At 42.0% G+C, this 57225-nt stretch carries 64 protein-coding genes and 2 riboswitches (1 of these 66 only partly in view); of the genes, 48 read left to right on the top strand and 16 right to left on the bottom strand.

Annotated features, from left to right (window positions below; genetic code table 11):
• Positions 1–165: 165 nt before the first annotated feature.
• Positions 166–1362, bottom strand: coding sequence for an MFS transporter (locus tag BK139_RS14670; RefSeq protein WP_076260134.1), 1197 nt, complete (start codon positions 1360–1362; stop codon positions 166–168).
• 55 nt (positions 1363–1417) lie between these two features.
• Entirely contained in the window at positions 1418–1846 is a 429-nt protein-coding gene (locus BK139_RS14675) for a MarR family winged helix-turn-helix transcriptional regulator (RefSeq protein WP_076260136.1), read from the bottom strand.
• A 159-nt stretch (positions 1847–2005) separates the two neighbouring features.
• On the opposite strand from BK139_RS14675, the gene BK139_RS14680 reads away from it, so the two are divergent.
• From BK139_RS14680 to BK139_RS14690, 3 genes are all read left to right on the top strand, one after another.
• Positions 2006–3391 (top strand): alanine/glycine:cation symporter family protein, encoded by a 1386-nt coding sequence (locus tag BK139_RS14680; RefSeq protein WP_076260138.1) that lies wholly within the window; start codon positions 2006–2008, stop codon positions 3389–3391.
• 134 nt (positions 3392–3525) lie between these two features.
• Complete coding sequence (locus BK139_RS14685) at positions 3526–4623, top strand: carbohydrate kinase (RefSeq protein ID WP_076260141.1); 1098 nt, start codon at positions 3526–3528, stop codon at positions 4621–4623.
• Between the two features lie 14 nt (positions 4624–4637).
• Complete coding sequence (locus BK139_RS14690; RefSeq protein ID WP_076260144.1) at positions 4638–5549, top strand: pseudouridine-5'-phosphate glycosidase; 912 nt, start codon at positions 4638–4640, stop codon at positions 5547–5549.
• A gap of 218 nt (positions 5550–5767) precedes the next feature.
• Here the strand turns inward: BK139_RS14690 and BK139_RS14695 are convergent, their stop codons facing one another.
• Both BK139_RS14695 and BK139_RS14700 read right to left on the bottom strand, forming a co-directional pair.
• A complete protein-coding gene (locus BK139_RS14695) occupies positions 5768–6379 on the bottom strand; it encodes a class D sortase (RefSeq protein ID WP_083675385.1) in 612 nt (203 codons plus the stop codon).
• The gene (locus tag BK139_RS14700; protein WP_076260146.1) at positions 6380–6721 is read right to left on the bottom strand and encodes a helix-turn-helix domain-containing protein; all 342 of its coding nucleotides are present in this window, start codon (positions 6719–6721) and stop codon (positions 6380–6382) included.
• Between the two features lie 259 nt (positions 6722–6980).
• Between BK139_RS14700 and BK139_RS14705 the strand changes: the two genes are divergently transcribed.
• The 7 genes from BK139_RS14705 (at position 6981) to BK139_RS14735 (ending at position 11335) form a co-directional block, all read left to right on the top strand.
• Positions 6981–7523 (top strand): signal peptidase I, encoded by a 543-nt coding sequence (locus BK139_RS14705; protein WP_076260148.1) that lies wholly within the window; start codon positions 6981–6983, stop codon positions 7521–7523.
• A 105-nt stretch (positions 7524–7628) separates the two neighbouring features.
• Complete coding sequence (locus BK139_RS14710; protein WP_076260150.1) at positions 7629–8255, top strand: TasA family protein; 627 nt, start codon at positions 7629–7631, stop codon at positions 8253–8255.
• Between the two features lie 105 nt (positions 8256–8360).
• Positions 8361–9236: a hypothetical protein gene (locus BK139_RS14715; protein WP_076260152.1), complete on the top strand. Its 876-nt coding sequence runs from the start codon at positions 8361–8363 to the stop codon at positions 9234–9236.
• Between the two features lie 28 nt (positions 9237–9264).
• On the top strand, positions 9265–10176 hold the full coding sequence (locus BK139_RS23735; protein ID WP_139325638.1) for an LPXTG cell wall anchor domain-containing protein: 912 nt from the start codon (positions 9265–9267) through the stop codon (positions 10174–10176).
• Between the two features lie 143 nt (positions 10177–10319).
• Entirely contained in the window at positions 10320–10613 is a 294-nt protein-coding gene (locus BK139_RS14725; protein ID WP_076260157.1) for a DUF5658 family protein, read from the top strand.
• A 63-nt stretch (positions 10614–10676) separates the two neighbouring features.
• A complete protein-coding gene (locus BK139_RS14730; RefSeq protein WP_076260160.1) occupies positions 10677–10928 on the top strand; it encodes a hypothetical protein in 252 nt (83 codons plus the stop codon).
• Positions 10929–11069: 141 nt separating this feature from the next.
• Positions 11070–11158: riboswitch (cyclic di-GMP riboswitch) on the top strand.
• A 27-nt stretch (positions 11159–11185) separates the two neighbouring features.
• On the top strand, positions 11186–11335 hold the full coding sequence (locus BK139_RS14735) for an anti-repressor SinI family protein (protein WP_076260163.1): 150 nt from the start codon (positions 11186–11188) through the stop codon (positions 11333–11335).
• A gap of 101 nt (positions 11336–11436) precedes the next feature.
• Here BK139_RS14735 and BK139_RS14740 read toward each other — a convergent pair whose 3' ends face one another.
• Together BK139_RS14740 and mnmH are read right to left on the bottom strand one after the other, a co-directional pair.
• Positions 11437–11760, bottom strand: coding sequence for a helix-turn-helix domain-containing protein (locus BK139_RS14740; protein ID WP_035326424.1), 324 nt, complete (start codon positions 11758–11760; stop codon positions 11437–11439).
• A 178-nt stretch (positions 11761–11938) separates the two neighbouring features.
• Positions 11939–12997, bottom strand: coding sequence for a tRNA 2-selenouridine(34) synthase MnmH (mnmH, locus tag BK139_RS14745; protein WP_076260165.1), 1059 nt, complete (start codon positions 12995–12997; stop codon positions 11939–11941).
• Positions 12998–13368: 371 nt separating this feature from the next.
• Here mnmH and BK139_RS14750 point away from each other — a divergent pair, with 371 nt between their 5' ends.
• The 5 genes from BK139_RS14750 (at position 13369) to BK139_RS24045 (ending at position 17249) form a co-directional block, all read left to right on the top strand.
• Positions 13369–14670, top strand: coding sequence for an FAD-dependent oxidoreductase (locus BK139_RS14750; protein WP_076260168.1), 1302 nt, complete (start codon positions 13369–13371; stop codon positions 14668–14670).
• Positions 14667–15656, top strand: a complete 990-nt coding sequence (locus tag BK139_RS14755; protein WP_076260170.1) for a class I SAM-dependent methyltransferase — start codon at positions 14667–14669, stop codon at positions 15654–15656. Before BK139_RS14750 ends, BK139_RS14755 begins: the two co-directional genes overlap by 4 nt.
• A gap of 59 nt (positions 15657–15715) precedes the next feature.
• Entirely contained in the window at positions 15716–16441 is a 726-nt protein-coding gene (gene treR, locus BK139_RS14760; protein ID WP_175609131.1) for a trehalose operon repressor, read from the top strand.
• A gap of 75 nt (positions 16442–16516) precedes the next feature.
• The gene (locus BK139_RS14765) at positions 16517–17032 is read left to right on the top strand and encodes a type 1 glutamine amidotransferase domain-containing protein (protein WP_076260176.1); all 516 of its coding nucleotides are present in this window, start codon (positions 16517–16519) and stop codon (positions 17030–17032) included.
• 46 nt (positions 17033–17078) lie between these two features.
• On the top strand, positions 17079–17249 hold the full coding sequence (locus BK139_RS24045) for a hypothetical protein (RefSeq protein WP_175609132.1): 171 nt from the start codon (positions 17079–17081) through the stop codon (positions 17247–17249).
• 105 nt (positions 17250–17354) lie between these two features.
• Here the strand turns inward: BK139_RS24045 and BK139_RS14770 are convergent, their stop codons facing one another.
• Positions 17355–17585, bottom strand: coding sequence for a DUF1128 domain-containing protein (locus BK139_RS14770; protein WP_035326433.1), 231 nt, complete (start codon positions 17583–17585; stop codon positions 17355–17357).
• A 250-nt stretch (positions 17586–17835) separates the two neighbouring features.
• Here BK139_RS14770 and BK139_RS14775 point away from each other — a divergent pair, with 250 nt between their 5' ends.
• On the top strand, positions 17836–18216 hold the full coding sequence (locus BK139_RS14775; protein ID WP_076260179.1) for a YtxH domain-containing protein: 381 nt from the start codon (positions 17836–17838) through the stop codon (positions 18214–18216).
• Positions 18217–18235: 19 nt separating this feature from the next.
• Positions 18236–19060: a YihY/virulence factor BrkB family protein gene (locus tag BK139_RS14780; RefSeq protein ID WP_076260182.1), complete on the top strand. Its 825-nt coding sequence runs from the start codon at positions 18236–18238 to the stop codon at positions 19058–19060.
• Positions 19061–19283: 223 nt separating this feature from the next.
• Here BK139_RS14780 and BK139_RS14785 read toward each other — a convergent pair whose 3' ends face one another.
• Complete coding sequence (locus BK139_RS14785; protein ID WP_076260184.1) at positions 19284–21206, bottom strand: heavy metal translocating P-type ATPase; 1923 nt, start codon at positions 21204–21206, stop codon at positions 19284–19286.
• 213 nt (positions 21207–21419) lie between these two features.
• On the bottom strand, positions 21420–22598 hold the full coding sequence (locus BK139_RS14790) for an MFS transporter (protein WP_076260185.1): 1179 nt from the start codon (positions 22596–22598) through the stop codon (positions 21420–21422).
• Positions 22599–22758: 160 nt separating this feature from the next.
• Between BK139_RS14790 and BK139_RS14795 the strand changes: the two genes are divergently transcribed.
• The 4 genes from BK139_RS14795 to BK139_RS14810 all read left to right on the top strand — a co-directional run bounded on the left by BK139_RS14795 (position 22759) and on the right by BK139_RS14810 (position 26890).
• Positions 22759–23142: an OsmC family protein gene (locus BK139_RS14795; protein ID WP_076260187.1), complete on the top strand. Its 384-nt coding sequence runs from the start codon at positions 22759–22761 to the stop codon at positions 23140–23142.
• A gap of 134 nt (positions 23143–23276) precedes the next feature.
• Positions 23277–24419 (top strand): acyl-CoA dehydrogenase family protein, encoded by a 1143-nt coding sequence (locus BK139_RS14800; RefSeq protein WP_076260190.1) that lies wholly within the window; start codon positions 23277–23279, stop codon positions 24417–24419.
• Positions 24420–24597: 178 nt separating this feature from the next.
• Positions 24598–25659: a calcium/proton exchanger gene (cax, locus tag BK139_RS14805; protein ID WP_076260193.1), complete on the top strand. Its 1062-nt coding sequence runs from the start codon at positions 24598–24600 to the stop codon at positions 25657–25659.
• A gap of 409 nt (positions 25660–26068) precedes the next feature.
• Positions 26069–26890 (top strand): YfkD famly protein, encoded by an 822-nt coding sequence (locus BK139_RS14810; RefSeq protein WP_076260196.1) that lies wholly within the window; start codon positions 26069–26071, stop codon positions 26888–26890.
• Between the two features lie 39 nt (positions 26891–26929).
• On the opposite strand, the gene yfkAB is transcribed toward BK139_RS14810, so the two are convergent.
• Complete coding sequence (yfkAB, locus tag BK139_RS14815) at positions 26930–28045, bottom strand: radical SAM/CxCxxxxC motif protein YfkAB (protein WP_076260198.1); 1116 nt, start codon at positions 28043–28045, stop codon at positions 26930–26932.
• Between the two features lie 171 nt (positions 28046–28216).
• Between yfkAB and BK139_RS14820 the strand changes: the two genes are divergently transcribed.
• Positions 28217–28846: a hypothetical protein gene (locus tag BK139_RS14820; protein WP_076260200.1), complete on the top strand. Its 630-nt coding sequence runs from the start codon at positions 28217–28219 to the stop codon at positions 28844–28846.
• A 138-nt stretch (positions 28847–28984) separates the two neighbouring features.
• On the top strand, positions 28985–30691 hold the full coding sequence (ggt, locus tag BK139_RS14825; RefSeq protein WP_076260203.1) for a gamma-glutamyltransferase: 1707 nt from the start codon (positions 28985–28987) through the stop codon (positions 30689–30691).
• 13 nt (positions 30692–30704) lie between these two features.
• On the opposite strand, the gene BK139_RS14830 is transcribed toward ggt, so the two are convergent.
• A complete protein-coding gene (locus BK139_RS14830; protein WP_076260205.1) occupies positions 30705–31223 on the bottom strand; it encodes a DUF421 domain-containing protein in 519 nt (172 codons plus the stop codon).
• Positions 31224–31400: 177 nt separating this feature from the next.
• On the opposite strand from BK139_RS14830, the gene BK139_RS14835 reads away from it, so the two are divergent.
• The 17 genes from BK139_RS14835 to BK139_RS14920 all read left to right on the top strand — a co-directional run bounded on the left by BK139_RS14835 (position 31401) and on the right by BK139_RS14920 (position 47429).
• Positions 31401–31583 carry an SE1561 family protein gene (locus tag BK139_RS14835; RefSeq protein ID WP_035326476.1) on the top strand — a complete coding sequence of 61 codons (183 nt, stop codon included), beginning with the start codon at positions 31401–31403 and terminating at the stop codon, positions 31581–31583.
• Between the two features lie 178 nt (positions 31584–31761).
• A complete protein-coding gene (locus BK139_RS14840; RefSeq protein ID WP_076260208.1) occupies positions 31762–33315 on the top strand; it encodes a fumarate hydratase in 1554 nt (517 codons plus the stop codon).
• Positions 33316–33433: 118 nt separating this feature from the next.
• Positions 33434–34225 carry a delta-lactam-biosynthetic de-N-acetylase gene (pdaA, locus tag BK139_RS14845; RefSeq protein WP_076260210.1) on the top strand — a complete coding sequence of 264 codons (792 nt, stop codon included), beginning with the start codon at positions 33434–33436 and terminating at the stop codon, positions 34223–34225.
• Between the two features lie 103 nt (positions 34226–34328).
• Entirely contained in the window at positions 34329–35210 is an 882-nt protein-coding gene (locus BK139_RS14850; protein WP_076260212.1) for a DNA-3-methyladenine glycosylase family protein, read from the top strand.
• A gap of 19 nt (positions 35211–35229) precedes the next feature.
• A complete protein-coding gene (rlmD, locus tag BK139_RS14855) occupies positions 35230–36609 on the top strand; it encodes a 23S rRNA (uracil(1939)-C(5))-methyltransferase RlmD (RefSeq protein WP_076260215.1) in 1380 nt (459 codons plus the stop codon).
• Positions 36610–36652: 43 nt separating this feature from the next.
• Positions 36653–36850, top strand: coding sequence for a hypothetical protein (locus BK139_RS14860; RefSeq protein WP_076260217.1), 198 nt, complete (start codon positions 36653–36655; stop codon positions 36848–36850).
• A 672-nt stretch (positions 36851–37522) separates the two neighbouring features.
• Positions 37523–37605: riboswitch (cyclic di-GMP riboswitch) on the top strand.
• A gap of 466 nt (positions 37606–38071) precedes the next feature.
• A complete protein-coding gene (locus BK139_RS14865; protein WP_076260220.1) occupies positions 38072–38962 on the top strand; it encodes a hypothetical protein in 891 nt (296 codons plus the stop codon).
• Between the two features lie 11 nt (positions 38963–38973).
• Positions 38974–39300: a hypothetical protein gene (locus tag BK139_RS14870; protein WP_076260223.1), complete on the top strand. Its 327-nt coding sequence runs from the start codon at positions 38974–38976 to the stop codon at positions 39298–39300.
• A gap of 102 nt (positions 39301–39402) precedes the next feature.
• The gene (locus tag BK139_RS14875) at positions 39403–39966 is read left to right on the top strand and encodes a hypothetical protein (RefSeq protein ID WP_076260226.1); all 564 of its coding nucleotides are present in this window, start codon (positions 39403–39405) and stop codon (positions 39964–39966) included.
• Between the two features lie 786 nt (positions 39967–40752).
• Positions 40753–41430 (top strand): conserved phage C-terminal domain-containing protein, encoded by a 678-nt coding sequence (locus BK139_RS14880; protein WP_076260229.1) that lies wholly within the window; start codon positions 40753–40755, stop codon positions 41428–41430.
• A gap of 191 nt (positions 41431–41621) precedes the next feature.
• Positions 41622–42599 carry a tRNA dihydrouridine synthase gene (locus BK139_RS14885; protein WP_076260231.1) on the top strand — a complete coding sequence of 326 codons (978 nt, stop codon included), beginning with the start codon at positions 41622–41624 and terminating at the stop codon, positions 42597–42599.
• Between the two features lie 430 nt (positions 42600–43029).
• Complete coding sequence (locus BK139_RS14895; protein WP_286148932.1) at positions 43030–43374, top strand: YhfM domain-containing protein; 345 nt, start codon at positions 43030–43032, stop codon at positions 43372–43374.
• Between the two features lie 103 nt (positions 43375–43477).
• A complete protein-coding gene (locus BK139_RS14900; RefSeq protein ID WP_076260238.1) occupies positions 43478–43633 on the top strand; it encodes a DUF1540 domain-containing protein in 156 nt (51 codons plus the stop codon).
• Between the two features lie 146 nt (positions 43634–43779).
• Positions 43780–45246, top strand: a complete 1467-nt coding sequence (locus BK139_RS14905) for a protein adenylyltransferase SelO (RefSeq protein WP_076260241.1) — start codon at positions 43780–43782, stop codon at positions 45244–45246.
• 115 nt (positions 45247–45361) lie between these two features.
• Positions 45362–45712, top strand: a complete 351-nt coding sequence (locus BK139_RS14910) for a VOC family protein (protein WP_076260243.1) — start codon at positions 45362–45364, stop codon at positions 45710–45712.
• A gap of 102 nt (positions 45713–45814) precedes the next feature.
• The gene (locus BK139_RS14915; RefSeq protein ID WP_076260245.1) at positions 45815–46648 is read left to right on the top strand and encodes an SPL family radical SAM protein; all 834 of its coding nucleotides are present in this window, start codon (positions 45815–45817) and stop codon (positions 46646–46648) included.
• A 28-nt stretch (positions 46649–46676) separates the two neighbouring features.
• On the top strand, positions 46677–47429 hold the full coding sequence (locus BK139_RS14920; protein ID WP_076260247.1) for an AAA family ATPase: 753 nt from the start codon (positions 46677–46679) through the stop codon (positions 47427–47429).
• A 40-nt stretch (positions 47430–47469) separates the two neighbouring features.
• Here BK139_RS14920 and BK139_RS14925 read toward each other — a convergent pair whose 3' ends face one another.
• The 4 genes from BK139_RS14925 to BK139_RS14940 form a co-directional block, all read right to left on the bottom strand.
• On the bottom strand, positions 47470–47886 hold the full coding sequence (locus BK139_RS14925) for a VOC family protein (protein ID WP_076260249.1): 417 nt from the start codon (positions 47884–47886) through the stop codon (positions 47470–47472).
• An 89-nt stretch (positions 47887–47975) separates the two neighbouring features.
• A complete protein-coding gene (locus BK139_RS14930; RefSeq protein ID WP_076260251.1) occupies positions 47976–48278 on the bottom strand; it encodes a DUF5634 family protein in 303 nt (100 codons plus the stop codon).
• An 87-nt stretch (positions 48279–48365) separates the two neighbouring features.
• Positions 48366–48827: a MarR family winged helix-turn-helix transcriptional regulator gene (locus BK139_RS14935; RefSeq protein ID WP_286148936.1), complete on the bottom strand. Its 462-nt coding sequence runs from the start codon at positions 48825–48827 to the stop codon at positions 48366–48368.
• Positions 48827–49303 carry a glutathione peroxidase gene (locus tag BK139_RS14940; protein ID WP_076260253.1) on the bottom strand — a complete coding sequence of 159 codons (477 nt, stop codon included), beginning with the start codon at positions 49301–49303 and terminating at the stop codon, positions 48827–48829. The genes BK139_RS14935 and BK139_RS14940 overlap by 1 nt, the downstream gene beginning before the upstream one ends.
• A 148-nt stretch (positions 49304–49451) precedes the next feature.
• Here BK139_RS14940 and BK139_RS14945 point away from each other — a divergent pair, with 148 nt between their 5' ends.
• From BK139_RS14945 to BK139_RS14965, 5 genes are all read left to right on the top strand, one after another.
• Positions 49452–50465, top strand: a complete 1014-nt coding sequence (locus BK139_RS14945; protein ID WP_076260255.1) for a DUF1835 domain-containing protein — start codon at positions 49452–49454, stop codon at positions 50463–50465.
• A gap of 82 nt (positions 50466–50547) precedes the next feature.
• On the top strand, positions 50548–51612 hold the full coding sequence (locus BK139_RS14950) for a C45 family autoproteolytic acyltransferase/hydrolase (protein WP_076260257.1): 1065 nt from the start codon (positions 50548–50550) through the stop codon (positions 51610–51612).
• Between the two features lie 99 nt (positions 51613–51711).
• Positions 51712–53097, top strand: coding sequence for a protoporphyrinogen oxidase (gene hemG, locus BK139_RS14955; protein WP_076260259.1), 1386 nt, complete (start codon positions 51712–51714; stop codon positions 53095–53097).
• Positions 53098–53441: 344 nt separating this feature from the next.
• Positions 53442–55169, top strand: a complete 1728-nt coding sequence (locus BK139_RS14960) for a T7SS effector LXG polymorphic toxin (RefSeq protein WP_083675390.1) — start codon at positions 53442–53444, stop codon at positions 55167–55169.
• Positions 55170–55186: 17 nt separating this feature from the next.
• Positions 55187–55648: a YrhA family protein gene (locus tag BK139_RS14965; RefSeq protein WP_076260264.1), complete on the top strand. Its 462-nt coding sequence runs from the start codon at positions 55187–55189 to the stop codon at positions 55646–55648.
• Positions 55649–56125: 477 nt separating this feature from the next.
• Here BK139_RS14965 and BK139_RS14970 read toward each other — a convergent pair whose 3' ends face one another.
• Positions 56126–56350: a hypothetical protein gene (locus BK139_RS14970; RefSeq protein ID WP_076260266.1), complete on the bottom strand. Its 225-nt coding sequence runs from the start codon at positions 56348–56350 to the stop codon at positions 56126–56128.
• Between the two features lie 96 nt (positions 56351–56446).
• Between BK139_RS14970 and BK139_RS14975 the strand changes: the two genes are divergently transcribed.
• From BK139_RS14975 to BK139_RS14985, 3 genes are all read left to right on the top strand, one after another.
• Positions 56447–56812 (top strand): DUF488 domain-containing protein, encoded by a 366-nt coding sequence (locus BK139_RS14975; RefSeq protein WP_076260268.1) that lies wholly within the window; start codon positions 56447–56449, stop codon positions 56810–56812.
• Between the two features lie 68 nt (positions 56813–56880).
• Positions 56881–57162, top strand: a complete 282-nt coding sequence (locus tag BK139_RS14980) for a GNAT family N-acetyltransferase (protein ID WP_061794303.1) — start codon at positions 56881–56883, stop codon at positions 57160–57162.
• A gap of 14 nt (positions 57163–57176) precedes the next feature.
• On the top strand, positions 57177–57225 hold the 5' end (the start) of the coding sequence (locus tag BK139_RS14985) for an alpha/beta fold hydrolase (RefSeq protein WP_076260270.1). The gene runs 734 nt beyond the window's last position; only the first 49 of its 783 coding nucleotides appear in the window; it begins with the start codon at positions 57177–57179; its stop codon lies beyond the right edge, outside the window.

Consider the following 57225-nt stretch of genomic DNA (forward strand, 5'->3'; position numbering starts at 1 on the left):
GGTGAGATACAGTGAAACTTGCCGACGCGCAGGCAGAGGCTTAGTTGAACCAATCGGGTTCGTAGTGTCGATTGATCGAAGCGCTAGCGGGGATCTTAGCAACAATAGAACGCGACTAACAATCAGTGGGGGATAAGGAAAACCCCCACTGATTGAAGTTTCACTTTATAATGGAAGATCTGCTTCTGAATGAATGGTTTTTGGTTCTGTCTTTTTGCCATGAAGCAGGTAGTATACGAGCAGGCCAAACAGTGCGACTCCGGCAAGCATAAAATACAGCGAAGCGAAGCCTGTTTTTACCGCAAGGATTCCGAGAACATAGGATCCTAAACCGATCCCTGTATCAAAGAGGGTGAAAAAGGTCGAGGTAGCAAGACCCCGTTTGGCTGGATCGGCCTGCTTGATGGCAACAGTTTGAAGACTCGGAACAATCGTGCCATATCCCAATCCGATGATCGCACCTGACAGCAGAAATACAAAGGTGCTGTTGGCCTGGCTGAGCAAAAACAATCCTGCCGCAAACAGAATAATGGCTGGATAGATCACTTTATTTTCTCCGTACGTATCAAACCAGCGGCCTGTAAATGGGCGGGACATAATGATGAACGCTGCATATACCACGAAGAAGAAGCTCGCCGCTTCAAGCAAATCAAGCTCTTTTGCATAAACGGAAATAAAGGATAGAATCCCTGAGTACGCGAAAGCTAGGATACCAGCTGAAATCGCAACAGGAACGGCATTTTTTTCGAATAAGCTTGAAAGTGTAAAACTCGGATGCTTCACAGAGCTTTCTGCTGTTTGCGGTATTTTAACAAATGCACCAAGCACTATCGCAATAAATGATAAAACGGTGCATAACGCAAAAATCCATGTGAAGCTTGCGTATTGGACAATCGTCAAACCGGCAAACGGGCCGATGACCATAGCCAGATTCATGAACATGGCATAATAGCCAAGCCCTTCGCCTCTCCGTTCATCCGGAACAATTTCAGCAACAATCGCTCCAGTCGCTGTGGTGGCCATGCCAAATCCAACACCGTGCAGAAATCTTAGAGCTAAAAGAGCAGGCATAGTATCAGCCCAAAAATAAAGAAGCGATGAGACAGCAAATACAATCAGGGAAGCAAGCAGAATCTTCCGCCGTCCAACCTCGTCAATCCATTTCCCTGTAAACGGCCTGCTGATTACAGCAGCAATCAAAAAGACCGAAATTATCAGGCCAACCTGTGTTTCGTCCCCTTTTAAATCATCCAAAATATAAAGGGGAAGCGTTGTGAGCAACACATAAAACCCCATAAACAAGAAAAAACTTGTAACAGAAATACTCAAAAAGTCCTTCGTCCATAATGGCTGTTTCTTCATGTTGTCCTCCTAACAATGAAGGTACCAGGTACCTATACCAATTTCGTGAACTGGTCTAGGTGCCTGGTACCATATTTTCTCTCATTTTTGCCATAAGTCTGATCATTGTGCTGATTTCTTCTTCCGTAATATTCTGCAGGACATTGCTTTCGCTTGATCTTACTGCAGCAAGCCAATTGTCATATTCCAGAATCGCTGCATCAGTCAGTGAAATCAGTTTTTCGCGTTTGTCCTTGCCGGCTGTTCTGGTGATCCAGCCTGATTTCTCAAGACGGGCCAATGTCCTGGTCATGGTCGGAGCTTCAACTCCCAAATAAGAAGAAATCTCTTTTTGGGTGCTCGGGCCTCCGGTTTTCAGACGGTAAATAATCGTCCATTGAGCCGCATATAACCCAAGCGGCACCAGACTTTCATTAAGTACTTTGGAAAAATGGCGTGTAAATTGGTTGATGGAATGAAAAAATTCACTTTGATTAGGGTGCATTGTTTTCACCTGCTTAAAATAGTTACCTAGCTAACTATACATGAGATTTAAGAATTTGTCTACCTCGCATATTCTTTTGCTAACTAAGTGTTTAACTGGCAAATAAAAGGGAATGGAATAACAAGGGCAACTGTGCATAACTATAAGGGGGAAATTTTTTTGGATAAGTTATTAGAAGTCGTAGGAGATATTTCAGGATGGCTGTGGGGATATCCCATCATCCTATTATTAGCCGGAACAGGGCTGTATTTAACCTTTTTGCTGGGTTTCTTCCAGTTCCGCTATCCGGTATATATTTTTAAACAGACATTCGGAAGTGTTTTTAAAAAGCCGAAGGGAAAAGGAACCGTTACACCGCTGCAGGCACTCACATCTGCACTGGCCTCCACCATTGGAGCGGCAAACATTGTAGGTGTGCCGGCAGCCATCATGTTTGGCGGTCCTGGAGCAGTCTTTTGGATGTGGGTCATTGCGCTAATAGGAATGTCCATTAAGTTCTCGGAAAGTGTATTGGCTATTAAGTACAGAGAGAAAAATGAAGATGGAGAATATGTGGGGGGCCCTATGTATTACATGACAAAAGGTCTGAACATGAAGTGGCTTGGTGTGATATTTGCCTTTGCGCTCATGATCGAATTAATCCCAAGCATCATGGTTCAGGGTAATGCCGTGGCATCTGCAGTCACCGAAACCTTTAAGATTGATGGACTTTATACAGGCATCGCTGTAGCGGCACTGGTTTCCTTAGTTGTTTTTGGCGGGATCCAGAGAATTGGAAAGGTAACCGAAATCTTTGTTCCATTTATGGCACTCATTTATGTAGGTGCAGCGTTAGTAGTCTTATTTATGAATCTGGGCAAGCTTCCTGAAGTGTTGGAATTAATCTTCACTTATGCGTTTCAGCCGATGTCTGCTATAGGCGGATTTGCCGGTGCGGCAATTGGCGAAATCATTCGCTGGGGATTTGCAAGAGGATTATATTCCAATGAGGCAGGACTTGGAACGGCACCGATAGCTCATGCTGCTGCCACAACTGACCACCCGGTGCGCCAGGGCTTCTGGGCGATTGTCGGTATCGTTGTGGATACGCTGATTGTGTGTACCGCCACTGCATTTGTAGTGCTTTCATCAGGTGTGTGGACAAGGGAAGGGGCCATGAAGGATCCTTCAGCCCTGACAGCAGCGGCATTTACAGAGTATTTTGGTTCCTTCGGAGGTATTCTTGTTGCTGTATCACTCGTATTCTTTGTAGTTTCCACAATCATCGTAGTCGTCTTTTATGGTTCTAAAATGGCCGAGTTTCTATTTGGCTCTTTTGCCGGAAAAGCCATCAAAGTCGTTTACATTGCTGCCATTGTTCTTGGTTCAGTGGGGGCGGCGAAAACGATCTGGCAGTTCCTTGATCTGGCTCTTGCTATGATCTTGATACCGAACATCGTGGCTGTCCTCCTTCTAAGCAAAGAGGTTAAACAGCTGAAAAACGAGTTCTTTACTTCAGAAAAGTATTATTTAAAAGATATTAAAAAAGACGATAAGGCAGCGTAAAAATAGTTCTCCCGCTAATGGCGGGGGACTTTTTTTATAGCTAAAACAATTTTCGGAAAAATAACACTTGTGCGACAAATAGACAAAAGTTTATAATCTAGACAAAAGTCAAAAAAAGACAGGGCTGATCCATTGTGAACGATAAAGAACTATTCATTTTGCAGCTGATTAAAGAGGATCCATTTATTGCCCAAAACGAGCTGGCTGACAAAACAGGGCTCTCAAGGTCCGCTGTAGCCGGCTATATCTCCTCACTGACCAAGCAGGGGAAAATTCTTGGCAGGGCTTATGTCCTGCCGCAAAAGAAAGAAGTGCTTTGTGTGGGAGGGGCCAATGTGGACAGAAAAATACAGACAACCGGACAGCTCCAATACGGAACATCGAATCCCGCCGAGAGCTCCCAATCCTGCGGAGGTGTGGCACGGAACATTGCCGAAAACCTTGGCAGACTGGGCTGTAATGTAGGTCTGATGACCGTAGTGGGAGGCGACCCGGAAGGCGAATGGCTTCTGGAATATACGAAAGCCTTTGCTGACGTGACACCTTCACAATCCCTGGGAGGGGCCGTCACTGGAACCTATACAGCCGTGCTTGATCTGGAAGGGGAAATGGCTGTGGCGTTAGCTGACATGTCCATTTATGAAAGCGTTACCAGAGAGTTTGTCGAAAAAAAGTGGGGGTACATGGCATCAGCTGAGATGGTCATTTTGGATACCAACTTTCCACCAGAAGTTTTAAAGCAAATCATTACAAGGTGTTACGAAGAGAGTATTCCGCTATGTATCACACCTGTTTCAGCACCAAAAATAAAGAATCTGCCGGAAAATCTGCAGGGGGTTACCTGGCTGATTGCCAACAAAAATGAGGCAGAAGCCCTGACAGGGATGGAAATCATCAAGGAGGGAGACTTCTTTAAAGCAGCACAGGAAATGATCAATAAAGGAGTCGAAAAAGTGGTGATTAGCCGAGGAGATAAAGGGCTGATCTACTTCACAAAAACAGGTGAAGCAGGTGTGCAGCTGCCGCCAAAAGTGAAAATCGCTGATGTGACAGGTGCAGGTGACTCGCTTGTATCGGGTATTATTTTCGCCCATTTAAAGGGGCTGAGCACAGAGGATGCCTGCAAAATTGGCATGTCCTGCTCGATGCTTGCCCTGCAGTCCATTGAAACCGTTAATCCCAACCTGAACAACAAACGCCTCCAAGAAACATTCAATCAATATTTCGACTAAGGAGAAGTGACATCATGTTAGAAAAATGGCTTGAGTACTCAGAAGAAGTGTTAGAAGCGAAGAAAGCAAATAAACCGGTTGTGGCCCTTGAATCCACCATCATTTCACATGGAATGCCATACCCGCAAAACGTCCAGACAGCAAAAGAGGTGGAGGACATTATCCGCAAAAACGGTGCGGTTCCTGCAACCATTGCCATTTTAAACGGGAAAATTAAAATTGGTCTGTCAGATGAGGAGCTGGAGTTCCTGGCACAAAGCAGGGACGTTGAAAAAGCAAGCCGCCGCGACCTTCCATATTTAGTTGCGAAGAAAAAAAATGGTGCCACAACGGTAGCAGCCACCATGATCTGTGCAGAGCTTGCCGGCATTGAAGTCTTTGTCACAGGCGGAATAGGCGGAGTTCACCGCGAAGCGGAAACCACCATGGACATCTCAGCTGACCTTCAGGAGCTTGCAATGACCAATGTTGCTGTTATCTGTGCAGGTGCGAAATCCATCCTGGATATCGGTTTGACGCTTGAATACTTAGAAACCCATGGCGTTCCGGTTGTAGGATTTGAAACAGATGTATTGCCTGCCTTCTATACACGCACAAGTCCTTTTAATGTAAACTACAGAGTAGATACTGCGGAGGAAGCAGCCGAAATGATCCGCACAAAATGGGAACTGGGCCTAAAAGGCGGCGTTGTCATTGCCAACCCAATTCCTGAAAAAGATGCAATGGAAGAGGCGTTTATTACTGGTGTTATTGAAACAGCTTTAAAAGAAGCGAATGCAAACAATATCTCAGGGAAAAAAGTGACACCGTTCCTTCTGGGGAAAGTGAAGGAATTGACAGAAGGCAGAAGCTTGACAGCGAACATTGCATTGGTGAAGCATAATGCGGAAGTGGGTTCTAGGATTGCTGTAAGTTTGCATAAGTAAAGGGAAAGGCCAGGCTTGGGAAGTCTGGCTTTTTATACTGATAGAATGATAGCTGTGATGATGATTGCTAGATAGAATAATAATCTTAAGAAATTAATCATTTGGTTAACGTCCCTTCTGGAAACCCATATATTAGATGATATGTACAGGTTCTTGGATGGGGGACGGGTGTTTGGCTATATGAAGTAAAAAGGGCACTTTCCTGGGGAAAGAGCCTCTTAATTTTGTATTCTTTTTGCATTCAGGATATACCGGGAGGGTGCATCTCCCACATAAGAGAAGGGGTAGCAGGTGGAAACAGTGAGAATTTCGTTAGGAGCGGTGGAGCGGATCACAGTGGTATCGTCTGCATCAACAATCTTCGAATCGGTAATTTCATATGTAAACTTACCATATGGCATGCTGACTTCAAAAGTATCACCGATTTCAAGTTCGCCTAGGCTGCGAAACACCGTATCCCGATGCCCTGATAATAAAATCTGATCGGGCTGCCCTGGAAAAACAGTTGTGGAGTAATGGCCAACCCCTTTTTCCAGCTCATCCTCATCTGTTCCTTCTATAATGGGAAGTTCAGCTTTCAGGCGGGGGATCTTTAAGATGCCAATGGCTTCACCTTGCTCGAAGGAAATATCTTTAGGCTGTTCTGTTTGGAGAACACTTTTTTTATCTTTGTTCTCTTCATTTTGAACTCTTTCTTGTGCCTGGGCTAAAGAAGCCTTGGTCTTCTTCTCCTGGGCATACATTTCCTGCAGAGAGAACAGGACCAAACCGCCTCCGATTAAGATAAGGAAGGAGGCAGCTATCATTAGCAACCGGCCTCTAACCTTCAATTAAACGTTCCCTCCATTCATCTTCTTAAATTTAATGAACTCCAGATAATAGGAGAAATCCTCTTTTGTGATTCCCTGCCTGATAGCTTCTTTTACAAGAGTAACCCACTCCTCATCCAGCTTAGACAAGTCCGTAATTTCATCTTTGTTCTCTTCCAGCAGATCCTCAAGATTAGCATCCAATGTCCTGGCGATTCTCGATAAAACCTGCAATGAAGGGTTCTCCTGTATACCTCTCTCAATATAGCTCAAATACGATTTGGATACCTCCGCTTTTTCAGAAAGCTCATTAATTGAGTATCCCTTTTTGATTCTTAAGCTTTTAATTCGGACACCTATCATAGGCATAATACTCCCTTATCATAAGATATAAAGATGTTTTCATTATAACGAACAAATCGTTCAATAAAAAATACAAAATAGTGAGAATTCTTGAGGTATTCTTAGAAAAAGAACGAAAAACGTTCTTTAAAACGAAAAAACGGCTGAATTTGGAATTTTTCAAAATAAGACGGATGGACTATACTCGACTTATCGGTTCGATAAAAAGAACAAAATAATTAATTTAAAAGAACGAGAAAATCAACAAGGAAGTGAAGTTGTGAAGAAAGTATTAAAAATTTCATCAACCATAGTAATTATCCTTGTGGTCCTGTTTGCTGCATTAGCAATGGTGTATTTCTTTTTAGCAAAAGGAAACATTGATAAAGCACCAAGCATCTTTGGCTATAAGCCGCTTACCATTCTATCAAACTCCATGCAGCCAGCCTTCAACGCAGGTGACATCATTTTAATAGATGTAGAGACAGAACCAAAAGAGGGTGATGTCATTACATACAAACACCCAGATGGAGTATTAGTAACACACAGGGCAGTTAGAACCTTTGAGCAAAATGGAACCATGTTCTTTGAAACAAAAGGAGACAACAACGAACAGGTCGATGAAGTATTGACCTCCAGGGAGAACATTGTAGGAGTTCAGGAAAAGATAATCCCTAAGCTGGGGTATGTGGCACAGTTTATGGCAGGTCCAATCGGATTTTTTATCTTCATAGTAATGCCGATTCTAGCTGTGATCATTATTGAAATTTTCCAGAGACTTGGATTAATAAACACAAAGAAAGAAGAACAAATACAAGGGTAATAGCGGGGAAGGAGTGATGGCGGATGAAAACTTAAAATATAAAAAGTTTATATTTTAAATTTAAATTCGTACAAAAATTATTAAAAATAAGGGAGAGATTTTCACATGAAAAAAATGAAAAAGGCTTTATTAGGTACAGCATTAGCAGGAACACTTGTAATTGGTGCCGGAGCAGGTACATATTCTTGGTTTAATGCAGAGTATAAAGCGTCTGGGCAAATTACAAATCACACACTGGAAATTAATGATACAACAACTGATTCAGATGTACTTTTTGCAGAAGCTGAATCACTAGCTCCTGGCCGTTCGGTCTCAGACTCTTTTTCAATAGAGAATACAGGTTCATTAGAACAAGTCTTACGTACTAAGTTCGATTTAGCTTTGTATGATGAAAATGATCAGAACATTGGAAGTCCTGATAAGTCTGGTTACACTATCGATGCTAAATTTACATTTACAAGAAACGGCACAACATATGCACCATTAACTTTTGAAGGAATCGATGCTCAACAGTTGGATCGTATTTTAGGTAATAATCAATGGCTTCCAGATGCTGATGGTTTGGAAAACCTTGGTGAAGTATTCTATTTCCAGCCAAAAGATAAGATCGATGTTGTGTTAGACGTAAATTTATTAGGAAGTGCCGGAAATGAATATCAAGGAAAGAAATTAAAAGGTAACCTAGAAGTTGATGGTAAACAAATTGATGCGGGTGCACAATACAACGATTAATTTATATAAAGTTCATTTAAAAATAGCCGGTTTTGTCGCCGGCTATTTTTAAATGAATAGTTAATCAATAAATATATACTTAATTGTGATTAAAGGAGAGTTCCTGTGAACAGAAAGGAAAAGTATAGAAGAATACGTATTAGCAAAAGGGTTGACCTTTCTAAATACTCTTTGCTGGGTATCTCTATTAGTTCCCTTTTTTTATTTTCACTTTTTATCATGTCATTTGGCACCTATGCATATTTTAATGCGCAGTATAAAAATGAATTTAATATACGAAACGCTACAAAAGAAGAGCTGGTTCAAATCACCAAGGGACCTGTTGAATATGAGGATAAATGTAAAGCAAAACAAACGGTAACAGTAAAGAATATTTTTGATTATAAAGTAGTTATTTCCATAGACAATAGTGAGTATATTCTCCAGCCAGGAGAAACTATTACTCATACTCAAATTCTTGCTGATGGATGCGGTGAGTTTGGTGATAAGTCTTTCAATATTATTGGCTATGAAAATTACTTTGTTCATCCTGTTCATGTTTATGTAGAAAAAGAACTGCTTAATCCAAAGCCGCCTTGTCCTCCGCAATCAGACAACGGTCAAGGAAAGCCTAACAATAACGGGGAAGGTAAGCAATGCGGCCACACTGATACTACAGGTGGCACCACTGATACTGAACTCACAGATTCTAATGAATCCGAAAAGGATGACACTCAAGTTGAAAGTGTTCAAAATAACGAAAATCAACAAGAGTCGGAACAAGGTACAAAGGAAAAGCAGAGCAATGAAAGTATAGATAACTCGAGTGAAAAACCTGTAACAGAAACAGATTCTAAATCCGAGGAAAAGCAGGTAACAACACAAGGAGAACAAACAGAACCGCAGCAAGAAGAACAGCCGCAGCAGGAAGTGATTCCTGTGAAATCCGAGGAATCTAAAAAACAAACTGAAAGCAGTAGCACTGAAGAAAGTGTCTCTTGACCCAATGTGGTTAGGGTTATAGGAGTGAGTGAAAATAAAAACTGTTAATTTAATTTTTAAGCTCCTTTTAATGGTTTCTATAGTTCTTGTTTTCTCTGAAAATAAAGCAATGGGTCAGGAGGATGAAGTCCAAATAGAGGTTAAGCCAGGCAGAGTATTATTTAACACTGTCAATATGGCTCCCGGAAGGTCTATTGAAGAAGTGCTAACTATCCAAAATAGAGGAAAGCTTGATTTTGTTTATAACATTAAAGCAATCTTCAAAGAGGGCAGAAAGTTATTTGATGAGTTGGAGTTAACGATAAAGGATTCAAGGAATCGGCACCTATTTGAAGGGAAATTAGCTGATTTTAATGGTTTTGGAGAGAGATCACTAAGTTCTGCTTATGAAGAAGAATTAACGTTCTTAATAAATTTCCCTTCACACTTAGGTAATGATTTTCAAGGTGAATCATGTAACTTTGAGTTAAGTTTTTATGCCAAAGAGAAAGTGATAAGCCCAGACCCAGATCCAGACCCAGACCCAGACCCAGATCCAGATCCAGATCCAGATCCAGACCCAGACCCAGATCCAGATCCAGACCCAGATCCAGATCCAGACCCAGATCCAGACCCAGACCCAGACCCAGACCCAGACCCAGACCCAGACCCAGACCCAGATCCAGATCTAGATCCAGACCCAGACCCAGACCCAGACCCAGAACAAGATTCAGAACCAGGTAAAGATTATGATGAGAATGATGAATCCCCAAATGATAACAAAGAAATAAAACCACAAAGACCAATTAGCGAAGAGGAGCTGGCAGCAGGTCCGTCAGAAGGACATGTGTTACCTGCTACAGCAACCAATAATTATAATAATTTATTTGCGGGCATTATGCTTTTATGTCTTGGGGCTATTGTGCTTCTTTATAGAAAATTTTGGATAGCAAGGAAATGAGCTATCTGAATTAATCTTAATGATGAAAAGATAGTTAGAGGGCTTGGGGCAATAAATTTTCTTCAAGCCCTTATTGATACAAAGATTACTAATATATCTATTAATAAAATCTTTTTATATAGGAAAGTAAAAGTGGTGATCACATGAAAAAGCTGCTTTATTATCTTGCCATCTTAAATCTGCTGGACGGATTTCTTACTGCCCTAGGACTCCACTTTAATGTTATAGAAGAAAGCAATCCGCTAATGGGTAATCTTTATGACCTGCATCCTTTTTTATTTCTTTCTCTTAAAATAATTCTTTCTTTTGTACTTATCATTTTATCAATATTTATCTCCGCAGAATCTAAAGTCAAACTATTAGCAGCCGGAGCTTCAATTATGTATTCAATCGTATGCCTGCTGCACTCTGTTTGGATTTTCTCATTAATTGTTTAACAGCATTCATTAAAATCTAATTAGGAAATATATATCAATATAAAATAGTTCAGGCGGTGTCTCATGTATCAAAAAAACTGCACTAAATGCCATAACCCATCTTTCAGCAGCACTGAAACCGGAGAGTGGCTTTGCCCGGTTTGCGGAACTGATTTGACGAATGAAACTTTTCTGGATGCGATGACACGGGAACCGGCCCATATTATCTATAAGAAAAAGAAAATTTCGCACACCTATTCTCTGCAGGAAATTAATAAGAATTATAGGAAAAGAATCGGCCATTCTTACTATTCTAAACAGAGAACACTTAAATAAGTGAGGGATTTGAGAGACTTTTGTCGAAAAATAAATTAATTTAATATTAAAATAATTAATTATATTTACAAAAAAAGACACCATTAGCAATACGCCCATAGTAGAATACATCTATGGAAAATATTTCTTTGAGCCGATAGGCGCAGAAAAAGGCAAACTCATTGAAAGATGGGGACGCAAAGTCGCGGGTCTAAGGTATTGAAAAATACTACGATGGCTGGATTGCCTGGAATACGATACGTATCCTGGGGGGAAGAATGTTGACAGAGCAAAATATTAAGGTCGAAGAGATTGATTTAGAGTGGCTGCAGTTAATTATGGAAGCAAGAAACTTAGGCCTGCAAAAGGAAGAAGTTAGAGAGTTTTTACATAATAACAGAGCCAAAGAGGTTCTGATCGAAGCTTAAATATCCGATATTGCTAAGTATTTCTGTTAGAGGCATCTCTAAATGGAAATGCTTTTTATTTTTGCCAAAAAAATAAGCCTGTGTATTCAGGCTCATGGCTATTATGATTTTTGTCCGCTTTTCCACTTATTAAAATCCAAAAACTCCCTAAATTGCTCCTTGGAAACACCAGACTCCATGGCTTCTTTCACAATTTTCATCCATTCGGAATCCAGATCTTCCTTGTTGATCTGCTCATGGATCAAATGGTCCACGGGAACATTCAGGACACCTGCGATTTTTTCAAGGAATTGAATCGATGGATTGGTCTGCAAATTTCGTTCAAGTGAGCTTAAGTATGATTTTGCCACACCGGCCTGGTCTGCAAGCTCGGATAAGGACATTTTCTTTTCCTGGCGAAGTTTTTTTACACGATCACCGATCATCGTATACCACACACCTTATTTTGTATGTAATAGGATTATATCATAATGAGTTCCATATTAAGAACGTTTTGTTCAATATTATTATCATCATACCACAGTGTCAACCGATTTAAATAGCTAGTTATCACAGTTTTTAAAAAATATATCTTTTGTCGCTCTCAAAAAGTAATGCTCCTCGTCATAAGACGGGAGCATTTTGCTTCTCAATTATTTGAATAACCTGCTGTGCAGCTGCTTCCACATCATCTGCATTCACATGGTGGAATTCGCCTTCATAATCATGCTGTTTAAAAGCATAGCGCGGGTCGTAATAGTGTTCTAATAAAAGCTTAATAAATAGCTCGTAGTTCTCCGTTTGAACTGATTCATCCAGCTGCTCGCGGATTTCGGTATCCTTCAGCCGTTTTTTAATAAACACAAGGCTTTCATCCACTTTCGGCTTGAACCATCCTTCTTTTTGATATGGTTCCACATAGTCCCTCAGAATACGCTGGACACGGGATTCGATGCTTGCAAACATATCAATGTGGATTGCGTTTTTTTTAGTATCGAGCAGCTCGTCCGGCTGAACCACCTTGCCAATCCGCTTGCTTTCAGCTTCCATAATAATATAAGGGGAGCCTTTAACCTCAGAAAGGGCTTGATACAAAAGAGCATCAAATGTTTTCTGTGTGCTGCCTTCCCCCATGCCAAAGGAGCCGAAGATCGATCCGCGGTGTCCTGCCATTTCTTCCAGATCAAGAACAGGATATCCTTTTTGACTTAACACCTTCAGCACATCTGTTTTCCCGACGCCGGTCATCCCGTGGATCACAACTGCTTTTTCAGGAATCAGGCTTGCAGTGTTTTCAAGTATATATTGACGGTACGCTCGATACCCTCCAATTAAACGGGGGATTGAAACACCGGCATATGTGATAAATGTAGTAACGGCTTTGCTGCGCATGCCGCCGCGCCAGCAGTAAATGACAGGCTGGAAGCCATCATTTTTCAGGTCTCTGATTTTCTGCATCATGGACGGAATTTTAGGTGAAACGATTTCCATCGCTCTCCACTTAGCCGCATCAGAACCTTCTTTCTTATATAATGTTCCGATTTCCGCACGCTCTTCATTAGTGAAAAGAGGCACATTGACAGCACCGGGAATGCTGCACTCCTCGAATTCAATTGGAGACCTGACATCGACCGGAACTGCGTTGTCCATCTGGATATATTGTTCGACTGCTATTTCTCTCATTTTATTGCCTCCAAAATTAAAGTGAAACTCCGATCAGAGGGGGTGTTTTCCGCTGATTGGTTAGTTGAACTAATCGGGCCTTACGGGCAGTTTGGCACCATTAATTCACCTTTGAATTTTACTGCAGTTTCTAGTGGGGATCTTACTGCCCGTTAGACTGCGGTATTGCTATATATCGCCCTAAAAGGAACGTTAATTGATTTGACTCTCTCTATTATACAGGATTTTGAAATTATAGGTGTCTATCACAATCATACTCCTATTTTCAAAAGTTTGTTCTTATAATTTTTTCCAGACTTTGTAATATCAGCATATCCATTGGTTTTGCTTTTTAAAAAGAAGGTTAAATAAAAGGCAAAGGTGGTGGAAATATGTCCTTGAATACAGAGGTTGCCATTATAGGCGGAGGGATTGGCGGTTTGACACTTGGACTGAAGCTGGCCCAAGCCAATCTGGATGTCACAGTTCTGGAAAAGCTGGATGCCCCCTCTTCCGTTTATAAGGGAGAACTCCTGCAGCCAAAGAGCCTGAAAATCTTTAATCAGCTGGGTGCTTTGGATGAAATCCTTGATAATGGCTTTTCATTTTCCCGGATTGCGTTTGAGGAAGGGGAAAAAGAGTTTGCCATGGATTACAGCATCCTCCCTGGGAATTATGATTACTCGCTTATGATCGAGCATGAAAGGCTGAAAGGAATCCTTCTGAATCAGGCGCTTCAATATTCGAACTTTCATTATCTGTCAGGGTCCCTGGCAAAAGGGTATGACAAGGGCCAATTATTGGTTGAGCGGAAGGATGTAAAGGAGCAGCTGACAGTGAGGGCTGACTTTTTTATAGGTGCTGAAGGAAGAAATTCCATTACCAGAAAAGAAATGAACAGCAAAATTAAAAAGATTGAGTACAACCATCAATTTCTAACTGTCACCTTCCCCCGGCCTCAATCATTGGAGGAAGGGAAAATCATCTCTAAGGATGAGCGGTTCCTTGGATTATTTCCGCTGCCGGATGCGAAAGTGCGATCTGTTTATTTAATTCCTGAGGGCACGTATAAGGAGCATCTCAAAAAAGGAATTCACTATTTCCATAAAAATTATGTAGAGCTTTTTCCGGAATTGGAAGGGTATGTGACCAGGCTGAAAAACTGGAAGGATATTCAGTTAATGATTCCGACAGCCTTTTATGCAGATAAATATGTGGATGGAAGACTTGCTATATTGGGCGATGCGGCCCATACGGTCCACCCGATGGCAGGGGAAGGCATGAATATGGCGATTCAGGATGCCGATGTGCTTGGGGAGTTGCTTGCAGAGATGTATGCGAGCGGAAGAAATTCTCCTGACAGGCTTAAATGGTATGAAAAAGTCCGCAAGCCACGCGCTGAAAACATGATCAGCCTCAGCCATTTATCCGCCATAGCCTATTCCTATTCGAACCGGGTTATTACAGGAATACGCCGCAAAGGGCTGAAGCAGATCGAAAGAGATAAAACCCTGCAATATAAGCAAATGCTGAATGTTTCAGGTCTTGGATATTGGCCGGAGAGCCTTTGGGACCGATTGATTCAGGCAGGAATGCTGCCGGCAAGAAAAACAGAATTATCAGCTTCGGATAAAAGCCATTATTTTTATACAGAAAAAGAAGACTATCCCTGGAAGAAGGTTGAACAGCCATGATAAATGAATATGTGAGATTACTAAAAGCACGAAATTGGATGAAAAAGAACCAGCCCTTTTTATACAGCTGGCATGCCTATGTTGGATTTGAGCTCGACCTTTTTTCCCAGTTCCGCAGCTGGAGAACGGTAAAAGAGGTGGCCTCAAGCAGAAATCTACAGGAGGAGCTGCTTTTAAGATGGGTGGAGGTGGGGCTGGCGATCCGCCATTTGAAAAAGAAGGGGAAGGATAAAATCAAGACAACATCTAAATTCAGCCTTCCGTCCACGCCGAAAAACCCCCGATCCACAGGAATCATCCTGAAGGAAATGATGGAATTGCATATCCCGACTTTACTCTCTTATCCTGAACTGCTCCGTTCCAATACGAAAAATACTTTTGACCATGAAGAACATGGACCAACCGTTGCGAGAACTTCATCACTGCTGGAACAGCTTGCCCTGCCGCGGCTTATGAAAACCATTAAGAAAAACAAAATGGAAAGGATCATCGATATTGGCTGCGGGGAAGGCGGCTATTTAAGCAGAATCAGCCAGAAGTTCCCGCATGCAAAACTGGCGGGAATTGAAATTAATGAAGACGTCGCAGAATCTGCCCGAACCAATTGCAAAGATATTCCCAACATTAATATTGTGACAGCAGATGTTCATGAATACTCACCTGATCATCAGGCTGATTTAATTATGGTCAACAACCTGCTGCACTATATCCAGCCGGATGATCGCAAGCAGCTGCTGTCCCGATTGAAAAGCTGGCTTAGCCGGAAAGGATCCATTACGATTATCACACCCATTCTTCATTCAAAAAAAGGCGAGGAATTTTCAAGTGTGTTTAACAGCTTCTTTTCTGCCTTTGAAAATCTTTATCCAACCCCGACTGAGGAGAATATCCACCAGCTTGCGAAAGAGCTGAAGCTGAAAGTGAAAACCTTCAAACCTGTTGTAACAGAAGGCGGGTGGTATTTTATCCAGCTGTCCAACCGATAATTCAAAGCAAGCCCGTTTAATGGTAGAATGGTGTTAACTTGACTGAAATGGTGATTGAAATGAGAAATAATAAATATTTAGTGATTTATGAGGAGCTTGCCCAGCAAATCCAGGAAGGCAAGTATCCCGCCAGATCCATTCTGCCATCTGAACATGAATTGACGGAGATGTATTCCACTTCAAGGGAAACCATCCGCAAAGCATTGAATTTGCTTGCACAAAACGGTTTTATTCAGAAAATCCGCGGAAAAGGCTCGATGGTCCTTGATTTGAAAAAGCTGCAGTTTCCCATATCGGGTCTGGTCAGCTTTAAAGAGCTGGCCGGGAAGATGGGGCAGCGTGCTGAAACGATTGTGGACGAATTTTCGCTTATTCAGCCTGACGCAGAAAAGATGAAGCATCTCCATATTGATAAAGATGAAAAGGTCTGGAAAGTCTATCGGGTCCGGAAAATTGAAGATGAGCGGATTATTTTGGACAAGGACTTTTTAATTGAGAAATATGTCCCCGGCTTAACGAAGGACATATGCCAGAGCTCTATTTTTGCCTACATTGAGGGCGATCTCGGCAAAAAAATAAGCTTTGCCAAAAAGGAGTTTACAGTGGAAGAACCGACCGCTGAAGACCGCAGGCTTCTGGATATGGAAGGGTTCCATGCCATTGTCGTGGTGAAAAATTATATTTATTTTGATGATGCCACCCTTTTTCAGTACACAGAATCCAGGCACAGGCCGGACAAGTTCAGGTTTGTTGATTTTGCGAGAAGAATGGACAGCGGGGTGTAACATGCTTTTTACGTTTAAGATTGTTCATTCAGGGAAATCTCCTTATGTGAAGATTTTTAAAAGGAGATGGTATAGATGAGTAAAAAAATCGCATGCTTAATTACCGAGATGTTCGAGGATAGTGAATACACGGAACCTGCAAAAGGCTTCAAAGAAGCAGGTCATGAAGTAGTTACAATTGAAAAGGAACAAGGCAAATCCGTTAAAGGCAAACAGGGTGAAGCCACTGTTCAAATAGATCAGAGCATTGATAACGTAAATCCGCAGGACTTTGATGCACTGTTCCTGCCAGGCGGATTCTCACCGGATCAGCTTCGTGCCGATGATCGATTCGTCCAATTTGCGAAATCATTCATGGACGATAAGAAACCAGTCTTCGCGATCTGCCACGGACCACAGCTGCTGCTGACAGCGAAGACTCTAGAAGGCCGCGACGCAACGGGCTACAAATCCATCCAGGTTGACATGGAATACGCAGGAGCCAAATTCCAGGACTCAGAAGTCGTCGTCTGCCAAAACCAGCTCGTCACAAGCCGCCAGCCGGAAGACATCCCGGCATTCACACGCGAATCGCTTAAATTGTTAGGATAATGAAATGGACAGCCCTCTGCCTGATTTGGCAGGGGGTTTTTAATGTTTGATTAATGTATTACTTTCAGGGATTATCCATCCGGGCTTTGATATTGGAAAATTCCTTATTAATACCGTGCTGATTGGAGCGGAGGGGCCTCGATCCTCGAAAATGCTGACGCATTTTCTTCGTGCGGTGTTCAATCAGGGAAGCTTATTCAATGTCCTACGGGAGTAGCGAACCAGGGGAGGTCCCGCAGCGGAAATCAGCACCCTAGCTCAACAGCTGCAAATTCAGTCATATACATAAACAAAAAGCAGCCCTCAAAAGGCTGCTCCCATATTATTTATTCTTCCTCAAATTCCCAAGCTCCTCAACCAAAGCCTGCATTTCATTCGGACTAAAAGAATCCTTTTTCATAACAAGATCATAAATATCCTTCAATTCCTCATACATTTCCTCATCAAAATGTGAAGGCTTAATAGCACCTAAATTCAAAACCTTCAGCTTCTCCTTAATAGCCTCAATCATAAACTCCACATTCTCAACCGATTTCTCCGATAAATTATTCATTACAGACACCCTCTCATAGCTATGTATTAGGACGAACACACTTTTCTTATCATCTTTCCACGATATCAGCAAAATGTCAACTTAAATTAGGCTTGCATGTACCATGGAAATTAGTAGAAAATAAAGGAGAAGTTTGGACAAAATACATATAATAATACAGGAAAAGGACGAGTCAGGTTTCGTTAAAAGTAAAATAGGGAAAAATTGAATAAAATTTTCATATTATAATTTTACTAAAGGAGAATAAAATATGGGGAAATCATTGTTTTGGAAAGGTGTACTATATGGAGCACTTGCAGGCGGTGCGCTAAGTCTTCTTGACAAATCCACAAGGGAAACCGTTTTTGACAATTGCCGGAAAACGTCCAGCAATGTCGGCTATTACTTAAGACACCCAAGTGAAGCAGTGAATCAGGTGAAGGATGTTTCCAACAAGGTCAAAACCGCTATTGACCAGGTTAGTGAAGACGTCGCTTTTATTACTGGCACAGTGGAAGAAATAAGAGAAATGGCACCTGAAGTAACACAGATTGTTCAGAATACAAAGCAGGCCTTTTCAGATATTAAGCTGAAGGGATCAGGCGAACTGCCGGAACAACCGGCTGACGATTCGGTTCAGATTCCGCATTAATAACAAGTGAGGTGTTGGAATGGGACGAACTTTTTCGGCTCTGATTCCAAACTTATGGAAAAGAATAGAAGAAGATGACGTATTTGGACTTGCTGCCCAATTGGCGTATTTCTTTCTTCTCTCTCTTTTTCCTCTGCTGATTTTCCTGGTCACGCTCGTTCCCTATTTGCCGATCACGCAGCAGGATATCTTAAATGTTGTCCGTGATTTTGCGCCGGGAGAGACCATGAAGCTCATTGAAACCAATATCTATGAAATTACGCAGCGAAATGGAAAGCTGCTTTCCTTCGGGATCATCGCGACGCTCTGGTCGGCTTCAAATGGAATAAATGCCGTGGTGAAGGCTTTTAATAAGGCGTATGACGTAAAGGAAACCCGTCATTTTATTCTTGCACGCGGAATGGCGATTCTGCTGACGTTTGCGATGATTTTTGTGTTTGTAATGGCTCTGCTTCTTCCTGTTTTCGGAAGACAGATTGGCTTGTTTATTTCTTCGGAATTTGGTTTGTCAGGCCAATTTCTGGCGATATGGAATATGGTGCGCTGGTTAGTGAGCCCTTTCATCCTTTTTATGGTGTTTACAGGGTTATACTGGATTGCCCCCAATAAAAAATTAACCTGTATAAGCGCTGTGCCAGGTGCCATTTTCGCCACAGTCGGCTGGGTGCTGTCCTCGCTTGCTTTTTCATACTATGTCAGCAGCTTTGGCAATTTCTCCGCGACATATGGAAGCATTGGGGCCATAATCGTCCTTATGATCTGGTTTTACATATCCGGCATTATCATCATTCTGGGCGGGGAAATAAATGCCATCTATTCGAAGATCAATAAAGAGGATTGCTGATAAAAGTTTCCTTCTTAAAAAGTCCCTCTCCGTTACACACTAGTAATGGGGGAAAATGAATACATTGGAGGGGACCGATATGACAAAGCACACGAAAAAAGACGGCGGCACTAAGCAAAAAGGCAAAAACAAACCAAAACAAAAAACATCCGGTTCTGCTAACGGGCAGAACGGTTACCACTAAACATAAAAAAGCCTGGGAATCTGAATTCCCAGGCTTTCCTTATGATCTTAGCAGCCTCAGACTGTTTAAAATAACCAAAATGGTTGACCCTTCATGGCCGATTACACCATATGGAAGGTCAAGCAGCTGCAGGAAGTTGGATGCAATCAAAAACATAATCACCGTGATGGAGAAGATGACATTTTGTTTGATGATGGTATTCATGCGTCTTGAAAGTTCGATGGCTTCCGCGATTTTTGGCAGGTCATTTTTCATTAAAACCACATCAGCCGTTTCAAGCGCTACATCCGTTCCTTCGCCCATGGCGATTCCGACATTGGCGGTGGCCAGGGCAGGGGCATCGTTAATTCCGTCGCCGACCATCGCGACATTGCTGTATGTTTCCTTCAGCTTTTTCAAATGCTCCACTTTGTTTTCAGGCAGGCATTCGGCAATATGTTCATTGACATGGCTTTCGCCCGCAATTGCTGCCGCTGTTGTCTGGCTGTCTCCTGTCAGCATGATCGTGTAGATTCCCTGTTTCTTTAAAAGGTCAATGGCCTGTTTGGTTTCCTCCCGGACAACATCCTTCAGGGAAAGGAGGCCGATGATTTCATCGTTTTTCTGGACAAATACAACCGTCTTTCCTTCACTTGCCATGCGGTCGGCAGCTCCGTCTGCAAATGCCACGGCCTCTGTTTTACCGACAAAAGAGGCTTTGCCGATTTTCCATTCATCATGATCAACCTTCGCTTTTACCCCGAACCCGGTAACATCTTCAATGCTCTCAGGGTGGATAAGGGACTCTGAAAGTGTGCTCTTGGCATATTTGACAATGGCATTAGCCAGCGGGTGGTTTGAATGACTTTCAATGGATGCGACCTTTAGAAGCAGTTCTTCCCTGGAAAGCCCATCCTTGACTACAACATCGGTCACTTCCGGTTTTCCTTTTGTCAGTGTGCCGGTTTTGTCAAAGGCAATCGCCTTAAGATGGCTCAGGTTTTCGAGGTGCACACCGCCTTTAAAAAGGATGCCGTGTCTCGCTCCATTTGAGATGGCTGACAAAGTCGCAGGCATGATCGATGCGACCAGGGCACAAGGTGATGCTACAACAAGAAGGATCATGGCCCGGTAAAAGGTTTCAGTCCAGCTCCATCCTAAAAGAAAGTGTGGAGCAAACATCATCAGAACAACTACAGCCAAAACAATTTTGACATAGGTGCCTTCAAACTTTTCAATGAAAAGCTGTGAAGGGGATTTCTCGCTTTGAGCTGATTGCACAAGCTCAATAATTTTTTGAAAAAGGGTTTCGTTATTCGGTTTTGTGATTTCAACCGTAATCGATCCGTTCAGATTCACAGTACCGGCAAATACCTGGTCATCCGCGCCTTTGGAAACAGGAAGGGATTCACCTGTGATGGCTGCTTCGTCCAGGGATGAATGGCCTTTTACAATTGTTCCATCAGAGGGAACCCGCTCACCCGGCTTTACCAGGATAAAATCCCCGATTTCAAGCTCTGAAACATGGACATGCTCCTCGGAACCGTCTGTGATCCTCAGGGCTTCTTCAGGTTGCAGCTCCATAAGAGAAGAAATTTCCTTATGGCTTTTGTTCATGGTGTAGGTTTCCAATGCACCGCTGACTGCGAAAATAAATATCAGGATGGCGCCTTCTGTCCAATAGCCGATAATGGCTGAGCCGATTGCAGCGAAGATCATCAGCATTTCAACATTCAATTCTTTATTCTCAATGGTTTCTTCGATGCCTTCTTTCGCTTTCGCAAAACCGCCGATTACGAAAGCCAGCAGGTAAGCGGCAATCGATGGTGATTCCATTCCGCTTCGGTCCAGCAGCCAGCCTGTCAGAATCAATACACCGCTAAGAAGTGCGGCGATTAATTCAGCATGGGGTTTGATTTTTTCTAAAAGACTTTCTTCAGATCGATTGCTGCTTTTAAGCAGAGCCTTTGCCTCCATACTCATCGTTTGTCCTCCTAAAATGGTATTATTGTTTTTCAGTTGTCTTATTGAGAAGAATAATCACATTCAATACCCCTAAAAAACGACGAAAGCTGCCACCAGATAGGTGACAGCGTTAAAATCAGTAATGCAGCTTGCACTATGCAATTATGGTAATCTATTACACTTATATTACTATATAACCTATGAAAAGAAAAGCTAAACAGTTACGTGAAATTAAAATGACTGGCTTTTCTCCAATACCTGTTCTTTGTTCCCGAATAAGGTGACGGCACCAAATATAATCAGCAGCATCACACTGATAATATTGAAAAAGCTGATGGTCTTGAATAAATCAATGAAAAGGCCGCCGAAGTAGGGGCCAATCAGGCTTCCAATGCTGAAGGCTACGCCGCAAAGCAGGTTGCCTGTTGGAAGCAGGTTCTTTGGCATTAAGTCTGCCATATAGGTGATCCCAAGTGAGAAGGTTGATCCAACGGCCATGCCTGCAATGAATAGGCAAATGGTCAGCGCTAGCACGATTTCCTCGAGCAGGCTTGCTGCGACAAAGCTGATAAACCCGATAAAAAGAACACTCATTAAAACATGGCGCCTTCCGAATTTATCACTCATGATGCCTAAAGGAAGCTGGAATATGATGCCCCCGATCGCAAATGAAGTCAGCAGCAGGGAAACACTTGAAACTTCGAGCCCGATGCGCAGGCCATAGATGGGAAAGCTGCCGTTCAATGAAGCTTCTAGAAATCCGTAGCCTAATGCCGGTAGGAAGGCAACCCAGCCATATTTTGATGCTTTTGAAAAACGTTTCATTGTTTCTCTGAATGAGTTAATTTCTATGGACTGATCAGGGAAATCATTTTTTAAAGAGAATAAAAACAGCCAGGCAATCAGACAAAGAATAGAAGAAATGATAAACGGCATGGTTTCATTGATTTTAACAAGCGGTGCCATTAATGGACCCGCAGCAAATCCCACTCCGAAGAAAAGTCCGTACAGGGAGATATTCCGGCCGCGCTTATTTTCCGGAGAAAAGGATGTGATCCATGTCTGCGTTCCGAAATGCAGGGCATGGTCGCCGATGCCGATAAGAAGCCGCAGTATGAACCAGAACCAAAACGATTTCCACAGCGGAAAAAGCATGAGAGATACAACAACTAATAACCCTCCAAGGATAATGACCGGCTTGTAGCCGTATTTTCGCAATGGATATTCCATAAAAGGTGAAATTAAAAGGATACCAATATATAAACCAGTTGCATTTAAACCATTCAAACTGGAGGATATACCGTCATTCTCAAAGATAATGGCAATTAACGGCAGGAGCATTCCCTGGCTGAAGCCGGAAATGGCCACAATGCTGATGAGAATCCAAAAACGCATTGTTTCTTTATTCATAAAAAAACCTCTTTTTCTGACGTGAAGTATTAATGTCTCCTAAATGATGGTATCGGGAATAAGTTATCTTGGCAAGAGTAAGTTTATGGTCATAATAGTTTTGTTCAAAAGCAAAATAGTGTAATCTCTACTAATAATAAGATAAAAAGGGGCGATTACCATGGAATTTAAAATGAAGGAAGAAGCAGGCTTTTATGCCGATTTGCCATTCGGGCGTCTGGAGGTTTCCGGGGATGAAGAGTATGGCTTCAGGCCGTACCAGCTGCTTGTCGCTTCGCTGGCTGTTTGCAGCGGCGGTGTTCTCAGAAAAATCATGAAAAAAATGCGCATGGAATTCGAGGATATCCAAATAAAAACCAGTGTAGAAAGAAATCCTGAAATCGCTGACCGTGTGGAAAAGGTGCAAATCCACTTCATTATTAAAGGAACGAATTTAAATGAGGCGAAACTCCACAAGGCATTGGAATTGACCAGAAAGAATTGTTCAATGGTGCGCTCAGTGGAAGATAGCATTGAAATAGAAGAGACATTTGAACTTATTTAACATGCGGACGGGAAAGGGGATGCCTCTTTCCTGTTTTTTAATACAAGCGTACTTTTGTGAAAGGCGGGAGAATAATAGTATAATAATTCCTATAAAAATAATAAGAATTTGAAGTGGAAACGAGGTGCCCCACATTGAAATTTCAAGACTTAAAAGCCGCCGAGGAAAGAATCATGCTCATGGAAGAGCTCTCACACAATTTTTTATCAAGAGCCGCTAAAAATGATGAAGAAGGCCTTTTTCCGTTTGAAAATATGAAAGAACTAAAAGAATCCGGCTACACCTCCTTGACCGTCCCTAAGCGATACGGGGGAAAAGAAATCTCCCTTTCTGAATTTCTGCACCTCCAGGAAAAGATAGCGGAAGGTGATGGATCCACCGCCCTGTCCATTGGCTGGCATATGGGAATTATCAAAAGCCTTGGAGAGAAGAACAACTGGGATGAAGCTGTATTTAAGAAGCTGTGTGAAGATGTCAAAAAGGGTGCCCTAATGAATAACTGTGCAACAGAACCGCAGACGGGCAGCCCTACAAGGGGAGGCAAGCCTGTTACCTCTGCACGAAAAGAGGGGGATTCATGGATCATTAATGGCCGGAAAAGCTTCACAACCATGGCTCCTGTGCTGGATTATTTTAATGTGAGCGCAACGATTGAAGAAAGCGGAGAAATAGGAAACTTCCTTATTCCGGGAAATTCCGCTGGTCTGGAGATTGAGGAAACATGGGACAGCATTGCTATGAGAGGAACTGGAAGCCATGATCTTCTTTTAAAAAATGTAAGAGTGAAGGAGGATGCGCTTGTTGAGCTGTTTCAGCCCGGCAAAAAAGGCGCGGCAGGCTGGCTTCTCCACATTCCGGCCTGTTATTTGGGTATTGCACAGGCTGCACAGGATTATGCGATTAGGTTTGCGAAAGATTACTCCCCGAACAGCATAAAGGGTGCCATCATTGATTTGCCCAATGTTCAGCAAAAAATTGGCGAGATGGAATTTGAACTCATGAGAGCACGCCATTTCCTTTATTCAGTTGCAGATAAATGGGATGAAGCAGACGATGAAACGAGAAGCGGGATGCAGCCTGAATTGGGAGCGGTCAAGCTGGCTGTAACGAACGCGGCCATTACAGTAGTCGATTTGGCCATGCGGGTGGCAGGTGCCCGCAGTTTATCGGCAAAAAACCCGCTGCAGCGCTATTACAGGGATGTACGTGCCGGGCTGCATAACCCGCCAATGGATGATATGACAATTCAGGCATTAGCAAAAAATGCGATAAAGTAACGAAGAAAGCTGCTGTTTTAAACGGCAGCTTTTTATATGCCATCCGCGGCAAGTTTGAGTTCTTCCAAAATTGGCTAAAGAGAAAGTACGTTTTACATAAACTCTCTGCATATAATCACATAGGCAGGAATGTGCAGGCAATACTAAAAAAAATTATAAAACGTAAGGAGCTAAAGATATGACAAATAAAGTGTTCATGGTATTGGCTTTTGCGGGTGTTCCGCTGTCTGTCATTGGAACATTGATGCACTGGTCCAATATATTGCTGTTTGTGATTTACTGCATCACGATTATCGCATTGGCCAGCTACATGGGAAGGGCGACAGAAAGCCTTGCCGTAGTAGCGGGTCCCCGAATTGGAGGGTTACTGAATGCCACCTTTGGAAATGCGGTTGAACTGATTATATCCATTTTCGCGTTAAAGGCCGGCCTGATCAGTGTCGTGCTTGCATCACTGACTGGATCTGTTTTGGGGAATTTGCTGTTAGTAGCAGGACTGTCATTTTTCGTTGGAGGAGTAAAATACAAGACCCAGTCTTTTAATGTCTTTGATGCACGCCACAATTCAGGACTTCTGATGTTTGCGGTCATTGTGGCTTTTGTAATCCCTGAGGTTTTTTCCATGACTATGGATGAAGCTGAAACGATTACGTTCAGCATCGGCATTTCTGTCATATTAATCGCTCTGTATTTAGCGGCTTTGTTCTTCAAACTAGTCACCCACCGGGGTGTCTATCAATCAAAAGAAGAAGGCAAAAGCTCTCATGAGGAGGAAACCCCGGAATGGAGCAAAGGGAAGGCCATTGCGGTACTTGCCATTTCGACCATTGCCGTTGCCTATGTATCGGAGAATCTGGTACACACCTTTGAAACAGTCGGAGAAGCGTTTGGCTGGACAGAGCTGTTTATAGGGGTAGTGATTGTGGCCATCGTTGGAAATGCGGCAGAGCATGCTTCTGCCATCATTATGGCTTATAAAAATAAAATGGACATTGCTGTTGAAATTGCTGTTGGTTCCACACTTCAGGTGGCGATGTTTGTAGCGCCAGTTCTCGTACTGCTTTCGCTGCTGTTCCCAACAGCCATGCCGCTTGTTTTTACATTGCCTGAGCTGATTGCCATGGTGACGGCTGTCCTGCTGATGATTGTCATCGGCAATGACGGGGAAACCAACTGGTTTGAAGGAGCCACTCTGCTGGCAGCTTACGTGATCATGGGAATCGGATTTTATCTTTTATAGCACATAGAAAACCGGCTCTGAAAATTCTCAGGGCCGGTTATTTATATGGGTATTTAAGTACTTTTCTTAAAGGATTATGTTTTTTCAGAGAATAGTTCTGTTCGCTTTCTGTCATTGATCACCAACCTTCATGCTGATTTTTGATCATTAACCTGACTTGCAGATGACTTAACAAAAAAACGATTCTCCTCCTTTTACATAGTAGTGGGGTTAATTTCCACTGCCCTCCTTTAATTTAGTAATCTCATTATAAACCTTTATTTGATATTTGTAAATATTCTGATTTTTACAATTGTGTTACAAAATAATCGAAACAAAGCTTATTTTGCATGGGAGGGATAATATCCCCTTTCTCCGAAAAAACTAATATCAACCTAAAAAGATTGTGACTTGAAAGGAGAAAGACACCATGAAAAAATACGTAAGCATTCTTTTTTTAGGTCTTATACTATTGCTGTCATTCCATCCGGCCGCAGAAGCGCAGAAAGGGGCTGAGAAGCCGGCAAAACAGCCAGCGAAAGCAATCACTATCCCAAATTCGGTGCTGAATATAACGAAGGAAAATACGTATCCGAACCCTGCGCAGGATATGCCGACACTGCAGCCGAGCGAATTAACCCAGCAGCTCATTGATTCATCGAAGGTTACGATCGAAAATCCGGATCTCATCCGGATGCTGAATGAAACCTCTGTCAGCAGCACTCCATTCGCGCTTGGCTATAGAGCGATCATCTATCTCGGACAGTGGCCGCTAAATTATGAGTCTGCCGAAACTTCCCCTAATTGGGAATATCAGCGGATAAACACGAATTATTTCGATAACCGGGGCGGCAAAGCGCCTTACCAGATTCATTATGTGCAGGAAGCCCAGAAGGTTGTCCGCGGGGGTCTGACTGCCAAGGTTCCCAATGCCGAGGATGTTAAAAAGATGATGCTCCTCAAAGCCATGGAGAAGTCAGGTCTGCCACTTGCTTTTGAAACGATTATAGGCGCGGGCACAAAAAAGGATCACATCTATAATATTCCGCCTAAAAGATTAGGCTATCTATACGGCTATGCTCCTGCCATCAACGAAAAGGGGAAAGTCACGTATGGAGAAGTGTATTTGATGCTGAAAGGCAGCAAAAAAATGATCGTCATTAAAAATGTCACTTCACAGGGAATAGGTGCCTGGATTCCGATCCAGGATCATGTGACATTCGGGTTTGTTGTTTCGGAAAGGCCGAGGTAAAAAAATCAGCCAGCCCAATATCCGGGCTGGCTGATTTTTTTAGATGTTCGAGCGCCTCGTCTTAAAGTTGGTTTCTTTATAATAGCTGTTTCTCACAAGAACGTTAGGGCCAAGGCATTTAACACCGGCACAATGACAGTTCAGTGAATCGGCAAGCTCCGTTCTGCTCCACTTATGATAAATATCCTCAAGCTGATCGGTCTGGATATTCCCAAGCGGCGGTGTATCGCCAAAATCAGTGACAATGACATCGCCCGTGAAAATATTAACATTAAGACGTGATCTTCCGTCAGGGTCATTTCGGACCGTCACATTTCTGGAAGCGTGCAGTCTTCTCAGCAGCTCCAGGTCTTCCTTCTGACTGCTGCAGGCATAAAAGGGCAGGGTGCCAAACAGCATCCAGGTATCCTCATTCCGGACATCGAGAAGATGATGGATGGCTGATCTCATTTCTTCAAGAGTTAATGTTTCTAATGAGGAGGCGAAGTCTGAGGGGTACATAGGATGCACCTCATGGCGCTGACAGTTCATTTCTTCCGTAATCTGTTTATGGATATTCTCAAGATAAGGCAATGTCCGTTTATTAAGCATGGTTTCAGCGGAAACCATTACCCCGGCTTTTACGAGCTCCCTGCTGTTTTCAATCATCCTGTAAAAAAGGCGCTGGCGCTGCTCTATTGTCGGCTTTCGTTCCATCATTGCAAAGCCGCCTTCAATAAAGTCCTCCTCTGTTCCCCAGTTATGAGATATATGAAGGACATCCAAATAAGGAATAATTTTTTCATAACGGGCTAACTCAAGCGTCAGATTTGAATTAATCTGTGTTCTGACCCCTCTGTCGTGTGCATAGCGCAGCAGCGGCGCAACATAGTTTTCAACCGATTTTTTGGAAAGCATCGGCTCCCCGCCTGTTATGCTCAGTGATCTTAAAAGGGGAATTTCTTCCAGCCTTTTGAGAAGCAGATCGATTGGCAGTGCGTCAGGATCCTTCGGCTGAAGGGTATAGCCGACAGCGCAGTGTTCGCAACGCATATTGCATAAGACTGTTGTGGTAAATTCAATATTTGAAAGCACCATTTTTCCGTGCTGATCGATGTCGGAATAAGCTTCCCATGGATCATATTCCGGTGTGATGGGTGAAAGTTGTGTTTTCATATGTATCTCCTTAAAAAATCTAAGTCCTTTGTCATTATTTAATCTTTGGGATCTATTGTCAATCGATAGTTAGTACTAAAAATAACATAATAACGTTTAATTTCTCCTCCTGCGGGAATTAACTCAATATCAAACGAGTAACACTTTTAAACCAAAGAGGAGGAAATGAACATGGAACAGAATAACACTTATAATACGACAAACTCAACAACTGCTTTGAGGTCTGATTACGGTCAGAATATGGACATGAATTATGACAATGGACAAAACAGCAAGCTGATGAAAGGGATTGTGATTGGCGGTATTATTGGCGGTGCCTTAGCTATGCTTGATACCTCTACAAGAACGAAAGTAAAAACGAAAGCAATGGATCTTAAGGATTCTTCTGCAAATCTCATTTCAGAAGTAAGGGAGAATCCCGGTGATGTAAAGGAAAATATGATTAACCAGTTCAAGAGTGCTTCCAATACCCTGAAAGATGCCATTAAAGACGCACAGAGTTTATATCAGCGCGTCAATGAAGATGTTTTCGGTAACATGGATGTGGTAAAGGAAGTGTCAACCGACGCTATGTCAACAGCCAAGGATGCGAAAAGCGAGCTGGCTGATATCGGTTCAAAAGTGAAAGAGGCTGGCTCGGAATTAATGGAAAGCCCTGTTGAAAACAGTGGAACTTCCACAGGCTCGAACTATCAAGGTTCAGGCGCAGTGAGCAGCACAAATACGGCTTTTCCGGCAGAGCGCGGTGAAAGTGCAGTTACCTACAGCCCTGAGACTCAAAAAAACAGCAATAACCTTTAATAGATGATATGAAAATCCTCTGCTCTTATGAGTGGAGGGTTTTTTATTGGGTTTTTTTCCTTATGATGGTTGTTTTATAAATACACGGCGGGGGTAACCCTTAGTTATAGGTACAGGACAATTTTTGGAGGTTACATTATGGGTTATAGACGAGGGAAATCATTATCAAACGATATGGAAAAGCAATCACACGAAAGAGAAACAGCTGTTGGTACTGTGGGGATGGTCGTCAGTCCTCATTCAGTTGCCACAGATATCGGTGAAAAAATATTGCGGGAGGGCGGCAATGCAGTAGATGCTGCAGCAGCCATTCAATTTGCTCTTAATGTCGTAGAACCAATGATGACAGGTATTGGCGGAAGCGGATTTTTAATGGTATACGACAATAAAAAGAAAGATGTAAAAATATATGATGGCCACACGCGGGCGCCAAAAGGCGTGCATCCGGAAATGTTTCTCGATGACAGCGGGGAAGTAATCGATTTTCGCAAACGCTCTACTCATGGGTCAGCGGTGGGCATTCCGGGTATCTTAAAGGCTTTTGATACAGCTCTTGAGGAACACGGCTCCAAGCCGTTAGCCGATCTGATCCAGCCGGCAATCGAAGCTGCTGAGAGCGGTGTGGAAGTGAACTGGGTACTGGAGGAAGCACTTCAGAACTTTCATTACAGACTTGGTGAAGAGGCTAAAGCTTTCTATTTTCCTGAAGGAAAAACTCTGAAGGAGGGCGACAGGTTAGTTAAGGATCATTTAGCCCAGACATTCCGGATCCTGCAAAAAGAAGGCATTTCTTCTTTTTACGAGGGGGAGATCGCAGAAGCAATAATAAAGAGTCTTAAAGAAGAAGGCGGCTTTATGACGCTTGAGGACCTGAAGAATTACCGTCTTACGATTGATGAAGCGATATGGGGCGAGTATAAAGGCTATAAGATTGCTTCGTCCGCACCACCGAGTGCAGGCGGAGTAACCGTCATTCAAATACTGAAAATCCTGGAGAAGTTTGATCTAAGCCAATATGATCCAAAGTCCTGGGAGAAGTATTATCTGATTACAGAAGCCATGCGCTTGGCGTTTGCTGACAAAGTTGCCTATTCAGGTGATCCGGAATTTTCAGATCTCCCGATTGAAGGGCTGCTTCACGATGATTATATTGCTGAAAGGGTCAAATTCATTAATTTTAAAAGAAGAAATGATGCCATCGATTTTGGGAACCCATGGAAATACCAGGAGGGCGAACCAAAGCAGATTATCCGCCAGCCGGATGATTTAGAGAAAAGTGAAACGACCCATTTCACGGTTGTCGACCAATGGGGCAATATTGCTGCATGTACATCAACCGTTGAGCACCCATTTGGGTCAGGTATTATGGTAAAGGGCTACGGATTTTTATTAAACAATGAGCTGACAGACTTTGATGCCAACCCTGGCGGCATCAATGAACCAAAACCGGATAAAAGGCCGGTCAGCTGTAAAAGCCCGACGATTCTGTTTAAAGATGATCAGCCTGTCCTGACACTCGGTTCTCCAGGCGGACCGACCATTATCGGCTCGGTTTTCCAGACGATCGTGAATGTTATTGATCATAACATGAATTTAAAGGAAGCGATTGAAGAGCCCCGGATTTTTGCCACAACAGGTCCGCTTATTGAATGGGAACCGGGCATCAGCATGGAATCCAAGGGAGAAATGGAGTCCATGGGGTACGAATTTGGAGATAAGCCAAGCCGGATTGGAAATGTTCAGGCCATCCAGATCGACCGGGAGAAAGGCCGTTTATTTGGAGCGGCTGACTCCAGCCGTGAAGGAAAGGCAGCCGGAATTACTGAGGAGCAAATAAAGAGCTGATGCCGTTTTGGCATCAGCTTTTCTTTTGGCCAATATCAGACAAGGTGCTCATCGTGCTGGTTGAACTGCTCCTTTGAATAACTGACATACTGCCGTCAGTTTCAAACACAACCGCTTCAATTTCATCCATTGAGGAATGACCGCCAGAGCGCACTGCCTGCAGCACTTCTGATCGTAAAACCCTGTTCTCTTTTAAAGCCGATTCAACGAAATGGCCTCTATAATAGAGAAGTTCTGGACTGGCTTTTACGAGCTTATTGAATTTGGCTGAATGAAGAGATAGCCAGGAAACGATATACTGCAGGCTGATCAGTAGAATATAAGCAGTCAGCCCCTCGGCAAGTGATACCTGTTTATTAAGGAATATAGTGGCAAGGGTAGAGCCGATGGCAACTGTAACCACTAAATCAAATGCATTCATTTTGGTTAAGGTTCTTTTTCCTGCTACCCTTAGGAATATAACCAGGAATATATAACTCATTGCCCCAATCGAGAGAACTCTCCATATGTCCTGCCAGCTGGAAAAAAGCATGGTTTGCCTCCCTTCTATATAGTGTCTATTCCTTTTAAAGGAAGACAGTAAACGGACGATTTTTTATTCGTTTTCATGTTGCAGGGTGGCATTGACGGGTATATTAAGTAAAAACACTTATTTGCTGAAACAGCAGATTTCATGTAGGATGTAATCGAGACGAAAGGAGAGAACGTTTTGGGCAGTCCGATTCAAGATAAAAATTCACAGGTTACTTTTCTAAAACAGCGCTTAAATATGTTCCTGGACGTACTGGAAGCTATTGAGCCGGAAGACACTGAAATCGAAGACATCGACCGTCTGATTGAAATGATCGATGACCTCGAATCCAAATGCCGTGAATTTAATAACCGCGATTAACAATAGGAGCCTGAGGGCTCTTTTTTATTTGCGGGAAATTCCTTTTTCACCCTGTAAACGATTGCAACCTTTGTCTTTAAATACAATCAAGATAGGAGTATAATGATAGACGATTAATAATTATAATTTTCTTAAAAGATATAGCGATATAGGGAGCAAAGGGAAGGGGACTAAAGCAATGAATATCGACAAATTTCAGGAAAGCATGTATCAGCTGATTGTTGAGACATCCACGAATCTTCCGCGTGACGTGCGCCGTGCGATCAAATCAGCGAAAGAAAGAGAAAATGCCGGCACGAGAGCGGCGATGAGCTTAGATACGATTACTAATAATATTAAAATGGCTGATGATAATGTGTCGCCAATCTGCCAGGATACCGGCTTGCCGACATTCAAAATCAAGACGCCTGTCGGTGCGAACCAGCTGGTCATGAAAGAAGCGATTAAAAACGCAATTGTCCAGGCAACCAAGGACGGAAAGCTTCGGCCGAACTCTGTTGATTCTTTGACAGGAGCCAACAGCGGGGACAATCTTGGCTTTGGCACTCCCGTTATTAAATTCGAGCAATGGGAAAAAGACTATATTGACGCGCGCCTGATTCTAAAAGGCGGCGGCTGTGAAAATAAAAATATCCAATACAGCCTTCCATGTGAACTTGAAGGCCTTGGCCGCGCTGGACGCGACCTGGATGGAATCCGCAAGTGCATCATGCACTCTGTTTACCAGGCCCAGGGACAGGGCTGCAGCGCCGGTTTCATCGGTGTGGGAATTGGGGGAGACCGCTCTTCAGGCTACGACCTGGCGAAAGAGCAGCTGTTCCGTTCTGTAGATGATGTGAACCCGAATGAAGATCTTCGCAAGCTTGAAGATTATGTGATGGAAAATGCCAATGAGCTTGGCATCGGAACAATGGGCTTCGGCGGGGAAACCACGCTTCTAGGCTGTAAAGTCGGTGTGATGAACCGCATTCCGGCAAGCTTCTTCGTATCTGTTGCTTATAATTGCTGGGCGTTCCGCCGACTTGGCGTGGCAATCAGCATGGAAACAGGCGAAATTAATGAATGGATGTACCAGGAAGGCGAGTACATCGACTTTGGTGCAACTGAAGCTGAACTGGAGACAGCGGCAGCAGCAGAAACAGCAGAGCAAACTAACATCGTGACATTGCAGGCGCCGATTACGGAAGAACAGATTCGCGGTCTTAAGGTCGGTGATGTCGTTCAAATCAACGGCATGATGTACACTGGACGCGACGCCATCCACCACCACTTAATGGATCATGATGCACCAGTTGACCTTAATGGACAGGTTATCTACCACTGCGGTCCGGTCATGATGAAAGATGAAGACGGCAAGTGGCATGTAAAAGCAGCAGGTCCGACTACAAGTATTCGTGAGGAGCCTTATCAGGGTGACATCATGAAAAAGTTCGGTATCCGTGCTGTAATCGGAAAAGGCGGAATGGGGCCGAAAACATTGGCAGCACTTCAGGAGCATGGGGGCGTTTACTTAAATGCGATTGGCGGAGCTGCACAATATTATGCAGACTGCATCAAGTCTGTTGAAGGTGTGGACCTGATGGAATTCGGCATTCCTGAAGCTATGTGGCACCTTAAGGTTGAAGGCTTTACCGCAGTGGTGACAATGGATTCACACGGCAACAGCCTTCATCGTGATGTAGATAAATCTTCACTTGAGAAATTGGCTCAATTTAAAGAGCGTGTATTTTAATATTGGAACGAGAGAGACTGCATGCGGTCTCTCTTTTTTTGTGCATTTTTGCCAGCCGTTTCTGTGAATGTTTTTTTTTCATTCACAAACACTAAGAAAAAATATTGGAGGAGCTCAGATGAAAAAATTAAGTATCTTCCTGAGTGTTTTTATTCTGTTTTTTTCCGGAACAGCTTATGCAAACTACGGCAATTCGCCGGTTCATTGGGGATTTAAAAAGGCTAAAAATGAGGTGCCCGCTGAAGCGGGCAAGCCGCTTGATTCACTCCTTGAACGGCATGGCTCTTATTATAAAGGCGACACAAGCAAAAAGGAGATCTATTTAACATTCGATAATGGATATGAAAACGGCTATACCGGACAGGTCCTGGACGTTTTAAAAAAGGAAAATGTCCCTGCAGCTTTTTTTGTAACAGGCCATTATTTAAAAAGCGCACCGGATCTCGTCAAGAGGATGGCAGCTGAAGGGCATATAATAGGCAATCACTCCTGGCATCATCCTGATATGACAAGAGTGAGCGATGAGAAATTTATCAAAGAGCTTGAAATGGTCCGTGCTGAAACCGAAAAGCTGACTGGTGTTAAGCAAATGGCTTATTTGCGGCCGCCGCGCGGGATATTCAGTGAGCGTACATTGGCTCTTGCTAAAAAGGAAGGTTACACGCACGTATTCTGGTCACTTGCTTTTGTAGACTGGCACACTGACCGGCAGAAGGGCTGGCAGTATTCATATGACAATATTATGCGCCAGATCCACCCTGGCTGTATTCTGCTTCTGCACACAGTCTCCAAGGACAATGCCGATGCTCTTGAAAAAGCCATCCAGGATCTGAAAAAACGCGGGTACACGTTTAAGAGCCTCGACGACTTGACATGGGAGCAGGCGATTGGGGAGCGGATGCTGTACTGAAGTTTGGCAGGAATACAATGATCGGAGAAATAGACCCGGCTCGTCAGGGTCTATTTTTGCATAGGTAAACAATTTTAGCGAAAAAATGCTATAATCGGGGAAAATGATAAAGGACGGATTCTTCTTGGAAAAGATACAAGTAGAAGGACCTTATAATTTTGATCTCGTACTGGACAGGCTTTCGAACGATCCTCTTAATCAGGTTAATATAGAGGAAAGATCTGTGAAAGTACCTATGATGCTTAAGCGTCAGCCGGTCGTGGCAGAAGTAAAAGCTATCGGAACAACGGAACAGCCGGAATTTTTAATTTCCGGAACGGATGGCCCCCTTAAAGAAAAAGCAGCTGAGCGCTTATCGGAAATATTCCAATGGCATCTGCCGCTTGAGACCATTCACAAACATTTTCAAAACACAGAATTACAGCCGATATTTGAAGAGCATTATGGAACGCCTATTGTGCTCGACTTTGATCCATACGGCTGTATCTTGAAATGCATTATCCACCAGCAGCTGAACCTTGCGTTTGCACACACATTAACAGAACGGTTTGTGAAAACCTTTGGATTTGAACAAGACGGTGTGTGGTTCTATCCGCTGCCTGAAAAAGTGGCAGAACTTAAGGTGGAAGACCTAAGAGAACTGCAGTTCAGCGGACGGAAGGCGGAATATGTCATTGGCATTGCAAAAGAAACAGCCGCGGGAAATATAAACTTTGATGAGCTTAAAAACCTTTCAGATGAAGAAATTTATGATAAACTGATCAAATTGCGCGGTGTCGGTCCCTGGACTGTCCAGAATTTCTTAATGTTCGGGCTTGGCCGGCCAAATCTTTTTCCGGCTGCAGACATCGGCATCCAGAATGCCTTGAAAAAATTATATAAATTAGAAGTGAAACCGACTCTTGAGGAAATGGAGACATTTTCAAAGAGCTGGAATCCTTATTTGAGCTATGCTTCGCTTTATTTGTGGAGAAGCATCGAGTAATTTGGAGTGATGAAGGATCATGAAACAAGAACAAACAGCTAAATTACAACTAAAGCAGACGTTCCCGCTGACAATCAAAAGGCTTGGCATCAATGGCGAAGGTGTCGGTTATTTTAAAAGGCAGGTCGTATTTGTCCCTGGGGCACTGCCAGGCGAGGAAATTGTCGCAGAAGCAACAAAGGTAAATCCAAAGTTTTCTGAGGCCAAAATCAAGAAAATCCGCAAAAAGTCGGAGTTCCGCGTCCAGCCCCCATGCCCGGTCTATCATGAGTGCGGTGGCTGCCAGCTACAGCATCTCCGCTATGATCAGCAGCTGAAGGAAAAGCGGGATATCATTATTCAAGCTTTAGAACGGCACACAAAGCTGAATCCTGAGAAGCTGGATATAAAAGAAACCATTGGAATGGAAGATCCATGGAGCTACAGAAATAAAAGCCAGTTCCAGGTTGGCCAAAAAGACGGGAAGGTGCTGGCTGGTTTATATGGCATGAATTCGCACCGCCTGATTAATATTGAGCACTGTGCGGTCCAGCATCCGCAGACAACCAAGGCAACAGAAACAGTGAAGCGGATTCTTCAGGACCTGCGAATCCCCATTTATAATGAGAGAAACCGCAAAGGCATCGTGAGAACAATCGTTGCCAGGGTAGGGATAAAAACAGGCGAGCTGCAGATCGTATTAATTACAGCTCAAAAAGAGCTTCCTAAAAAAGAGATCATTATCGAAAAAATAAAAAGTGAGCTGCCTGAAGTAAAGTCCATCATCCAAAACGTGAACGGTGAAAAAACCTCCATTATTTTTGGACAGGAAACCACGAATCTGGATGGAAGCGACTTTATCCAGGAAACACTTGGAGACCTTCAGTTTGAACTATCGGCACGGACTTTCTTCCAGCTGAACCCTGAACAGACGGTCAAGCTTTATAATGAAGTCAAAAGAGCGGCGGCTTTAACAGGCAAGGAAAAAGTAGCTGACGCATACTGCGGCGTAGGAACGATTGGACTATGGGTAGCCGATCAGGCAGCCGAAATCCGCGGCATGGATATCATCAGAGAATCCATTGAAGATGCAAAGAAAAACGCGGCCCGCCATGGAATCAAGCATGCCCAATACGTAGTCGGCAAAGCAGAAGAATGGCTTCCGAAATGGACAAAAGAAGGCTGGAAGCCGGACGTCATCATTGTTGATCCGCCAAGAACAGGACTGGACCAGCAACTGTTAAAGACGATTTTGAAAGTCCAGCCGAAGAAAGTGGTTTATGTCTCGTGTAACCCATCCACATTGGCGAAGGATATTTCAGTCTTGAGTTCCAAATATAAAGTAAATGGGATACAGCCTGTGGATATGTTTCCGCAGACGGCGCATGTTGAGGCGGTTACACTGCTTGAACTCAAATAACTCGTTTGTGTTTCTATAAAAATTAGCAGGGAGAGAATTTTGTATGGATGCAAATAAAAAATGGCTCTCCATTCCTAAAGAATTTAGAAGCCAACTTAGAAAAAACGTCTTTTGTACAAAATGTAAAGATGCTGTCACTATGGAGAGTTTTACGATTGGAGACCATCAATTTGGATTAGTTCTGCATGGCAAATGCCAGCAGTGCGGGCATGAAGTGGTAAGAGTTGTTGAAGCTGAGTAAAGTTATATATAGATAGCTATCTGCCTCAAGGGGGATCAGCAGTTTATGTGCTTCTTTCAGACTCCATCCTGAAACAAGCCTGAATGAGGAGTGGTTGTTGTTAACCGCTCTTTTTTTGTTGAAGTAACAAAAGGTTGTGGTGGGAGGGAGAATCTGTCCCTTTGACCCGTCCTGGATCTATTCTAATAGATAAATACTTATCATTTTTTTTTGCTAATTTGAAAGCCGACTTTTTGTTCATGAGTCTAAGTAATCTCTGCTTAATTAGCTTATTATCGGGTTAGTATTTGTTTCTGTATTTCCAAAAATATGCATCTTGGATTTTTATACTCCAAGTCTGTACTTGAAAAATATGATTTATTTTCTGTAAAAACTTCACCTTATTGACTATGTAATAAATAAAAAAAAGATTTGGAATTTTAACCATCGAAGAATAATCTCTGTCATCACCACTCTAGCCACTGGAAGTTTGGGAAAGATTGTAGTAACAAAATTAATTAAGCTCTACTGCTTAATAGGATAATAGGTTGAACTTCGTTTTTAGTTTTGCTAATTTTAAGATGATTTTCAGGAAACATTCTAAGTATTTAATTCATTTGGAATAATAAACAACAAGGAACATATTTACAAATTGGTAAAAAAGTAATAAACTAACAATAGTCGAAAATACCTAAATTCAAATGGCAAACTACTTGAAAAAGTAGGACGCAAAACTATAGGGGCTAAATCTTCTGACACGCCAGCCAGTTGTAAATCTTTTATAGATTTTCAACGTCCTATAACGGGCGTTTTTTTGTTTTATAGCTGAATATAGGAATGTTTGAAGGAAAAACTTAACCTGATACACATAGGCTTATAAAATTATGTTTAGTATCGTTCTAAATATTATCTGTTTAGGTGTCGTGTTGATGGCAGTTGGATCAATAGCGAAGTTAACTGTGAAGGCATTGATTAAAGCAAATTGTATTATAATGGTTTCGAAACTGCGAAAACATTAAAAACCACAATGTTATTATATTTCAAAAATACATCTACTAACCGATTGTCAAATCAAGAAGTTACTATACTATGATAGTTTATAAAAAATTGGAATAATTCGATTGGATGGAAATGAAGATATAAAGGAATTTATTTTGGTTTATACCGTAGAAAGGTTAATGAAGGATTTTTTATCAGCAATATACACTAAAATATGAAAGTTTTGAAAGGTGTTTGGGGAGCATGGGTGGTATGTTAGATAATTTTTTTTCAAAATCGGAACAAAAGAAGTTAGCTGAATTTTCTCGGAGAGCCAAAAAAGAGTTATCCTCTTTGCCATTAATATCAGCGATTGGTGATTCACTTCAAGGTGCTTCAGGATTAGGAGAACTTCAACAAAATTTAATAGATCATCCTGACAATCCTAAAAATTGGCTTTTTTACTTTGAAGCCTTTACTTTCTATAAAAGAATAAATAGTGGTGTCAATGTAGGACGTGGGGTCATTAATCCTGTGGGTTTTTTTGCAGGTAAAGGTATATCAAAAGGGTTAAATACATTGGATGATACCTATGAATCTTTTGATCCTATAAAATGTTTGGGCATGACAATTGCTTTATCTATGAAAAGAATAAAGGATAAGAATAGAAAAATATTAGGTGAGGACCTTGTTATCTTGGCTAAAGCATTAGGGTACTCAGCAGCATCTGCAAATACAATAAATCAAAGAAACAAAATGCTAAACTATGGCATTGATTATATGTCACGGGCAATTCAAGTGGAAAAAAACCAAGGAAAAAAAGCGGAATACTTATTTTATCTTTCTCAACTCTATGATCAGGGACAGAAAAAAACATTGAAACTAAGAACATTAAATATATCTAGAAAATTGGGATTCCAGCCTGCAGATAAATTATTAAAATCTTTATTAAAAAAGAAACTGCAAGATAACAATGATAAATTAGTCATAGATCAAACAGTAACAAATACGCCATATAGAGCATTCTATTTAACATATTATCCAGACATTGATTCACGTATTGAAAATACTTGGGAACATGTAAAGAAGCAGCAGCAAAAGAAGTTATCTGAAACAGGTAAGAGAATTGGGAGTTTTTTAGACAAACATTTATAGGAGGATGCAAAATGGCTATAGATTTTGACCCATTCGATGTATTAGATATGAACTATGACATGGAAGTTGATGCAAACGATCTACAAATGTACGAGTTGGAAAACCATGGTACCTATTCAATCAATGATATTGATCATGATTTAGTTCTTGATAAATTCGATATGGATTTAAATAATGATCTATATATAGACAAATTTCAAGCAGATTTAGATCACAATAATATAATTGATAGTTTCGAGCAAAACTTTGGACTTACTAATTGGAATCATGATTTAAACCATGATAAAAACATCGATGCTATAGACCAGGCTTTGGCTAAAAGTATTTATGGTCTATAGAATCATAAGTTAAGTCATGTCTAGAGTTATATTGAAAATGAAAATAAATTTTTCTTGACTGGTGTTAGTCTTTTTTGCCTATGACTATAAAGGTGGATAATGATGAGTTTTAAATATTGCCCTAATTGTGGTTTAAAGAGAAAAGTGAATTCAGCTCATTGTAGTAATTGTCAATTTAATTTCAACTCTATTAGTTTTAGTAAAATGAAAGATTCAATAGAAAATCGAAATAATCAATCAGTTGATAAACCAAATGTGCTTTTCTCGGTAATTAGTTTTATGACAAATACAATTTTTATCTTTTGGTATGTATGGCTATATTTTATAACTAAAGAGACTATTACCCGTGGTGATTCCGAAATTCAAGTTATTACATATCCAATTTTGTTAGCTTTATTCTTTTATATTCTTTCAGCAATATTATATTTTAGGAAAGGCGGATTTTTTTTCTGGATATCTGTAATCTTGGTTTTGATTATGATAGTACCAGAAGTAATATTTTTGTTTGAATTTAAGGAGTTCTATAATAGCGTTGGGAATATTTATGGAGATATCGATTCGTTTTTAGTCATCTCAGCAATCCCATTATTTTTCTCCCTAATTATTTGTGCATGTAACGTTGTGATTATTTTCTTGAGGTTAATAAAAAAGCCAGGTAAAAGTTGAAATGAACGCGTCGAAGTAATTTAATTTTTGATGAATGTGTTACAAAAGTACTTTATGATTTAATATGCTTTCTTCAAAGATTAGATGGTAAGAATATTCTTATGTAATAATGGCTTTTTGGACTAGTCATCTGTGATGACAGTATGTACTAATTTGTGAGGGGCGCATGGAGTGAATTTATACGCCTTACTCTATTTAAATCGCAAGTGCTATTCAAATATATTAATGAGATTTATATGCACGATCAAATCCTCACATGTTGAGGCGTGTACGCTGCTGGAACTCAAATAATACAATTGTGCCGGATCAGCTATTAATCGCAAATAAGCAAACATTAATATGCCTATAACATGATAATTACTATTTTATAGGCTTGTTTCAGACCTCCGTCCTGAAACATTTGAATGAGGAGTGGTATGCTGACAACCGCTCTTTTTTTGTTGAAATAACAAAATGTTATGCTCGAACGATGAACCTGTCCCCCTGACCCGCCTGATGAATTCAGTTTGACCCCTTTGAAGCATGCCCGCCTGAGCAAACCAATACCATAGAGTACTACAAAGAATACTTACAAAATGATATACATAGCCTCACTTTTTCAGTCAGCTGAAAGGTTTCATTTCTGATGTTTTAATCAGTCATATTAAAAATTTTTTAATTTACCCTGTCCTTTTTGCTGTTTTCTTTATATATAAGGGGTGAGGGAGCTGAATCAATGGATAGTGTCAATGATGACCTTTTTGAGATTCAGCGAACCATTTCTGGAGATATTCTGGAGGGATTCAAATGAGCAAGTTTTTGGTGGGGGAGCGGCCCATTATAGTGATTCCATCGCTCGCGGTGAAGCTGGGAATGAAGGAGGCGATAGTGCTTCAGCATGTCCATTATTGGCTTTCGGTCAGCAGGAATGAGAAGGATGGCCGAAAATGGGTTTACAACACATATGAAGAATGGAAGAAACAATTGCCTTTCTGGTCGCTGAGTACAATTAAACGGACGATTGCCATTCTTGAGGAAAAGGGTTATCTCCTGTCGGATAACTTCAATGCACATAATTGGGATCAGACGAAATGGTATTCGATTGACTATGAAAAGCTGAAAGAGATTGAGGGAGAATTAAAGGGGCCAATTCAAATGAAGGGCAGTGAATATTCCCATCAGGATGGCGAGGAAACGGACATTCCGTATGCTGCCATCATCCAATATCTTAATGAGAAAACGGATTCGGGCTACCGGGAGAGCTCCAGGAAATCGAGGAGTCTGATCAGGGCCTGGTGGGAACAAGGCTTCACCTTTAAGGATTTTCAAAAGGTTATTGATTTGAAGGCGGCCGAGTGGAAGAGAGACCCGCAATATTCCCGCTACCTGAGACCTGAAACACTGTTTGGCTCAAAATTTGAAGCGTATTTAAATCAAAAGCCGCAAACGAAACAGCTGCGGGAGGAAGATTTTAACCTAGACTGACTAACTGGAATTGCTAAAGAGCCGCTGATTAAAAACTAAGGAAAAAATATCTAATGTGAAACCTCTGCAGGCAGTTTGATAAAAAGTGACCAACCATGGTATAAGTGTATAAGTAGCAGAAATAGGCTGCTTTTTAATTTTGGGATATGGGTAAGCATGGTATCCCATAATGAGAGGATTGGAATGTAAAGATGAAAGAAAATTTCTGGCGTGAGTTACCGCGGCCATTTTTTATACTGGCACCCATGGAAGAGGTGACAGATGTTGTTTTCCGCCATGTGGTGAGTGAAGCAGCAAGACCTGATGTGTTTTTTACAGAGTTTACAAACTCAGATAGTTATTGTCACCCTGAGGGGGTCAATAGTGTGCGCGGGCGTTTGACTTTTACTGAGGATGAACAGCCAATTGTCGCACATATCTGGGGAGATAAGCCTGAATACTTCCGTCAAATGAGTATTGGGATGGCGGAAATGGGTTTTAAGGGATTGGATATCAATATGGGCTGTCCGGTCCCCAATGTGACCCAGAATGGGAAGGGAAGCGGGCTGATCCGCCGTCCCGAACTGGCAGCAGAACTAATACAGGCAGCCAAAGCAGGAGGTTTGCCTGTAAGTGTAAAGACAAGGCTTGGTTTCACGGAGGTAGATGAATGGAAGAACTGGCTGAAGCATATTTTGGAGCAGGACATTGCGAATCTTTCCATCCATCTGCGTACACGGGACGAAATGAGCAAAGTGCCGGCGCATTGGGAGCTGATTCCTGAGATTAAGGAACTTCGTGACCAGGTTGCACCGGATACCCTTTTGACCATCAATGGAGATATTCCTGATCGTCAAAAAGGCTTAGAGCTTGCCGAGAAATACGGGGTTGATGGAGTCATGATTGGACGCGGCATATTCCATAATCCATTTGCCTTTGAAAAAGAGAAGAAGGATCATACTAGTGAGGAATTGCTGGACCTCTTAAGCTTGCATATGGATCTCCATGATCAATATTCACATTTAGAGCTGCGGCCGTTCACCGCTCTTCACCGCTTCTTCAAAATCTATGTCAAAGGATTCCCAGGGGCAAGTGCACTAAGAAATCATTTGATGAACACAAGGTCAACAGACGAAGTGCGTGAATTACTTGATGTCTTTGCGTCAAAGAACCTTGAACAAAATAACTGATTACTATAGGAGGATGGGCTTGTGGTCCATCCTCCTTTTTTAAAAATAAATTTTGGCTTTTTCACAAGGTTTTTTGCTTTTTGTATTGTATTTACTGAGTTGATTGGAGCGGAAGGTGCGAGATCCTCGAAAATGCATTCGCATTTTCTTCGTGCGGTGTTTACTCAGGGAGCTTATTCAATGCCAGCGGGAGTAGCGGGACAGGTGAGACCCCGCAGACGCGGAGCGCCGAGGAGGCTCACCGCCCGCCCCGCGGTTCGCTGAGCAGCCTGGAGCGGAAATCAACGGACAGCATTGCTAAGCGAAAACAACAATTTATACGCAAGAGCCAAAATATTAAACTTGAGGTATGAGGATGAAAGCTTTTTTATTATGCACATTCATAGTATTTTCTTTTGCAACCATATCAGGCTGTCAATCAGCTGAAACAATGGTTCTGCTTGATGAAGAGATCAGAGAAATCAAAGTTTCAAAATCAGAGGGTTTAGGCGGAATAAATGAAGAAAGTTTTATTGCTTTCAAGGACAGAAAATCGATCGCTATATTTGAAAAAGCAATAAAAACTGCGGTAAAACAGTCAGGGAAGGCAGATATCAGGAAACCTGAGTATGATATAGCAGTTGAATACAAAGGAGATCTCCCTTCTCACGGCATTCATTTATGGCTCGGCGAGGATAATAAAAAGAGCGCCTTCATGTATATTACCAGCGAAGATATTTACCAGACCTCACCGCAAATGACAAAGAAACTAAGAAGCCTAATCCTCTCAGACTAACTCCCTCAAGGAACATTCCGCCTCGATTTGGAATATTATCCCATATGGTTAACGATCAGAAAAAGGGGTATATAATCACTAAACCAAAAGGAGGTGGCCAAAAATGGAAGTAGAAGTTTTGTGTAACGTGGAAAACTGTAAGTACTGGGCTGAAGGTGATAAATGTGTAGCTGACTCTATTTATGTGATTGGCCAGAATGGCCGGGAAGCGGATGAAATAGAGGAAACAGCCTGTAAAACGTTTGAGCAGGATGCATAAGCATGAGAAAGCCTGACCGCCGGAGGATTAAAACAATCCCGGCTGTCAGGTTTTTTTACATACAAAAAGATGCCCGCTATGTTTTACAAGAAAGGGTATAATAAAGAAAATGACTATAAAACCATGAAAACAAGGAAGGAGTTATGATGACAATTAGCAATGAAATCGGATGGAATTTTGACAATAGCTATGCGCGGCTCCCGCAGACATTCTTTTCAAAAATGAAGCCCAACCCTGTACAATCCCCTGAGCTGGTGATCCTTAACGGGGAACTGGCGAAGTCTCTGGGATTAAATATGGATGCATTGACAAGTGAAACAGGTATTGAGGTCCTTTCAGGCTCTCAAGTTCCAGAAGAAGCTGAACCTCTCGCTCAAGCTTATGCAGGACATCAGTTTGGACATTTTAATATGCTTGGGGATGGCCGGGCAATGCTGATTGGCGAGCAGATAACACCAGAGGATAAAAGGGTCGACATTCAGCTGAAGGGCTCCGGCAGAACGCCATTTTCGCGCGGCGGAGATGGGCGGGCGGCACTGGGCCCTATGCTTCGGGAGTACATTATCAGTGAAGCCATGCATGCCCTTGGAATTCCCACTACCCGCAGTCTGGCGGTTGTAACAACAGGGGAAGCCATTATCCGGGAAACCATGCTTCCGGGTGCGATCCTGACAAGAGTGGCGGATAGCCATATACGGGTGGGGACTTTTCAATATGCGGCGAATTGGCGGCCTGTTGGGGAACTTAGAATCCTGGCAGATTACACGATTGAGCGTCATTATCCTGAAATCAAAGAAGATGACAATCCTTACCTGGCTCTCCTAAAGAAAGTGATCCAGCGTCAGGCTGCACTCATTGCGAAATGGCAGCATGTAGGCTTCATCCATGGAGTCATGAACACCGACAATATGGCAATCAGCGGAGAAACGATTGATTATGGTCCGTGCGCCTTTATGGATAAGTATGATCTGGCAACTGTCTTCAGTTCCATTGACAGGGAAGGCCGTTATGCTTATGGAAATCAGCCGTATATTGGCGGCTGGAATCTGGCGAGATTTGCGGAAACCCTTTTGCCTCTGCTGCATGAAGAGGAAGAGGAAGCTGTTAAAATAGCTCAGGGCGCTATTTCAGAATACAATAAAATGTATCAGGACTATTGGCTTGCCGGCATGAGGGCAAAGCTTGGGATCTTTAATGAAGAAGCAGAAGATGAAGCCCTTTTTACCGGACTTCTAAAGATTATGCAAAAGTCTGAAGCCGATTATACGAACACATTCCGTGCCTTAACTCTGGGCGACCTTGAGAACACTGTGTTAGGTAATGATCAGGAATTTGCCGGCTGGCATGGTCAATGGCAGGAAAGGCTGACCAGGCAGAAGGAAACCAAAGAAGAAGTAAATCAGTTAATGAGGGCCAGCAACCCGGCCATCATCCCGCGAAACCACCGGGTGGAAGAAGCTCTGGAAGCAGCGGTTAACAATGGAGACTACAGCGTAATGAAAAAGCTTCTTGCAGCGCTGGAGAATCCTTATGCTTATAGGGAAGATCAGGAAGAATACTGCAGACTTCCAGAGCCAGCCGGCGCACCATATCGAACATTTTGCGGAACTTAATAACAATAAATAGGCAAAGCCTGACCCCATTATCGGGTCAGGCATTTTTTATTATGCAGGAATTTTCATTTTAGAAAAGAATACTATCTATGATTAAAAAAAGGAGGAAATTTCCATGTTAAATCAATTATGTGTTATTACGATCAAAGTAACGGATTTGAAACGTGCGGTGAATTTTTATACTGAGGTTTTAGACTTCAAAGTATCGAAACATTATGGAGATAAAATTGTCAGTCTTGTACATAATGATGTGCCGGTTGTTCTGGAAGAAAGCGCAGATGAAAAAACGGGATCAAACGTATTGCCTGGAATCCTCTCAAAGAATATCGAAAATGATTTTATCAGAATGAGAGAAGCTGGTGTGAAAATGCTTTTTGAAAATCCTCAAGTTTGTCCACCTGGACGTTACTTCATTATTGAGGATCCTTCAGGAAATCAGATTGAAATAGTTGAGTTCTCTAATTGATAGAAGAGTTCTAATGGCAGGAGAAGCTAGTGCTTATTGTTGACATCATGAACTCAAAGTGTTACTTTCAATATAGAACATACATTCGATTTGGTGATTGACTTGAACATACAGCTTAAAGAAATTATATCAAAAAGTATCTTAACACCTGCAAAAGGTGCTATAGACAATTTTACTCATTCAATGAACCCCTATGCAGGCTGTACGTTTGGATGTAAATATTGCTACGTAAGGGAGCTCCCTGTTTCCATTTTCCGTGAAGAGGAATGGGGTTCGTGGATTGATATAAAATCAAATGCGGCCGAGCTTTTGGAAAAAGAATTGACTAAAGCTAAGAAAAGGGGAAAAGTTTCTTTATTTATGTCCTCTTCCACTGATCCTTACCAGCCGATTGAATATACCTCAAAACTGACCAGAAGTTTATTGGAAGTTATGCTTGAAAATCAGCCTGACTTTTTACATGTACAAACCCGTTCACCACTGGTGAAGCGGGATATCGATTTATTCCAGCAATTCAGAGACAGAATCAGAATTTCTATGACAATCGAGACAGACAAAGAAGAGGTCAGAAAGGCATTTGCACCAGCAGCACCTCCCATCCCGGCAAGAATGGCTGCACTAAAAGCTATAAAAGATGCAGGAATTATAACTCAGGCAACACTGGCCCCTTTACTTCCATGCTCAAGGGAATTTCCGGCAAAACTAAAATCTATTGCGAACCGTGTTACGATTGACGATTTTTGGATGGGGGATGGAAGCGGAGGAAGAAGGACCGAAAGACTGGGAATCCGCAAGATTTTTGATGAGCTTGGTTTGGAGAAATGGTATAATCCGTCTGCATATAAAGTGGTTCTTAAAATGCTGGAGCAGGAATTTCAAGATGCACCCATTCAATTAGGTGTATCCAAGGCGGGGTTCAGCCCAGATGGCAAATAGCTGACTAAAGTATATATGAGGTATTTTTATGGATCTATTAAGTTCACCATACGTAAGAGGCATTAGGCTTAAAAGAGAAGATATACCATCCTTCCATCAGTATCCCTTCAGCCTTCCGAGCCTGAAAACGCTGGATGAGATGGCGTTTCACCCGAAAGTCACCTTTCTGATCGGCGAGAATGGGATGGGTAAGTCGACCCTGCTGGAGGCGGTTGCGGTTGCACTGGGATTCAATGCGGAAGGCGGATCATTTAATTTTAATTTTTCTACCTTTGATTCACATTCCATACTGGGCGAATATTTAAAGGTTATAAAAGGCGTAGATAGGCCGTCTGATGGTTTTTTCTTAAGGGCAGAGAGCTTCTATAATGTAGCTTCCAATATTGAAGAGATGGATAGGGAAGGCGGCGCACCAAAAGTGATTGACTCCTTTGGGGGCCGTTCTTTACACGAGCAGTCGCATGGGGAAGCATTTTTCTCCACCTTTCTTCATCGCTTTCGCGGGAGCGGAATCTACATTCTGGATGAGCCTGAAGCGGCACTTTCACCATTGCGGCAAATGTCCATGCTGACAAGGATTCATGATTTGGTCAGCGACCATTCACAATTTATTATTGCTACCCATTCTCCGATCATTATGGCCTATCCGGATGCAGCCATATATGAATTCACTGATGACGGCATCTCGGAAAAGAAGCTCGAAGAAACGAATCATTACCGCATTATGAAGCAATTCTTTGATGATAAGAATCGAATGCTCCATCATTTGCTGAATGAATAAAAAAATGGAGGCTGCATGCCTCCATTATTCTCTATGTATGTTATTCGCTTTCGTGGCTGAACATCCAGTTAACCCCGAATTTATCTGTTAACTGGCCAAAGCTCTTGCTCCAGAATGTTTCCTGCAGCTCCATGGTTACATTACCGCCATCTGCCAGATTGTTGAAATACTTTCTCATGTTATCCACATCATTAATGACAACTGCGAGATTAATGTTATTTCCTACTGTAAACGGCATACCTGGAAATGTATCTGAAAACATGACAGTACTGCCGCAAATAGTAAGGCTTGAATGCATAACCAGATTTTTGGCTTCCTCCGGCAGAGGATATTCAGGATTCTGCGGAGTTTCACCAAAAGTTGTAATCTCCGGCATTTCCAGTTCAAAAGCCTTTACATAAAATTCAATTGCTTCCCGTGTATTACCATTAAAATTTAAATAGGCATTAACAGCCAACCTGTCCACTCCTTCCTTTAAATACAATTCCATTATAGACAAAATATTCTAATATTAATATAGTTCAAAAGTCAAAATCACAACAATCTTTATAATTCCTGAAGTGCTTTTTCTATACTGGTAAATCCGCTTCTATCAGCACGATCGGGTTCATCTGATTCAATGGTCCACTCATTTCTTTCAGGTGATAATCCTCCATTCCCATCTTTAAAGAATGGACTGTGCACATGGTACGTTTTCCCTGCTTTTTTCACCGTGTATCCCATATAGCAGTGCTGGTCCTGGCCTTCTTCCTCGAAAATGCCAATATCATCGATTCCATATTTGTCTATATAGGACTGAAATGGCTCCTGCAGTGAATTTAAAACTTGCTCTCTTGGTAAAAACTCCATTATGCTTGCTCCCTTCCATATTAGCTATCCTTAATATGGCTATTTTTGGAGGGATTAAACACGGAACTGTGAAAAGAGTACCCCGCATCAGCGAGGTACTCTGCTTCTTAGCTTTATTCTCAGGTTTCCGAGAAGCTTCATAAGTTCTTCATATTCTTCGAGTTCAATGCTGCACGTCTGAATGGCCTCTCCGACACTTTTAGTGATATACAGTTTTTCGTTGTGTGCTTTTTCCTCAAGGAAGATATACACCTTGCGTTCATCCGCTTTGGAGCGTTCTTTTCGAAGCCATCCGTTAGAAATCATCCTTGAGATCATCGGGGTGAGTGTCCCGGTGCCAAGGTTCAGTCTTTCTCCAAGCTCTTTGGCTGTCATGCCATCCTTTTCCCAAAGGGCCAGAAGAACCAGATACTGCGGATAAGTTAAGCCGAATGGCTGAAGGGCACTTGTATACAGTTTGGTAAATTCGCCTGCTGTTTCATAAACAGCAAAACAAAGCTGTTTATCCAGTGTAAAAAAATCTTTCACATTATCACCTGATTCCGGCATTACAATAACTTCGTCAAATCATCCTCAATTTTTCCAGGCTCTGTTGTTGGAGCATAGCGTTCTACAACCTGGCCGCCCTGGTCCACGAGGAATTTGGTAAAGTTCCACTTAATGTTTTTGGACAGAATGCCCTTTTTCTGTTCTTTCAAGTAAGCAAACAATGGATCCGCATTGTCGCCATTTACATCAATTTTTGCGAAAATCGGGAAAGACACACCATAATTGAGCTGACAAAACTCAGTGGTTTCTTCAATATTATCGAATTCCTGGTTATTGAACTGATCACAAGGGAATCCAAGAATTTCAAGGCCCTTGTCTTGATACTTTTCATAGAGCTCCTGCAGCCCTTTAAATTGGGGCGTCAACCCGCACTTGCTTGCTGTGTTTACGATAATTAGAGGCTTTCCTTCGTATTCTTTCAGAGATTTCAATTCACCATTCGTTTTCTTGACTTCAAAATCATAAACCGTTGTCATTGGGATACCTCCTATTTTTTAATCGTGTGCGATTTAATCTTAAGCGATTTAAATTCCTTTTGCAACAAATCAGCTTTTTATGAAACTAGCATTAAGGTTCATTCGTAGGAAAGATAGATTTCCAATTCATTTACAAAGGATGATTATAATGTTGGACGAATTGCGGGAAGCAATTGAGAAACTGCCGGAGCATGGGGCGAAGAGCTATTTATTTAACATATTGCTTCGGGTTCACTTATTAAAAAACAGTGCTGATTCTCAGGAAGAGATCATGGAACTGCTTAATGATATTCAAAAAAAGATATTTTTTTATTCCCAGGGGAGGAAATTGGAGCGGGAATATGAAACATACCACATTGTGTGTGGAGAATCACCGGCAGGCGCTTTAAAGGTTGGTCTCAGTAAAGAGAATAAAGTCATTGGCTTTCCTGACTTTTTCAGCAATGGACCTCTCTGGAGGATGGATGAAGAGGAGGGGAGAAAACATCGATTAGAATGGCTGAAGGATCATATTAATATACCTGAGGATTATCTGGAAAAGGAATATGAAAGAAAAATAGCCTCAGCACTCGAGGAGATTGGTGCCATTCCTGAAAGAAAACCGATCGTGATCTGGACCGCTGACAACGCCGATGAACAAACCGGTTTGCGGTTTTTCCTGTACGTATTAAGAAACAAAGATAATAATGTGCATGTTATTAATACTGCTCAGTCATATAAGGAGCTTTTTCCTGCGAAAAAGAATCAAGTCCTTTTAAGGCACTCAGGTGAAGCAGCTCCGGAAAAACTGAAGATCATATTAGATAAAAACATGGGAAGCCCCTTATCTGCAGAAGAAAGAACCAGGTTTGTATCGGATTGGCAGGCGCTCTCCATGACAAAGGAAGTACTGCGCATATGGGAAGAGAATGAAATACATAGTATGCCAGAGAGTTATTTTGATGACTATATCATCGAATCAGCCAGGAAGCTTCATAAAAGCAACAAGGGTTTTATAAAATCAGCCAGATTAATCGGGGAAGTGATAGGGCATCTGGATGAGCCAATTGGTGATGGCTTTGCTGAGTTTAGAGTAAGATCCCTAATTTATAACGGTGTATTTGCGATAAAAGGAATTCCGAAAAGTATGAGGTTTTATAGCATTAAACTGAAAGAGATATAGAATTTCATAAATCCCTCGGCTGGAATTTCGTGCAGCCTTCCTTTATTCTAAATAAAAGAAACGAATAGAAGAGGGATCAACTTTGAAAAAGATTTACAGTGATATTATTCAATTTCGCGGCACTCACTTTGATTTTGGCTTTATGCAGGGAGAGCGAATAAAGGATTCTCTTTCTGTTAAAAATCGGGAGGATCAGTGGAAGGTACGGAAGCCGCGTTTTTCAATAAATGAAGCAGAAGTGAAAAAAGCAATTACGAGGTTTGCGCCCGGAATCTGGGATGAGCTGCTTGGGATACAGGAAGCGCTGCAATGGCCGATGAAGCGGGTGTTACAGGAATTTGGCGGGTATCGACTTGATTATGTCCGTTCAGGCTGTTCCATTCTGACAGGGGCTGATTACCTGGTCCGCAATTATGATTACCATCCGAAAACCTATGAAGGGCGCTATACCTTTTATCAGCCAACCGATCAGGGCTTTGCGATTATGGGTCCCAGCCAGAGGGTGACTGGCCGGATGGATGGCATGAATGAAAAAGGGCTTGTCATCGGCTATAATTTCATGAACCGTAAAAAGCCTGCTGATGGCTTTATCTGCTGCATGATCGGCCGCCTGATTTTGGAGGCATGTGCAAATGTCAAAGAAGCGGTTGAGATGCTGAAGGAAATTCCGCACCGCCATTCCTTTACCTATGTGGTGTATGATACAAGCGGAGAGACATATGCAGTGGAAACATCTCCGAGAGGTGTAGAGGTCCGTCAGACGACTGCCTGTACAAACCATTTTGAAATCATGAAGGATGAAAACCGCAACCATCTGGCTGACAGCTTGCGCAGGCTGGATGTCATGAAAAGCCGTCAGGATGGGCGCCTGGATGCACATGATGCATTCCGCCTTCTGAATGATAGTGATAAAGGTGTCTTTTCAGATCTTTATGGAAGCTGGGCAGGGACCATTCATACATCAGCCTATCTGCCGGGAGAGATGAAAGCCTGGTTTGCGCTCGGCGGCGACAGAGAGCCAGTAATTTTTGACTTTGGGCATTGGCTCGATGGCCAGGATATTGAAATGAATAGAATCACTGGTGAAGTGGATACGGACATTCCCTTTTTGCATATGGATGAGCATGCGAACTGGTTCAGGAAATGATAATGTTTTTGAAAAATGGACAAACCCTCACGTACTTTCATCTCTACATGTTGTGGTACACTTTATATATGAATTGGATGTAAACTGAGGTGCATACGAGTGAAAACAGTATTAGTCATAGGCGGCGGTGTAACAGGATTGTCCGCTATGTATGAACTGAATAAGTGGAAAAAAGAAAACGATCAGGATATACGGCTGGTGCTGGCGGAATCAGCAGAACAGCTTGGCGGAAAAATCCGCACAGTAAGAGAAGGCGGCTTCACAATCGAGGCGGGTGCTGATTCGATTGTTGCCCGCAAAGCGGATGCGATGAATTTTATCCAGGAGCTCGGTTTGGAAGAAGAGGTTGTGTACAATGCGGCGGGACGGTCGTATATTTACACTGACGGCGAGCTGAAGCTGATCCCGGCAGATTCTGTATTTGGGATTCCGGCCAGTGTTGAATCTCTTGCCAAATCAACACTTGTTTCAGCAGAAGGAAAGGTTGAAGCCCTGAAGGATTTTTATACGAAAAATGACCGATTTACAAAGAACGATTCGATCGGCGATTTCCTTGAGCACTTCTTTGGAAAAGAATTGGTGGAAAAACAAATTGCGCCTGTTCTTTCGGGAGTATATTCCGGAAATCTCAGTGAATTAACCATTGCTTCGACTCTTCCGCAGGTGTTTGATTATAAAGAAAAATACGGCAGCATCATAAGAGGGTTCGAGGAAAATAAAAAGGTGTTCCAGAGCGGCGGGGGAAAGAAGTTCCTTTCCTTTAATAAAGGCCTGGATACATTAATTGATGCTTATGAAGAAAGATTGGACGGAACAGAAATAGTAAAAAGCACACAGGCTGTTAAAATAGAAAAGACAGATCGCAGATATAAGGTTGATTTCTCAAATGGCGAAAGCCTGGAGGCAGATCATATAGTGCTCGGCATTCCGCATAATGCAGCTGCAGTCCTGTTTGATGATGAGGAGCTAAAAGCGGAGTTCGAACCGTTGAAGAACAGTTCCCTGATTTCTATTTATCTTGCTTATGATATTCCAGACAGCGAACTGCTTGAAGACGGGACAGGCTTCATCACGGCCAATACGGATGAACTAACCTGCAATGCCTGTACATGGACAAGCCGCAAGTGGAAGCATACATCGGAAAGCGGTAATTTGCTTGTAAGATTATTTTATAAAAGCAGTCATCCGGCCTTTGCCTCTCTAAAGGAAATGGGTGAAGAAGAGCTCTTGAAGACGGCTCTGGCTGATATTGAAAAAAGTCTTGGCATTACGGCCGAGCCTGCAGCCAGTGAAGTGACAAATTGGACTGAAAAAATGCCGAACTATCTGATTTCCCATCCTGAGACAGTAGCAGCCATTGAAAGCAGACTGGGCCGGGAATACCCTGGAATATGGCTTGCAGGCTGCTCTTATTACGGTGTCGGCATTCCTGATTGCATTGAAAATGGGGCAGAAACGGCCGGTAAAATTATTGAGAAAATGTAAAACGAAAATCGTGTAAGTAAATGGTTCCGTTTTCGGGTGCTTTAATTGAATTAGCAAATCCTTAAATTATAAAAACTCGCAATTTTCTAATGCGAGTTTTTTTGTTATAACCTGATAGTAAGCAACAATGTTTACGAAAACAGCCCAAAAAATTAAGAGTGGGTTATGCAGCTATGTTTTACCTTAAGTCGGGATCAATGATGACTACAGCATATTTAAAGGAATTAACAGCTTTTAAGGAACTTTTTACACTATTTCATGCCTAAATTCCTATTCAACTAATTGCCCGGGTCCTTTAAGATGAAATAGAAGAAAATGGAATTTATAATGCGGAGCTGATTCTATTGAAGGTATTAGAAGCAGATTCCTTGCTTGCAGGAATCGACGAGACGAGCAATCAATTATCTATCCTTAAAGATCAGGTAAATCAAGTTCAGGTATCCATCCAGGAGCTGGTGTCTCTCGAAGATGCTTTTAAAGGGCAGGGCGGCCATGCTATACTTGCGTATTACCAGGAATGCCACCAGCCTTTTCTGCAATTCCTTGAATTCTGGATTGGCGAGTATCAATCCTATTTAAAAAGTTTCATAGGTTCATTGCGGGATCTTGAACCCTCTCATTCAGGCTTAATCCGCCAGGAATTCCTGGTGTATGAGCTCAAACAGGGGCTGAGAAGCACCCTGCAGATTACCGCAGATCTAACACATGAAGCAAATGAGATTATGAAGTCAGTAAGTGATATTGTTGTGCTTCCACGGCTGGAGGATGGCCGTTTTATCCAGACATCAAAGCGAGCTGAGGATTCAAGTCAAGAAACCGTTGAGAAACTGGAGGACTTCGACCATCAGGAAACGGCTGCATTGGAGCCTCTACTGCAAGATCTATCCCTCATGAACCAGTACATCCAAAAAATGGCGGGCATGTTCCAAAGCGGCAGCTTATCTCTGGCCCAATATCAGCCTAAATCTCTCAGCTGGAAGGATTACCAGGAGGAAATATCGAATCCTAATCCAGGAAGTGGCCAAGGTATTCTTCAGGATATAGCTGAAGGAGCTATTGAGGGGGCATCCAAAGCCGTAGGGGATACATGGGATGGGCTGAAGTCGACCTATGAGCTGGGCAGGAACATCATGGGCCCATTTAATCCACTGTTTTTGGGCAGTGAATTGCTGTTTAACCGTGACCAGTTAATCGAAAACCAAAGGAAGCACCAGGAATTCTATCTAGGAATATTAAATGATCCCATCGGAAAAGTAAGCCAGGCTCTGGATATGCCGAAATACATATGGTCCGCTGTTACCAATGCCTGGCAAAGGGATGTTGTCAATGGAGATGCTAAAAGTCGGACAGCCTTTTTTACCTATGGCCTGACTACCCTTGGAATTGGATTTCTCGGGGATAAAGGAATTGGTAAAGCCGGTACAATCGCCAAAACGGTAGGCCAGGTTACTAAGGGAGAAAAGGGACTTTCATTTCAGACGCATGGGCCAACACCAGCAATGGTAGGAGGATCAGCTCAGGGCATAGTACCTTACAATGTACTTCATAATCCTTTGACACAGATTAAGAAGTTAACAGTTGAGGGGTATAGTTCCAAGCCTACAGATAAAATTGAAAAAGATGATTACTTTATCGGTACATTAAAGGGAGAAAAAGTCCACTTAAAAGGCGTGAAAGTAGAAGAGATTATATATACAAAAAGACTTCCAGAAGAAACTGCGCAATTAAGAAGGACCTTTAATAATTCTGTAAAGAAAAGTTTCCTTAAAACTTTTGCTAACGACCCAATAAGAATACAAACTCTTCGAAACGCAGGGTTAGATAATAATGATATTGCCAGAATGAAAGATGGCCTTAATCCAAAGGGATGGCAAGTCCATCACAATTTGCCTTTAGATGATGGTGGTACCAATGATTTTACTAACTTGGTATTGATAAAAAATGATCCATATCATAAAGCAGTTACGAATGAACAAAACTCTCTAACAAGAGAGTTAACTCCTACACAAAGTAAGAAGATTAATTGGCCAATTTTTGAAGATGAGGTTTACCCACCGGAACCTTTTAAATAAAGAAGGGATGAGAAGATATGGCCCAGTGGAAAGAATTATTGATACAAATAAAAAAAATTGAAAAGAAATATGGAAGTTCACTAAGGAATCCAGTTACGGATGTAGAGATCAGCAAGTTGCAGCTGGACATTCAGGAGAAATTAGGGAATATTGAATTACCAAAGTCTTATGTAGAGTTTTTGAAAACTGTAAATGGATTAGACTTTAATGGGTTGGTCATTTATGGTGTTGATGAACATCTACTTGATGACCAAGAAGTTGAAGATCTTCAGGGGTTTGTTGATACAAACGAGATTTGGTATGAAAATGAATGGCAAAAGCAATATATATTTTGGGGAGAGTCTGATACAGCCTGGTACTGTTTAGACCTGCATAAGGAAATATATCTTGAATTAGACAAACCCTCTGGAACCCAAATCCAATCATTTGAAAGTTTTGATTCCATGTTAACTGAGGCTTTACAAACAACTTTATTATAACAGTTTCCAAATGGATAATAGTACTGTCATTTTCTCAATGGCTATTATCTCAAACTTTAATTCACTTGAAAGCACAAAAAATGCATGTCTTGATAACAATAAGACATCAAAGGCTGAAAAGAACTTCTTAGCTATTATCTGGTCTGTAGCTTGTGAATAATTCATATTCGTTATTTCACTAACTGTGATTATTTTAGGTGTTTTAAGTGGAATCGTTGGTTGGCTTATAGGGATGTTCGTCAGTAATAACTTAATGTAGAGTACAGCATGTAACGAGGGAGTTAATCGAGATTGGAACGAACGGGTATTAGCTCAATAAGAACGACTAATTTATTACAAAGAAAACTCGCCATTTTAGGGGCGAGTTTTGCTATTTGTATGCCATATTGGATGTCAAAGGACTGTCATTTCTGTGCATTTTTTTAGAAAAGTACTTCAAAACGGAACCCTTTTCTGTGTAAGATGGGGATTTTTTGCTCATATGATTTTGGTCAGATCCTTAGGACTTTCAATCTTCATTTGCTCCAATTCGAGCTTCATCTTTTCTGTTTCAAGCAGAAAGTTTTCCTGCTTCAGCTTTTCCAGGGTGATTTCATCTTTTATCATATTATGTTTGATCTTTGCGAGTTTTTGAGTGTGAACAGTCATGATGGCAATGATGGGAATAGAGAAAATCATAATCACGGCAATAGTACCTGTCAAATTTCCTGCACCTCACATTTGATTGAATTAGAAAAAATTGTATATTATGTTTATAATAATAGCAAATCACAAGGGATATACAAGGGGTGTCTTAAATTGACCGGAATTTTCATTAAAAGAATTTATGACCCATACGAAGAAGAGGACGGCTATCGGGTGCTGATTGACCGGCTGTGGCCCCGCGGAATTAAAAAGGAAGATGCCCGTTTGTCAGCATGGGAAAAAGAGGCTGCGCCGAGTCATGAACTGAGAAAAGCATTTAACCATAAGCCTGAGCTTTTTGAAGATTTCCGGGAAAAATATCTTGAAGAGCTGCGGACACAAGACGGTAAAATCCGCAAAATAGATGAGCTGGCAAGAATGGCAGAAGAGCAGAATGTTACATTATTATATGCTGCGAAAGATCCCATTCATAACCATGCGCGGGTTTTGTGTGAGGAAATCACGAGGAGGAAGGTTTAGTCTCTCCAAAAAGGAGGGAAAGCAAGATAGAAAGAATAGAGTTCATCTTAAATACAGGAGGAAATGATATGAATACAGATATCCAAAAAGAAGAAAACCGGTTTTTTATGAATGATGAAGAAGGGAATATGATAGCGGAAATTACGTATATTCCAAGCGGCGATTCTGTCATAACCATAGACCATACATATGTAAGCGACTCCCTGCGCGGACAGGGAATTGCAGGAAAGCTTCTGGAAAGCGTTGTTCAGGAGGCACGCAGCAAGGGATATAAGATTGTGCCTGCCTGCTCATATGCCAAAGCTGTTTTTGACCGAAAGAGCGAATATCAGGATTTGCTTGCAAACTAAAGGAGGTTTTCAGAATGGGCGCAAAAAGAATAGATGTAAATGGAACAGCCATTTCATACTATG

This window comes from Paenibacillus sp. FSL R5-0490 (assembly GCF_001956215.1).
In the GTDB taxonomy this organism is placed as follows: domain Bacteria; phylum Bacillota; class Bacilli; order Bacillales; family Cytobacillaceae; genus Cytobacillus.

Coding starts and splice junctions, on each gene's coding strand:
- BK139_RS14965 (WP_076260264.1), top strand. CDS start 55,187: ATGGCCCAGTGGAAAGAATTATTGATACAAATAAAAAAAATTGAAAAG.
- pdaA (WP_076260210.1), top strand. CDS start 33,434: ATGAAAAAATTAAGTATCTTCCTGAGTGTTTTTATTCTGTTTTTTTCC.
- BK139_RS14945 (WP_076260255.1), top strand. CDS start 49,452: ATGTTGGACGAATTGCGGGAAGCAATTGAGAAACTGCCGGAGCATGGG.
- BK139_RS14930 (WP_076260251.1), bottom strand. CDS start 48,278: ATGGAGTTTTTACCAAGAGAGCAAGTTTTAAATTCACTGCAGGAGCCA.
- BK139_RS14790 (WP_076260185.1), bottom strand. CDS start 22,598: ATGAATAAAGAAACAATGCGTTTTTGGATTCTCATCAGCATTGTGGCC.
- BK139_RS14755 (WP_076260170.1), top strand. CDS start 14,667: ATGATAAATGAATATGTGAGATTACTAAAAGCACGAAATTGGATGAAA.
- mnmH (WP_076260165.1), bottom strand. CDS start 12,997: ATGAGAGAAATAGCAGTCGAACAATATATCCAGATGGACAACGCAGTT.
- BK139_RS14875 (WP_076260226.1), top strand. CDS start 39,403: ATGAGTTTTAAATATTGCCCTAATTGTGGTTTAAAGAGAAAAGTGAAT.
- BK139_RS14850 (WP_076260212.1), top strand. CDS start 34,329: ATGATAAAGGACGGATTCTTCTTGGAAAAGATACAAGTAGAAGGACCT.
- yfkAB (WP_076260198.1), bottom strand. CDS start 28,045: ATGAAAACACAACTTTCACCCATCACACCGGAATATGATCCATGGGAA.
- BK139_RS14895 (WP_286148932.1), top strand. CDS start 43,030: ATGGTTCTGCTTGATGAAGAGATCAGAGAAATCAAAGTTTCAAAATCA.
- BK139_RS14880 (WP_076260229.1), top strand. CDS start 40,753: ATGAGCAAGTTTTTGGTGGGGGAGCGGCCCATTATAGTGATTCCATCG.
- BK139_RS14735 (WP_076260163.1), top strand. CDS start 11,186: ATGTTGACAGAGCAAAATATTAAGGTCGAAGAGATTGATTTAGAGTGG.
- BK139_RS14865 (WP_076260220.1), top strand. CDS start 38,072: ATGGGTGGTATGTTAGATAATTTTTTTTCAAAATCGGAACAAAAGAAG.
- BK139_RS14940 (WP_076260253.1), bottom strand. CDS start 49,303: ATGACAACGGTTTATGATTTTGAAGTCAAGAAAACGAATGGTGAATTG.
- BK139_RS14860 (WP_076260217.1), top strand. CDS start 36,653: ATGGATGCAAATAAAAAATGGCTCTCCATTCCTAAAGAATTTAGAAGC.
- ggt (WP_076260203.1), top strand. CDS start 28,985: ATGGGTTATAGACGAGGGAAATCATTATCAAACGATATGGAAAAGCAA.
- BK139_RS14670 (WP_076260134.1), bottom strand. CDS start 1,362: ATGAAGAAACAGCCATTATGGACGAAGGACTTTTTGAGTATTTCTGTT.
- BK139_RS14795 (WP_076260187.1), top strand. CDS start 22,759: ATGGAATTTAAAATGAAGGAAGAAGCAGGCTTTTATGCCGATTTGCCA.
- BK139_RS14810 (WP_076260196.1), top strand. CDS start 26,069: ATGAAAAAATACGTAAGCATTCTTTTTTTAGGTCTTATACTATTGCTG.
- BK139_RS14780 (WP_076260182.1), top strand. CDS start 18,236: ATGGGACGAACTTTTTCGGCTCTGATTCCAAACTTATGGAAAAGAATA.
- cax (WP_076260193.1), top strand. CDS start 24,598: ATGACAAATAAAGTGTTCATGGTATTGGCTTTTGCGGGTGTTCCGCTG.
- rlmD (WP_076260215.1), top strand. CDS start 35,230: ATGAAACAAGAACAAACAGCTAAATTACAACTAAAGCAGACGTTCCCG.
- treR (WP_175609131.1), top strand. CDS start 15,716: ATGAGAAATAATAAATATTTAGTGATTTATGAGGAGCTTGCCCAGCAA.
- BK139_RS14675 (WP_076260136.1), bottom strand. CDS start 1,846: ATGCACCCTAATCAAAGTGAATTTTTTCATTCCATCAACCAATTTACA.
- BK139_RS14820 (WP_076260200.1), top strand. CDS start 28,217: ATGGAACAGAATAACACTTATAATACGACAAACTCAACAACTGCTTTG.
- BK139_RS14920 (WP_076260247.1), top strand. CDS start 46,677: ATGGATCTATTAAGTTCACCATACGTAAGAGGCATTAGGCTTAAAAGA.
- BK139_RS14700 (WP_076260146.1), bottom strand. CDS start 6,721: ATGATAGGTGTCCGAATTAAAAGCTTAAGAATCAAAAAGGGATACTCA.
- BK139_RS14710 (WP_076260150.1), top strand. CDS start 7,629: ATGAAAAAAATGAAAAAGGCTTTATTAGGTACAGCATTAGCAGGAACA.
- BK139_RS14750 (WP_076260168.1), top strand. CDS start 13,369: ATGTCCTTGAATACAGAGGTTGCCATTATAGGCGGAGGGATTGGCGGT.
- BK139_RS14765 (WP_076260176.1), top strand. CDS start 16,517: ATGAGTAAAAAAATCGCATGCTTAATTACCGAGATGTTCGAGGATAGT.
- BK139_RS14725 (WP_076260157.1), top strand. CDS start 10,320: ATGAAAAAGCTGCTTTATTATCTTGCCATCTTAAATCTGCTGGACGGA.
- BK139_RS14740 (WP_035326424.1), bottom strand. CDS start 11,760: ATGATCGGTGATCGTGTAAAAAAACTTCGCCAGGAAAAGAAAATGTCC.
- BK139_RS14690 (WP_076260144.1), top strand. CDS start 4,638: ATGTTAGAAAAATGGCTTGAGTACTCAGAAGAAGTGTTAGAAGCGAAG.
- BK139_RS14910 (WP_076260243.1), top strand. CDS start 45,362: ATGTTAAATCAATTATGTGTTATTACGATCAAAGTAACGGATTTGAAA.
- BK139_RS14980 (WP_061794303.1), top strand. CDS start 56,881: ATGAATACAGATATCCAAAAAGAAGAAAACCGGTTTTTTATGAATGAT.
- BK139_RS14870 (WP_076260223.1), top strand. CDS start 38,974: ATGGCTATAGATTTTGACCCATTCGATGTATTAGATATGAACTATGAC.
- BK139_RS14840 (WP_076260208.1), top strand. CDS start 31,762: ATGAATATCGACAAATTTCAGGAAAGCATGTATCAGCTGATTGTTGAG.
- BK139_RS14770 (WP_035326433.1), bottom strand. CDS start 17,585: ATGAATAATTTATCGGAGAAATCGGTTGAGAATGTGGAGTTTATGATT.
- BK139_RS14885 (WP_076260231.1), top strand. CDS start 41,622: ATGAAAGAAAATTTCTGGCGTGAGTTACCGCGGCCATTTTTTATACTG.
- BK139_RS14785 (WP_076260184.1), bottom strand. CDS start 21,206: ATGAGTATGGAGGCAAAGGCTCTGCTTAAAAGCAGCAATCGATCTGAA.
- BK139_RS14775 (WP_076260179.1), top strand. CDS start 17,836: ATGGGGAAATCATTGTTTTGGAAAGGTGTACTATATGGAGCACTTGCA.
- BK139_RS14905 (WP_076260241.1), top strand. CDS start 43,780: ATGACAATTAGCAATGAAATCGGATGGAATTTTGACAATAGCTATGCG.
- BK139_RS14830 (WP_076260205.1), bottom strand. CDS start 31,223: ATGCTTTTTTCCAGCTGGCAGGACATATGGAGAGTTCTCTCGATTGGG.
- BK139_RS14900 (WP_076260238.1), top strand. CDS start 43,478: ATGGAAGTAGAAGTTTTGTGTAACGTGGAAAACTGTAAGTACTGGGCT.
- BK139_RS14730 (WP_076260160.1), top strand. CDS start 10,677: ATGTATCAAAAAAACTGCACTAAATGCCATAACCCATCTTTCAGCAGC.
- BK139_RS14935 (WP_286148936.1), bottom strand. CDS start 48,827: ATGCCGGAATCAGGTGATAATGTGAAAGATTTTTTTACACTGGATAAA.